This is a genomic window from Inquilinus ginsengisoli (genome assembly GCF_031453975.1).
In the GTDB taxonomy this organism is placed as follows: Bacteria; Pseudomonadota; Alphaproteobacteria; order DSM-16000; family Inquilinaceae; genus Inquilinus; species Inquilinus ginsengisoli_A.
The window spans coordinates 1-57671 of record NZ_JAVDPW010000015.1; the positions used below are offsets into that span (position 1 = coordinate 1).

Below are 57671 nucleotides of genomic sequence, written 5' to 3' on the forward strand. Positions count from 1 at the left end.
CCGCGGGTGCCCGCGCGCCCCCGCTGCTTCGCCGGGGGGGGGGGGCCGGCCCCCCCCCCCCCCCCCCCCCGCCCCCCCCCCCCCCGCCCCCCCCCCCCGCCCCCCCCCCCCCCGCGACGGTGAAGCTCGCAGCAAGCGTCGATGACGGATGACAAAAGACATGACCTTCCCCGTTGGAGACGCCAAGGCCGGGATGCAGGCGCTGAGCCGATACCGCGAAATGAAGACCGCCCGCAGCGCGTTTGAACTGCTGGTCACGGCAGTGCCCTTCGCGGTGCTTTGGGCCCTGATGTGGGCCGCGCTCGGCATCGGCTATTGGCTGTCATTGCTGCTCGCGGTGCCGACCGCGGCCTTCCTCATGCGCCTTTTCATGATCCAACATGATTGCGGACACGGAGCCTTCTTCCGCCGACGCGCCATGAATGATTGGGTGGGCCGGATCATCGGCGTCGTGACGTTGACGCCCTATGGCTTCTGGCGCCGGACCCATGCGACGCATCACGCGGCCGTGGGCAACCTCGACCATCGCGGCATCGGCGATATCGACACCAAGACGGTGAGTGAATACCTCGCGCTCGGCGCCGTCGGCCGCCTTGCCTACGGCGTCTATCGCCATCCGATCGTGATGTTCGGCCTGATTCCGGCGTACCTGTTCCTGCTGCATCACCGCCTTCCCTTTGGTCTCATGCGGGCCGGCGGACAGCCCTGGGCCAGCACCATGGGAACCAACGCGACGATCGCCGCCGTCGTCCTGATGATGGTCTGGCTTGTCGGGGTGGGGCCATTCCTCCTGGTGCAAGGCCCGGTGGTGCTGATCGCCGCCTCGATCGCCGTGTGGTTCTTCTACGTCCAGCATCAGTTCGAGGACACGCGATGGGCCTACGAAGGCGACTGGGACTTCCATGAAGCCGCCCTTCACGGGAGCTCGCACTATGAGCTGCCGCGTGCCCTCGCCTGGTTCACGGGGAACATCGGCGTGCATCATGTGCACCATCTGTGCAGCCGGATCCCGTTCTACCGCCTGCGCCAGGTCCTGGACGATCACCCCGAACTGGCGGGCGTCGGGCGGTTGACGTTCCTTCAGAGCTTTCGCTGCGCGACGCTCGCCCTGTGGGACGAGAGGCAGGGACGGTTGATATCGTTTCGCGAGCTGCGGATGCGACGTTCGAATGCGCGCTCCGCCGCCCCGACACCGGCTGGCAACTGAAACACCGGCGCCGAAATCAGCGCGGTCAGGTGCTCGCAATGTCTGCAGTCGCGCGGGGCTATCATGCGCCGCCGGTGATGACGCGTAGCGGTCCGGGGCGCCGCGCCGCGCCCACCAGCCAATCGCGATCGAAAAGGTCCGCCAGCGCGCGGTATGCCGATACGGGAATCTGATCGAAGCCGTCGCTGCTTCCGGTGAGGAACTCGGCAAGGCGAAGGTCGACGGCCGCGGCGTCGCCGACATGCAGGCCGAACTGCGCCAGGTCCTCGGCCACCGAACCCTGCCGCGGAAGATAGGCGTCGACCGAACGCAGCTGCGGGCTCGCCGCGGGCAGCCGCACCAGGACGACGCGTGTCACCGAGGGTTGGGCATCGGGGCTGATCAGGGTGGTGCCGATCATCAATCCGCCCAGGACGCTGGCGGGCGGAGCCGCCGGGAACAGGCAGAAGGTGATGGCCTGCGTATCGCCGGTCACGTCGCCGACCTGGACATGCAACCCATGCTTGGAGAGGAACATGGCGCCCTTGAGCACCAGCGCGCCGGTGGGCAGCACCTCGGTGTAGGAGACCGGCAGCCGATTGGGACTCGATTCGACACCGACGGTCAGCTCGCCCCGGACAAGCCGACCGCGAAAATAGGGCGACCAGGCATGTGAGTAGCAGACGAACGTGCCGGCCAGTTCGACGGATCCCGATCTGTTGCGGCGGCTGGTGGGCTCCTCGAGGCGGCGCAGCAGGTCCTCGCGGTCACGACCGTGGCGGGCACAGACCTCGTCGAGGAACGCCTCGGTGTCGCAATCCGCGATCCATTGGCCGGGCCGATCCAGGCCGAGCACCTTGGACCAGTCCTCGTAGATCTGCTGCTCGCGCGGCTGGGCACGGCCCTGCAGCCATTTGTAGGCGCGGTCGACATCGAACGGCGTCGCCGGATTGATGCGCCGGAAGGCGGCGGCGAGATCCTTGTGCGTGGCCGCACCCAGTACGGCCGCGGTGAGACGAAACTTCCGATCGATGTCTCGTGCCACTCGAGTTTCCTGCTGACGGGACGCTTGCCCGGTTTCCAAACGCCATATTCGCATATTCCTGGAAAAGACAAAGAAATCCGGTGCGTTCCAAACGCGAGGGATGCTGTTCCCGCCCGCACTGCCGCAAAGATGGTCTGGGAAAGTCTACCTGGGCGGGGGCAGAATTGATCACCGGTTCGCAGAATCACGGCCGCGCAACGGCGCGGGCACTTCTCGGCAGCACTTGCCTCCGGGCCCCCATCATGCGCCTGGTGCCGGTTGTGCTCCTCGCCATGGGTGTCTCGTGGCCTGCACTTGCCGCAAACTTCAACGTCGCCAATGACGGCCAGCTGAGGAATGCCATCAGCAGCGCCGGGAATGGCGACACCATCACTTTCACCGGCAACATCACCCTCGGCGGCAACCTGCCGACGGTGACCAAGAACGTGACCGTCAACGGCGGGCTCTTCACCCTGTCGGGCGACAACAAGTATCGCGGCCTGTTCGTGCAGTCCGGCACGGTCGCGATCAACGATCTCGCCATCAAGGATGCCGTCGCCCAGGGCGGCAGAGGCGGTGACGGCGACGGCGGCGGCGCCGGCGGCGGCGGCGGCGGATTTGGTGGCGCGCTGTTCGTCGCCACCGGCGCCCAGGTGGCGGTGAGCAATGTCAGCGTGCAGAACGGCTCGGCGCGTGGCGGCAACGGCGGCAACAGCGTCTCAGGCAGCGGCGGTACCAGCGGCGGCGGTGGCGGGTATGGGGTCACCGGAGCCGATGGCGGCTACGGCAGCTTCTCCGCCGCCGGCGGCGGCGGTACCCCCACCGGCGGCGACGGCCACTCATATGCCAACGGAGATAACGGCGGATTTGGCGGCGGCGGGGGGGGAGGCAGCACCGGCTATTTCGGCGGCAGCGGTGGGTTTGGCGGCGGCGGGGGCGGCGGCTCCGGCGCCACCACGATGCCCGGTGGCTTCCTGGGCGGCGGGGGCGGCGCCGGCTTGGCCGGCCTCGGCGGCGGCGGGGGAGGCGGCGGCGGATTTGGCGGTGCGATCTTCGTCCAGCAAGGCGGAACCCTGAGCCTGGCCGGCCCGCTCAACGTTTCCGGAAACACCGTTGCCGGCGGCAGCGGCGGATCTGGCGCTCACGGAGGCCTGTCCGGCGCCGGCGCCGGATCGGGACTCTTTCTCGGTGGCAACGGGACGCTGAACCTGACTCCCGGTGCCGGGCTGTCACAGGTGATCAGCGACGCCATTGTCGATCAGACCGGTGCCGGCGGCACCGGCGCCAATGCCGGCAGCTGGTCGCTGGTGAAAGACGGCGCGGGCACGACGATCCTGACCGGGGACAACGCCTATTCCGGCGGGATCACCGTTAAGGCAGGTGTCCTGCAGGGCAGCACCGCTGGCCTGAAGGGCAACATCCTGAACAACGCCGGCGTGGTCTTCGACCAGGCCGGCGCCGGCACCTATGCCGGCAACCTGTCGGGCACCGGCGCCCTCACCGTGCGCGGCTCCGGTGCCGTCACATTCAGCGGAACCAACACCTATTCGGGAGGCACGACGGTCAGCAACGGCGGCACTCTGTTGTTCGGCTCCGATGCCAATCTGGGCGCGGCGGGCAACGGCATCAGTCTCAACAACGGCACGATCGGGGTCGGTGCAGGGGCGGGCGGACAGACCTTCAGCCGACCCGTCACGATCACCAGCACCGGCGGGATGTTCGTTGGAGACGATGTCACAAGCCCGGTGACCTGGAGCGGCACGATCAGCGGGACCGGCCGGCTGGGCAAGGCCGGCCTCGGCACGCTGATCCTGTCCGGGGCCAACACCTATGCCGGCGGCACGGTCGTCGGCGGCGGCACCCTGTCGTTCACCTCCGACGCCAATCTGGGCGCGGCCGGCACGCAGATCACGCTGCAGGGCGGATCGATCGGAACGACCAAGGATGCGGTCGCGGGCCTCTCGATGGTCCGCCCCATCGCCCTGGTCGGCAGCGGCGGCATCACCCTCGGGATCAATCCTCTCACCTGGAGCGGCAACATCACCGGCGATGGCCGGTTCATCAAGAGCGGCCTCGGCGTGCTCACGCTCTCCGGACTGACCAACACCTACACCGGCGGCACGATGGTGGCGCAAGGCACGCTGCAGATCGCCTCCGACGACAAGCTCGGCAAGGCGGGGACGAACATCACCCTGATCCAGGGGGGCAATCTCTGGGCGTCCGGGACCTTCACCACCCCGCGGGATATCACGCTGCAAAACGGGGGCGGCGGGTTCCAGGTCGACGCCGGCCAGACCCTGACCCTGGGCGGGGACCTCGTGGTGGCCCCAGGAAGCTTCCTCACCAAGGTCGGCGCCGGCACCCTCGTCCTGGCGGGCACCAGCAGCGCGATGGGGACCATTTTCCAGAACGGCGGCACGCTGCAGGGCAACACCTCGACCGTGCGGGGCGACATCGCCTTCGATACCAACGCGCAGAACACGATCGCCCGGTCGGTCACGTTCGACCAGGCCGCGGACGGCACCTTCACGAACAAGATCACCGGCATCGGCAGCCTGACCAAGACCGGCGCCGGCACGCTGATCCTGACCGGCGACAACACCTACAGCGCCGGCACCACGGTCTCGGCCGGGGCCTTGCAGGGCACGAGCAAGAGCCTGCAGGGCGCCATCACCAACAACGCCGCGGTGATCTTCGACCAGGACTTCGCCGGCACCTATGCCGGCGCCATGACCGGCTCCGGCACCCTCGCCAAGAACGGCACCGGCAAACTCAGTTTCACCGGCACCAGCAGCGTCGGCGGCGGCACGGCGATCAATGCCGGCGCCTTGGCCGTCAACGGCCACCTGACCAGCAACGTCACGGTCAACAAGGGCGGCACGCTCAACGGCTCCGGCAACATCACCGGCAGCATCACCAACAATGGCGGCACGATCAGCCCGGGCAACTCGATCGGCCATCTGACGGTCGATGGCGACTTCACCTTCAACAGCGGCACCTTTGAGGTCGAGGTCGATCCCCAGGGCGACAGCGACCGCGTCAGCGTGGTCGGCGCCGGCCACGCGGTCAGGATCCATGCCGGCACGCTGCTGGTCGTCCCGCAGGCCGGCACCTACACGCCCAACACGAAATACACGATCATCACGACCGAGGCCGGCGGCTCCGTCTGGGTCGGCGACCTTGCCGGCAGCGTCGGATTCCTGGTGCCGGAGGCCTCGCTCGATCCCGATCTGCACAGCATCTACCTCACCCTGGCGCTGCCGCCCGATGCCTTCCGCTCGGCCGGCCGGACCGCCAACCAGCAGGCGGTCGGCGGCGCGCTCGATGACATCGCCGCCGGCGGCGATGTCGGCGGCCTCGTCACCACGATGGCCAACCTGCAGCCGTCACAGGGTGCTGCGGCACTGCAGGCGCTGAGCGGCGAGCCCTATGCCGATTTCGGCACGGTGAACCTGCAGGCGAGCCAGCTGTTCATGAATGCGGTCGGTCGCCAGATGGCGGCCAAGCGCGGCGGGGGCCTCGGCGCCCCCGCGAGCGTGGGGTTGGCCGGGGCGTGCGGGGCCGCCTGCGACGCCGATGACCATGTCTCGGCCTGGCTGGGCGGCATCGGCACCACCGGCAGCGTCGGGGGCGACGGCAATGCCGCCGACCTCAGCTACACGCTGGGCGGCACTGCCTTCGGTGTCGATTATCGCCTCGATCCGCGCGTCCTGCTCGGCATCGCCGGCGGCTACGTCGGCGGCACGCAGTGGGTCGACGGCTTCCGGGGCGACGGCCACACCGATGCGCTGAGCGTCGCTCTCTACGGCTCCTTCACCGAGGGTCCCTTCTACACCGATGTGCTGGCGGGCTACGCCAATGCCTCCAACGACATGCGGCGCAAGGTCTCCCTTCCGGGGGTGGAGACGGGCAGCGCCAGCGGCGACACCAGCGCCAACCAGTTCCTCGGCCAGATCGAGACCGGCTACAGGATCGGGCTCGGCCTGCCGGCCGACACGTCGGTGACTCCCTTCGGCCGGCTGCAGATCGGCTCGGTCCACCAGGACGGCTTCAGCGAGAGCGGCGGGGGCGCGTTCGATCTCGACGTCGCGTCGCAGACCACCACCTCGGTGCGCACCACATTCGGCGCCGACCTCGCGGCCGGCTTCGATCTCGGCGGCGGCCTGCCGCTCGGCCTCGGCCTGCGGCTGGGCTGGATGCACGAATTCGCCGACACCGACCGGCCGATCACTGCGGCGTTCGACGACGCCCCCGGTTCGCGGTTCACGGTGTCCGGCGCCTCGGTGGCGCGCGACAGCGCCGTGATCGGCTTCTCCGCCGCCACCAGCATCGCCGACAACACCACCCTGGCGGTCAGCTACGACGGCGAAGTGGCCGGCGGCACCGACAACCACCAGCTCAGGGCGGTGTTCCGGCGGACCTGGTAAGGCAAGGGGGCAAGGCAGGATGGGTATTCGAAGGGACGTCATCGGCCTGGCGCTCGGGGGCATCGCCTTCGCCCAGATCCCCACCGCGGCGCGGGCGCAGTGCAACTCGAGCAGCAACCCGCCCCCGCCGCCCGCGGTCACGGCGAACCACTCGAACCAGAGCTTCGGCGCGAAGAACCCCTATGTGGTGACCTCGCCGGGTGCCGCCGGCTGCATCGGCCCCGATGGAGGCTACGGCGAATCCGGCGTCGACGGCAGCCCGGGACAGGCCGGAGGGCAGATCAGCGGCACCAACACCGGCCTGACCATCGTCGGCGGCGCCATGTCGGTCGGCACCGTTTCGACCGTCGGCGCGAATATCGCCAGCATCGGCGGAGCGGGAGGCGCCGGTGGCCAGGGCGGCTACACCACCTCGATCGACCTGCAGGGCGGCAATGGCGGCGCCGGCGGGGCGGGCGGCAATATCACCGTCGGGTTCGACGGCACCTTCGTTCCGGATCCAGCCACCGGTCTGGCGACCTACGGCCTCTCCGCATCGTCCGCAGGCGCCGCCGGCGGCACCGGGGGGGCGTCCAGCTATTCCGGCATCTACGCCAAGCAGGGCGGCAACGGCGGGGCGGGGGGCGCCGGCGGATCTGTCGCGCTCACGGCCAGCGGTTCCGTCCAGGCTGATGCCGTCGGCGTCTCGGCACAGTCCGGCGGCGGTTCGGGCGGGAACGGGGGCAACTCCTCCACCACGGACAAGCTCGACACCACGCAGGGCGGCGATGGCGGCAATGGCGGCCGGGCGGGCGCGGTGTCTCTGAATTGGCTGGGCGGGACCGTCACATCGGCGCAATTCGGTTTGCTGGCCATCGCGGAGGGCGGGGCTGGAGGCTCCGGGGGCGATGCCGCCTATGCCTTCGACACCACGGGTGGCGATGCCGGTGCCGGCGGCAATGGCGGCACGGCCAGCCTGGTGCTGACCGGCGGCGGGGTCGCTGTCACCCTGGCCCCGCCCCGTACGACGGGGGCCGGCCTCTATGTCTCGGCGATCGGCGGCGATGGCGGCAATGGCGGAACCGTGGAGTCCGGAATCGGGGAGGGCGGCGGCAGCGGCGGGAATGGCGGCAATGGCGGGAATGCCAGCGCCACCATTCTCGGCCCGGTCACCTATTCCAGCCAGGGCGGCGGCCAGGGCGTCCTGGTCCAGTCCAATGGCGGGGCCGGCGGGGCCGGTGCGGGTGCGGGCGGAATCGTCGGCCAGGCGGGCGGCGGCGGATTCGCCGGTGCCGGCGGTGGCGCCACCCTGATCCTGGGCAACGCCGCGAGCCTGGGCTCCGTCCGGACCTCGGGGGCTTTCGCCCATGGTGCGCTGGTGCAGAGCGTCGGTGGTGCCGGCGGCAATGGCGGTGAGGCCAGCTTCAACGCCCAGGGCGGTGCCGGGGCGGCCGGCGGGAATGGCGGCGCGGTCACGGTCCAGTCGCCCAACGGCTCGGTGATCGCCATCGGCGACAACGCCATCGCGATGGTGGCGCAAAGCGTGGGCGGCGGCGGCGGCGTCGGCGGCGACACCAACGACATCGACATCGGCATCACCCAGGTGGCCATCGGCGGCAATGGCGGTCTCGGCGGCAACGGCGGAACGGTCAGCATGACCATGACGGGCGGCGTGTTCGCCTCCACCAGCCCGCTCGGCGGCGCGGGCATCCTGGCCCAGAGCATCGGCGGGTCCGGCGGGGCCGGCGGCAGCGCGGCCTCGAAAGGCACCGGCTTCTTCTCGATGGCGATCGGCGGCGACGCGGGCGGCGGCGGCACCGGTGGCCTGGTCAGCGTAACCAACAAATCGCTGATCACCAGCCGTGGCGACCATGCGGCCGGCATCCAGGCGCAAAGCATCGGCGGCGGCGGCGGGAAGGGGGGCGCGGCCTTCACCTTTGCCGCCGGCCTGCTTCCGACGGCGGCGGTCTCGGTCGGCGGCCGCGGTGGCAGCGGCGGCCCGGCGGGGAACGTCTTCGTCAGCAACAGCGGCCAGGTCACGACCTACGGCGCGGATGCCACCGGAATCCTGATCCAGAGCATCGGCGGCGGCGGCGGAAGCGGCGGGGCCGCGGCGGCGCGCGCGGTCGATCTCTCGCCGAGCAAATATGTCCCCGCCATCTCGGTCTCGGTGGCGACGGGCGGCCAGGGCGGGGCGGGCAACACCGGCGGCAAGGTCGGGCTCGACAATGCCGGGCTGATCACCACGGCCGGCGACGGCGCCATCGGGGTCATGGCGCAATCGGTCGGCGGCGGCGGCGGCACGGGCGGCGACAGCACGGCGGCGTCCTATTCCGGCGGCAGCCAGGCCGGCGTGGCGATCTCGGTCGCGGTGGCGGTCGGCGGCTCCGGGGGCACCGGCGGGACCGGCGGCGCGGTGACGGTGACCAATGAAGGGCTCGTGACCACGCTGGGCCAGGATGCCTATGGCGTCTTTGCCCAGAGCGTCGGCGGCGGCGGCGGGTCCGGCGGCGCCGGCGATGCCTCGTCGGCGGCGAGCCAGGCAAAGTTCAGCTTCGCCGCCTCGATCGGGGTGGGCGGCACCGGCGGCACCGGCGGCCACGCCGACATTGTCGATGTGACCAGCACGGGTGCGGTCGCGACGGTGGGCGACGGGGCCGATGGGGTGTTCGCCCAAAGCGTCGGCGGCGGCGGCGGGGCCGGCGGGGGCGGGGTCGCCACGGCCGGCGGCGGCACGCTCAGCGTTGCGGTCGGTGTCGGCGGGCGCGGCGGCGCGGGCGGCAACGGCAACACCGCCACGGTCGCCAATGGCGGCAGCATCGTGACCCGCGGCACCGACGCGATCGCCCTGTCGGTGCAGAGCATCGGCGGCGGCGGCGGCAAGGGCGGCAAAGGCGGGGCGACCGCCGGTGGAGCGGCCGTGCTCTCGAATGCGAAGGCCCTGTTCGACATCCTGTCGGGCGGCCTGAACTTTGGTCAGACGGTCACCAGTCTCGGCGACGGCATCCTGCGGATCGGTCATATCGGCGAGGAGATCAGGGCGACCTATGACGAGTTGAACGGCATCTTCTCGCAGCCGCAGGCGGGTGACGCGCAGAAGGGCACCGCCGTGAAGATGAACGTCGCGGTGTCGGTCGGCGGCAGCGGCGGGGCCGCGGGCGACGGCGGCGCGGCCAATGCGACCAACACCGGGTTGATCGCGACCTACGGGGCCCAGTCGGACGGCATCTATGCGCAGAGCGTCGGGGGCGGTGGCGGCAGCGGCGGCGCTGCGACCTCGACCAGCGGCGCCGCCGACGACACGCCGATCCAGACCGCGATCGGCGTGGGCGGCAAGGGTGGCGGCGGCGGCGACGGCGGTGTCGTGACGGTCGCCAACCAGGCGGGCGCCAAGATCCTGACGCAGGGCGTGGCCGCGTTCGGCATCATGGCGCACAGCGTGGGCGGCGGCGGCGGCGAAGGATCGCTGGCCGGCACCGTCAGCGGCTCGCTGAAGAGCCTCTCCGTCGGGGTCGGCGGCAATGGCGGCACCGGAGGGAATGGCGCCGCGGTCGACGTCACCTCGGACGGCGCGATCACCACCACCGGCAAGCACGGCATCGCCATCTTCGCCCAGAGCGTCGGGGGCGGCGGCGGGCTGGTCCGGACGATGACCACCGACGAGACGTTCGACCCCTCCAAGATCGTCGACAACCCGCAAGGGCGCATCGGCGACGTCCACGGGTTGACGTTGACGTTCGGCGGCCAGAACGGCGTCGCCGGCAACGGCGGGGACGTCTCCGTCACCATGGGCGGCCCCATCACCACATCCGGCCTGGACGCGCATGGCATCCTGGCGCAGTCGATCGGGGGTGGCGGCGGGATGGCCGTCGGGGGGCAGGTCATCCTGCCGGGCGGCCCGATCAGCGCGGGCGGCGCCACCGGCAACGGCGGCCAAGTCGAGGTTGAGCTCACTCCGGGCACGGCGATTCTCACAGCCGGCAACGGCGCCTACGGCATCATTGCCCAAAGCATCGGCGGCGGCGGCGGCTTCGCCGGCGATCCGTCCGTGGTGCACGACTACGAGACCAATACGGCGGCGGCCGTGACGAGCAACATCGGCGATGCCGGAACCGTCTCGGTTACTGCGGAAAGCGCCCGCATTCAGACCACGGGCAACTATGCCCCGGCCATCTTCGCCCAGAGCATCGGCGGCGGCGGCGGCCTGGTGAACTACAACATCGCCGGCGGTCCTGGCGACAAGATCCAGGCGCGGGGCAGTGCCGGCGGCGGCGGCAGCGGCGGTGGTGTTGAGGTCAACCTCATCGGCAGCATGGTCTCGGCGTCGGGGGCGGGGTCGCCAGGCATCTTCGCCCAGAACGATGGCGATGGAACATCATCAGTCAACATCCTCATTTCGATCGATGCCAATTCGAGCGTTCACGGCGGCCAGGACGACGCGGCCTTCCCCGGCAATCAAGGCCGCGGACTCCGCGACGTGGCGGGCGTCCGGCTGATGGGCGGTACCGGGAACACGATCAACAACAAGGGGATCATCTCGTCGCTCAATGGCATTGCGATCCTGACCGACACGCCGAAGGGCAACACCCAGGTCACGAACACGGGAACGATCTCGGGCGATATCCTCTTCAACAGCGGGGTCGGGAATGTCGTGGACAACCGTTCCGGCGGTGTGATCGAGGCCTTCACGGCCATCAACCTGAGCGGCGGCCAGCTCCGCAACGCCGGCAGCTTGCTAGTCGGCGGCGCCGGCGCGATCGGCAGGACGACCGTGACGGGCGACCTGGTTCAGAGCGTCACGGGCCGTCTGGTGGTGGAGACGAACCACGGCGCCGGCACGGCGGATCTCCTCGACGTGCAGGGCACTGCGCGCCTGGGCGGCCTGGTGGAGGTGCATCCGCTGTCACTCGCCAACCGCGCCGTAACGGTGCTGAGCGCCACCGGGGGGCTGGCGGTCGATCCGGGCTTCGCGGTCAGCCGCACCCATCTCTACCGCTTCGATGCGCAACAATCCGGCAACAGCCTGCAAGTGCAGCCGGTGGCGGAATTCAGCGCGGCGGCTGGCTCGCTGGGGAAAAACCAACGCCGGGTGGCGGCGCATCTGCAGCAGCTCTGGGACAGCGGTGCGGGGTTCGATGAAGGCTTCACCGCGCTCGCCGGGGTCGGGGACGGCGGCAGCTACGGGCGGGCGCTGAGCAGCCTCTCCGGCCAGACGGTCGGAGCGGTCGCGGCCCTCCGCTACAGCTCGAGCCATGGCTTCGTCACCAACATGCTGGACGAATGCGCGACCTTCGAGGGCGCCGGCCGGACGCAGGACGAGGCCGGCTGCACCTGGGCGCGCGCCGTCGGCGGCGTGGCCGACCAGGACAGCACCCGCGACGCGCTGGGCTACCACACCACCACCTGGACTCTTCAGGCCGGCGGGCAGCGCGAGATTGCACCCGCCTGGTTCCTCGGCGGATCCATCGGGTATGAGAGCAGCAGCCTCCGCGGCGATGGCGGCAGCGCGCGGGTCAGCGGCGACAGCCTGCTGCTCGGCACGACGCTGCGCTACCAGACCGGGCCGTGGCAGGCCTCGGGCGCGCTCGACTTCGGCTATGGCTGGTATGACAGCCGGCGCTCGATCGAAGCCGGCAGCTTCCAGGGGACCGCCGACGCCTCGCCGACACTCTGGCATGTCGGCGCCCATGCGCGCTTGGCCTACCAGGCGCCGATCGCGGACTGGTACGTGCAGCCCCGCGTCGACCTGCACCTGACCTATGTGCACGGCAACGGCTACACCGAGACCGGGGCCGGCCCGTTCGACCTTGCCGTCGCGTCCGAGGGCGCGACGGCCTTCGCGGCGGTTCCCGCGGTGGAGGTGGGCGGGCGCATCCCCCTCGGTGGGGCCGCGGTGCTGCGCCCATTCGCCAGCGCCGGCCTCGAGCTCAGCGCCAATGGCGACTGGGCGGCGACGGCGCGTTTTGCCGATCAGCCGGGCAGCGGGGGCTTCCGCGCCACGACCCCCATTCCGGACGTGCTGGGCAAGTTCACTCTCGGCGCCGAGGTGCTGAACAACACGAACTGGGACTTTCGGCTCCAGTACAGCGCCGAGGTCGGCGACGGGTATGCCTCCCATACCGGCCTGGGGCGGCTGGGCTATCGGTTCTGAACCCTTGCACCGGACCCGATGTGCGGGGCTGGAGACCGAAACAGAATTCGCAACGACAATGTCGGACGGGCGGGCCGGCCATCACGCCCGCCCTGACCTCAACTCTCCACGCGCTCGGATTTCGCCAATCTGGCGATGTCGACCGAAACGGTCTCGGTCTTGCCGTTGCGCAGCACCTTGACCTGCACGGTATCGCCGGCCGCGGTCGCCGCGACCAGTCGAGGCAGCTCCTGGATCTGCCCGACCGGCTTGCCATCGAACGACAGGATCACATCGCCCTGCTGCAGGCCGGCCTTCTGCGCCGGGCTGTTCTTCTGCACGGCGGCCACGAGGACACCCTCGGCCTTGTCGAGGCCGATCGCGGCGGCGATCTCCGGCGTCACCGCCTGGATCTGCACGCCCAGCCAACCGCGCTGGACGCTGCCATGGTCGCGGATCTGACCGATCACGGTCTTGGCCAGGTTGGACGGGATGGCGAAGCCGATGCCGACCGAACCGCCGCTGGGCGAATAGATCTCGCTGTTGATGCCGATGACCTTCCCGCTGGCATCGAAGCTCGGGCCGCCGGAATTTCCGGGGTTGATCGGCGCATCGATCTGCAGGAAGTCCTCCAGCGGGTTGGAATTCAGGTCGCGGCCGCGGGCCGAGACGATACCGGCCGTGACGGTGCCGCCCAGGCCGAACGGGTTTCCGACCGCCACCACCCAGTCGCCGACCTGGGCGGCATCGCTGTCGCCCCATTCGACCGCTGTCAGCTTCCGGTCGGTCTTGACCTTGATCAGGGCGAGATCGGTCTTCTCGTCGGTTCCGACCACCTTTGCCGGCAGTTTGGTGCCGTCACTGAGGGTGACGGTGATGTCGTCGGCGTCCTTCACCACATGGTTGTTGGTGACGATGTAGCCAGCCGGATCGATGACGAAGCCGGACCCGGCGCCATGGAACTGGTGACCGCTGCCCTCGCCGCCGCGCGGTCCACCGGCGCCATCCGCCACCTCCCTGGGCGACGCATGCCCGGCGATCGAAACATTGACGACGCCGGGCATCACCTGGTGCACCAGCCCGGCAAAGGATCCGGAAGCCGTTGGAGCGAGAGAGGTCTCGATCGGCTTGCCTTGCACCTCCGGCGGGGAGCCGAAGGCGAAAACCGCCCCGAGCGGCACGCCGATCAGGGCGGTGCCGACCAGCAGCGCCGTCGTCACTCGGCGAAGGCGGGGCCGCCGGCCGCGGTTGTCGGAATCGAAGGGGGTATCCATCTGCATCTCCACTGGTCTCGGATCGCCGCCGTCATCGCCGGGCGTGTATCCGTGAAGATGGGATCGCGACACTTACCCCCGTGTGTCATCGGGATTAAATCAGCGCAATGCATGCCCGGTCCGCCTTTCTCAAATTTCTCCCTCGATAAGTGCACTGGTGGCACGATTACTGGAGCCGACCGACAGGAGCCGCGGATCTCTCAAATGTCTGAGCGTCGCCGTTCAGACCGGAATTCCAGATCTGCGCTCCGCTGAAAGCCGGACGCGGCGCAACATCGCACCGCGGTCCGATGGCCGTTGAAGGCGGCCGATCGCGGCAAATATGGAGGTCATGAGCACATGGACTCGCCTGGCGCTGGCCGCCAGCCTGACCGTTGCGACCGTGCCGGCCGCGACGGCTCAATGCATCGTCGATCCGAACGTCATCGGCAGCCCCTGCATCGGTGGATCGCCGCCATTCGTCAACCAATCGCGGGAATTCATACCGTTCTCGCGGCCCGCGTCACCGGCGATCTCGACGCCCGCTCCCCGACAGACACAAAGTCTGAGGGCACCGACCATGCCGCCACTGCCGATGCCGTCGCACGGCAGGCTCTAGCGCCACCGCCCTGGGCCACCGATCACGGCGCCGGAACGCTGCCATGACCGGTGGCCGGCACCGGCTGTCAGACCAGGTCGCGCGGAATGCTCTCCGACCAGGACCGCGCGGCGGCCGGCTGCCCGTTCTCGCTGGCGGTCAGCTCGGTGGACAGGTGCCACTGGTCGCGGTCCGCCGTCAGCACCGACCGGCTCTCGATCAGGATGCGCCAGCCCTCGCGCCCCATCTCGTAGGATTGGGTCAGGACATAGCGGGCCGACAACGGGTCGTCGTCGCGGATGGTCAGCTCGCGCTTCAGGCTGTGCGACGCCATGCTGTCGATCTCGTCGAAGCGCAGGATGCCCTCGCCGAACAGTCCGCCGATGCCCTCGGTGACATAGGTTGTCTCCCCGGTTACATGGTCCTGCACGGTATAGCGGCGGATGCTGCCGGGGCCGATCTGGGTGGCCGGCGCCGGCGGGCCGCTGACCGGCGGCTCGAACACCACCGGTGCCTCCGCCCCACCGCGCCGAACCGGCAGGTCGAGATGGCTGGCCCCGGCCCTGAGGGTCAGGGTGGCCGCATCGGGCGCCGGCCACACCGTCGGCCAATAGCCGGTGGCGACGGCGATGCGGATGCGGTGCCCCGCCGGGAAGCGGTGGCCGCAATCGTTCAGCTTCAGCCGCACCTGGTAGCGCCTGCCGGGCTCCAGCGCCGCCGGTGACTCGTGCCCGTCGCGATGGGTCAGGTTCAGCACGCCATAGCTGACCCGGGTCGACCGGCCGTCCGGCGCCACGTCGCACAGCCGCACCGCGAGCTGCGCCACCGGCGCGTCCGACGCGAGGTCCAGCAGCAGCTCCGGCGCGCCCAGGATCTCGACCGCATCCGGCAGAGGCGCAGTGTCGAACAGCTGCGCCGCACCGTCGTCCAGGCGCTGGTCGACCGGCAGCTCGCCGGGGCAGCCGGTGGCCATCCATTCGCCGGCCGCCTTGCCGTGGCTCAGCGGCGACCGGACCAGGATGTCGGCCTCCAGGCCGGCGGCATCGGCCAGGCTGCCCGGCGCGTTCAGCGCCCAACGCCGCGGCGCGATCGCCGGGCTGGGCCAGGCGGCCTCGCCGACCCAGCGGCCCGTGCTCTCGGGCCGGTCGCCGGCGGGCGGCATCCAATCCTCGACGAAAGCGCGCAGCATCGGCTCCTCCATCACCCCGGTGTCGTGGCCCTTCAGCCACTGGTCCCACCAGCGCAGCGCCTCCTGCAGGAAGCCGATCGCCGGGCCCGGCACGCCGTCCTGCGGATAGATGTGGCCCCACGGCCCGATGATGCCGCGGCGCGGCACCTGCAGCCCGGCCAGCAGCCGCGGCACCGCGTTGGTGTAGCTGTCGGCCCAGCCGCCGATCGCCAGCACCGGGCATTGGATCGCCGACCAGTCCTCGCGGATCGAACCGTGCTTCCAATAGTCGTCGTAGCGCTGGTGCCGCAGCCACAGCGCCGGGAAGAAGGGCAGGGTGTCCAGCCGTTCCAGCCATTGCCGGCGCCAGCTGTCGCCGACGATCGCGGGGTCGGCCGGGCGGGCCTGATAGGCCAGCATGATGGCGCCCCACCACAGGTTGTCGTTCAGCAGGCAGCCGCCCTGGTAGTGGATGTCGTCGCTGTAGCGGTCGTCGGTCGAATAGACCGTGATGATCGCCTTCAGCGCCGGCGGCCGGCACGCCGCCACCTGCAGCGCGTTGAAGCCGCCCCAGGACTTGCCCATCATGCCGACCGCGCCGGTGCACCAGGGCTGGGCCGCGATCCAGGCGATGACCTCGACCGCGTCGTCCTGCTCCTGCTGCAGGTACTCGTCCGCCATGTGGCCGTCGGATTCGCCGCTGCCGCGCATGTCGACGCGGATGGCGGCATAGCCCTGGGCCGCGAACCAGCCATGCATCGGCTCGTCCCGGCCGCGGGTGCCGTCGCGCTTGCGGTAGGGGATGTATTCCAGGATCGCCGGGGCCGGCGCCGCCTCCGCCCCCTCGGGCAGCCACAGCCGCGCCGCCAGGCGGGTGCCGTCGGCCAGGGCTATCCAGATGTTCTCCTCGACGGAGACGGGCATGTCGGATCTCCAGAACCAGGACCGCAGCGGTCCGCTAGACAACGAAGACGGATCAGGGGCTTGCGTCGCGGCCGGCCAGGACGCCGTCCAGCCAGTCGCGGCGCAGTTCGGGCACCGAGGCCAGCAGCCGGCCGGTGTAGTCGTGGAAGGGCGGCGCGAAGATCTCGGCGGTCGGCCCCTGCTCGACGATCCGGCCGCGCTGCATCACCGCGGTGCGGTCGGCCAGCCGGCGCACCACGCCGAGGTCGTGGGTGATGAACAGGTAGGCGACGCCCAGCTCGTCCTGCAGCCGGCGCAGCAGCCGCAGGATCTCCTCCGCCACCAGCGGGTCGAGGGCGGAGGTCACCTCGTCGCAGATCATCAAATCGGGCTTGGCGGCCAAAGCGCGGGCGATGCAGACGCGCTGCTTCTGCCCGCCCGACAGCGCCCCCGGCAGCCGGTCGGCGAAATCGGCGTCCAGGCCGATCAGCCCCAGCAGCCGCGCGACCTCCTGCTTCACCTCGCGGTCCTTCAGGCCGAAATAGAAGGCCAGCGGCCGGCCGATCGCCTCGCCCACTCTCTGGCGCGGGTTCAGGGCCACGTCGGGCAGCTGGTAGACCAGTTGCACCCGGCGCAGCAGGTCGCGGTTGCGCCCGGTGTAACCCGGCGGTAGCACCTGGCCGCCCAGCCGGACCGTGCCGGCCACCGGCGGCAGCAGGCCGGTGATCACCCGCGCCAGGGTCGACTTGCCCGAACCGGATTCGCCCACCACCGCCAGGGTTTCGCCCCGCCGCAGCGACAGCGACACGTCGCTGAGCACCGGCACGTGGTGATAGGCGGCCGATATGCCGTCGACGGTCAGCAGCACCTCGCCGCCCTCGTGCCGGCGCGGTGCTCCCGATAGGCTGGCCTGCCGTTCACCGACCAGCCGGCGGGTGTAGTCCTCGCGCGGCGCCTCCAGCACCGCGGCGGTGCTCCCGAGTTCCACCGCCTTACCGTGGCGCAGCACCTGGATCCGGTCGGCGATCTGCGCCACCACCGCGAGGTCGTGGCTGATGTAGAGCGCGGCGGTGTCGTAGCGCTGGATCAGCCGGCGCAGCAGGGCCAGCACCTCGATCTGGGTGGTGACGTCGAGCGCCGTGGTCGGTTCGTCCAGCACCAGGATGTCGGGGCGGCAGGACATCGCCATCGCCACCATGGCGCGCTGCAGCTGCCCGCCCGAGACCTGGTGCGGATAGCGGTCGCCGAAATGCTCGGGGTCGGGCAGGTCCAGCGCCCGGAACAGCTCCAGCATCCAGGCGCGGGCCTCGGCCCGGCCCATCGAGCGGTGGTGGCGCGGCCCTTCCAGCACCTGGCGGCCGATGGTCAGCGCCGGGTTGAAGGCGGCCGCGGCGCTCTGCGCGACATAGGCGATGCGGGCGCCGCGCACCTTGGCCCGGCCGGCCGCACCCTCTCCGGTCAGCGCCTTGCCGCCGATCGCGACGGTGCCGCCGGCGATGCGGCAGCCGCCGCGGCCCCAGCCCATCGCGGCCAGGCCGATGGTCGACTTGCCGGCGCCGGATTCGCCGATCAGCCCCAGCACTTCGCCCTGCTTCAGGTCAAGGTCGATGCCATCGACCAGGACGGCGCCGTTCGGCGCCTCGACCCGCAGGCCGCGGATGGTGAGGATGTCGGTCATCGCGCCTCTCCCTGCGGCCGGCTGCGGCCGGCCAGCAGCCAGTCGACCACCAGGTTGACGCCGATGGTCAGCAGCGCGATCGCCGCCGCCGGGTACAGCGGCGCGTAGAGGCCGTAGAGGATGCCCTGCTGGTTGTCCTTCACCATGCCGCCCCAATCGGCATAGGGCGGCTGGATGCCGAGGCCCAGGAAGGACAGGCCGGCGACGAACAGGAAGGTGAAGCAGAAGCGCATGCCGAATTCGGCGATCAGCGGCGCCGCCGCGTTCGGCAGGATCTCCTTGCGGATCAGCCACCAGCTGCCTTCGCCGCGCAGCCGCGCCGCCTCGGCATATTCCATCACATTGATACCCTGCCCCAGGATGCGGGCCAGGCGGAAGACCCGGGTCGAATCCAGGATGGCGATGGTCAGGATCAGCACCGGCAGGGACGAGCCGAGCGCCTGCAGCACCACCAGGGCCGAGATCAGCACCGGCACGCACATGATGGTGTCGACCAGCCGCGACAGCACGGTGTCGACCCAGCCGCCGCGCAGCGCCGCGAAGAAGCCCAGCGGCAGGCCGATCGAGAAGGAGATCAGCGACGCCGCCAGCGACACGCCGATCGACATCTGCGCGCCGTACAGGATGCGCGAGAGCATGTCGCGGCCGTTCTGGTCCATGCCCAGCCAGTTCAGCGCGGTGGCCGGGTCGAACGGGCCGCCCAGGATGTCCTCCTCGCCATAGGGGGCCAAGAGCGGCCCGAACACCAGGGCGGCGAGGTTCACGGCGATGATGGCGAGGCCAATCCAGGCGGTGAGGGGGATGCGCTTCATGGCGGCCATCAGCGCGGATGCCGCAGGCGCGGGTTGAGTGCGATGGCGGCGATGTCGGCGGTCATGTTCAGCAGCACATAGGCCGCACCGAACACCATGGCGCAGGCCTGCACCATCGGCAGGTCGCGCTTCGACACCGCATCGACCATGAAGCGGCCCAGGCCGTTGTAGTTGAACACCGCCTCGACCAGCACCACGCCGGTGATGAGATAGGCGATGTTGAAGGCGACGACGTTGACGATCGGCGCCGCCGCGTTCGGCAGGGCGTGGCGCATCACCACCCGGCCGGTGCGCAGGCCCTTCAGGTAGGCGGTCTCGACATAGGCGGAATCCATCACCGCCAGCACCGCCGTCCGGGTCATGCGCATGATCTGGGCGACGGTGACCAGCAGCAGCGTCAGCATCGGCAGGGTGGTGGCGTCCACCCGCTCGCCGAAGCTCATGCCGGCATAGACGTCGGCCAGGCTGGGGAAAACCGGGTATTGCACCGCCAGCACCAGGATCAGCACCAGGCCCAGGAAGTATTCCGGCAGCGAGACGGTGCCCAGCGCCGCCACGTTCACCAGCCGGTCGAACACCCCGCCGCGGCGCACCGCGGTCAGGATGCCCAAGGTCACCGCCAGCGGCACGCCGATGATGGCGGCATAGGCGGCCAGGAACATGGTGTTCCAGAAGCGCGGCCACAGCAGCTCCGCCACCGGCTGCCGGTTGGCCAGGGACTGGCCGAGATCGCCCTGCACGAAGCCCCACAGCCAGTGGCCGTAGCGGACCAGCGCCGGCACCTCGAGCCCCAGGTCGCGGCGCAGCGCCGCCACCGCCTCCGGCGTCGCCGACTGGCCGAGGATGGCCGAGGCGACGTCGCCGGGCAGCAGCTGGGTGCCGGCGAAGACCAGCAGCGAGACCAGCCAGAGGGTGAAGACGCCGAGCGCGATCCTCTTCAGGATCAGGACTGTCATCAGGCCGCCAGCCAGACGCGCTCCGCCAGCCGGCCGCCCATGAAGTTGAACATCGGATGCGGGGTGACGCCCTGCACCTGGGTCGACGCCGCGTCGAGATAGTCACCGAACATCGGGATCATGGCGCCGCCCTGGTTCGAGATCATCTCCTGCAGCGTCCAGTAGATCTCCTTCCGCTTGGCGTCATCCAGCAGGCCGCGGGCCTCGACCAGCAGCTTGTCGAACTGCTCGCTCTTCCAATGGGTGTCGTTCCACTTGGCGTCGGAGGCATAGGCGATCGACAGCATCTGGTCGGCGGTCGGGCGGCCGCCCCAATAGCCCATGCTAAACGGCGCCTGCAGCCACACCTTGTCCCAATAGCCGTCGGCGGCCTCGCGCTTGATGGCGACGTCGATGCCGGCCTTGGCCGCGGCGGTGCGGAAGATCGCCGCGGCGTCGACCGCGCCCCCGAAGGCGGCGTCGGAGGTCGACAGCTCGACCTTCAGGTCGGTCATGCCGGCCTGCTGCAGGTAGTATTTGGCCTTGTCCGGGTCGTAGGGGCGCTGCGGCAGCTCGGTGTTGAAGAAACGGTCGGTGCGCGGGATCGGGTGGTCGTTGCCGATCTGGCCGGCGCCGCGCAGCGCCACCTTCAGCAGCTGGTCGCGGTCGATCGCGTGCTTGATCGCCAGCCGGACATTGACGTCCGAGAACGGCGCCTTGGTGCAGTCCATCAGGAAGGTGAAATGCTGGCCGCCGGCCGACTGGACGATCTGCAGCTTCGGGTTGCGCTTCAGCAGGTCGACCGTCTTGAAGTCCAGCCGGTTGATGGCGTGGACCTGGCCCGACATCATCGCGTTGGTGCGGGCGGCGACGTCGTTGATGACGATCACCTCGACCGCGTCGACATTGGCGCAGCCGGCCTTCCAGTAGCCCTCGTTGCGGGTGAAGCGCGAGCGCACCCCGGGCTCGTAGCTCTCATAGACGAAGGGGCCGGTGCCGATCGGCTTGGACCAGTCGGTGAAGCCCTCGGGCACCACCAGGAAATGATAGTCGGACAGCAGGTAGGGCAGGTCGGCATTGCCGCCGGTCAGCTCGATCGCGATCTGGCTGTCCGACAGCTTGCGCACGTCCTTGATCTGCTCCGCGATGGCGCGGGCGGCGGAGGTGCTTTCGCCGCGGTGCAGGTTGATCGAATAGATCACGTCCTCGACCGTCAGCGCCTTGCCGTTGTGGAAGGTGACGCCCTTCCGCAGGGTGAACACCCAGTCCGCCGCGCCGGGCTTGGCCTCCCAGCTCTCCAGCAGCTCCGGCACCGCCTGGTTGTTGCGGTCGATCTCGACCAGCCCGTTCATCAGCATGAAGGCCTGGTTCAGCGGCACCCAGTCGGTCATCACCCGGGGGTCGAGGTTGTCGGTGGTGCTGCCGCCGCCCATGCCCAGCTTCAGCACGCCGCCCTTGCGCGGCGTGTCCTGGGCGAAGGCCTGCCCGCCGAAGCCGCCCGCGGCGGCGAGCCCCAGCCCCGCCGCTCCCAGCAGCAGGTTGCGGCGCGTCGTCCCGAGACGGGGGAAATGGCTGTTGGTCATGACGATCCCTGTTTGCAGAGTGGCCCTGTTTGCGGAGGCTTCATCCGATTCCGGCCGCGCTGTTGTGGTCCCGCGCGGCCTTGAACGACTGGACCCTAGGGGATGGCTCCAATAAGTCGGACATGATTTTTCGTCATATCCCTATGAGCCGGTCCCGGCCCGGCGTCCGGTCAGCCGGCGTTGCTGGCGACCAGCCAATCCATGGTCTGCCGCACCACGCGGCGGACATGCCGGTCCAGCGGCCGCATCAGGTAGAACGACCCTTCCGAGCGTAGGTGGAAGTCATGCGCGGGCACCAGCGTGCCGGCGGCCAGGCGGTCGCGCAGCAGCCAGGTCCAGCCCAGCGCGGTGCCCAGCCCCTGGGACGCCGCCTGCACCGACAGGGCGTAGGAGCCGAGGCGCCAGACCCGCGCCGCCGGCGGCTGCGGCATGGCCACGGCGCCGAACCAATGGGTCCAGTCGAGCCATTCGCGCAGCGAATCCTCGATCGCCAGCAGGGTCGGCGCCGGGTCGTCGGCCAGGGCAGGCCGGCCGGGCGCCGTGACCGGCACGATCTCCTCGGTGCCCAGCACATGCAGCGCCACCCCGGTCGGCCGCTCGCGCCGGTAGAAGATGGCGAGGTCGAACTCGTCGAGGCGGAGACGGGCGACGTCGTCGGTGACCCGCAGGCGCAGCTCGATCCCCGGCAGGGCGGCGTCCAGCGCCTGCAGCCGCGGCATCAGCCACAGATCGGCGATGCCGTGCGAGCAGGCCAGCGTCACCTGGCGCGGCCCGGCCGAGCCGCGGGCGCCATGGGTGACGGCGGCGAGGTCGCCGAGGATGCGCCGGATCTCGGCGACATAGGCCTCGCCCACCGGGGTCAGGGTGACGCCGGCCGGGGTGCGCTGGAACAGCTTGGCGCCGATGAAGCCCTCGAGCTTCAGCATCTGGCGGCTGACCGCGCTCTGGGTCAGGCCCAGCTCGGCGCCGGCGCGGGAGAAATTGGCCAGCCGCGCCGCCGCCTCGAACACCACGAGGGCGTTGAGCGGCGGCAGGCCGAGATCGACAAGGCTCATCGCGTCTCTTCCGTCGCGGCCTGCACCCTAACCGCCCGGCCGGCGCCGCTCCCAGGTCACCACCTCGAAGGCGTCGTCGTCGGCCTCGCCGCGCGGGTGGGCGACGCGGCTGACCTCCCGCCAATCCTGCGGCGGCAGGGCCGGGAACACCGCGTCGCCGGCGGCGTCCAGCGCCAGCTCGGTCAGGATCAGCCGGTCGGCCAGCGGCAGCGCCTGGGCGTAGATCGCGGCGCCGCCGGCGACGATCACCGCATCCGCGCCCATCTCCCGCGCCAGCGCCTGGCCGCGCTCAAGCCCGGCTTCCAGGCTGCCGGCGACGTCGACGCCCTCGGCCGCGAAGGCGGGGTCGCGCGTCACCACGATGGTCCGGCGCCCCGGCAGCGGGCGGCCGATCGACTGCCAGGTCTTGCGCCCCATCACCAGCGGCTTGCCCATGGTGGCCGCCTTGAAGTGCTGCATGTCCGACCGCATGCGCCAGGGCAGCCCGTTGTCGGCACCGATGACGCGGCTGCGCGCCATCGCCGCCACCAGCACGATTGGAACGGTCATCGGCTTCCCTGCGGCAGGCGTGTCACACCGCGATCGGCGCGGCGATGGAGGGGTGGGGATCGTAGCCCTCGATGATGAAATCATCGAACCGGTAGTCGAGGATCGATTCCGGCCGCCGCGCGAAGCGCAGCACCGGCCACGGCCGCGGCTCGCGGCTCAGCTGCTCGGCCACCAGGTCGCCGTGGTTCTCGTAGACATGGGTGTCGCCGCCGAACCAGACGAACTCGCCCGGCTCCAGGTCGCATTGCTGGGCCAGCATGCGGATCAGCAGCGACGCGGTCACCAGATTGTAGGGCACGCCCAGCCCGACATCGCAGCTGCGCTGGTGCAGCAGCCCCGACAGCCGGCCGTCGGCGACGAAGTACTGGTAGGTGGTGTGGCAGGGCGGCAGGGCCATGCCGCCGAGCTCGGCGACGTTCCAGCCGGTGAAGATCAGCCGCCGCGACGACGGGTGGGTGCGGATGTCGCGCACCAGCGCCGTGATCTGGTCGATGCCCTCGGGGTCGCGGCGGTACAGCGTCTCGCCGTCGGCCTCGCCCGCCGGCTCGTAGCGCGGCCAGTGCCGCCATTGCGCGCCATAGACCGGGCCCAGGTCGCCCCAGCGCTGGGCGAAGGCCTCGTCCTCGACGATGCGGGCCTCGAACGCCTTCTGCGAGATGTCCTCGCCGGTCTCGCGGCGGTACTTCGCCAGCGGCCAGTCGGTCCAGATCGTCACGCCGTCCTGCAGCAGCGGGCGGATGTTGGTGCCGCCGTCCAGGAACCACAGCAGCTCGCGGACGATGGTCTTCCACGACACCCGCTTGGTGGTCAGCAGCGGCACGGTGCCGTCGGACAGGTCGATTCGCAGGGTCTGGCCGAACAGGGCACGGGTGCCGACGCCGGTGCGGTCGCGCCGCGGCGCGCCCTCGCGCCAGGCGCGCTCCAGCAGGTCGAGATACTGGTGTTCGGGATGCGGGGTGCGGCTGTGGTCGAGCATGTCCCCATCTTAGCAAGTCTGGCGCGGCCGTCGATGGTGGCTACGCGATCCGCACCCGATCGGCCAGGAAGTCGACGAAGGCGCGCACCCGGGCCGGCATGGTGCCGCGGCCGAGGAAGACGGCATGGATCTCCTCCATCTCCTTCGGGTCGAATTCGGGCAGCAGCTGGACCAGCCGGCCGGCGGCGAGGTCGTGCCCGATATGGTACATCGCGGTGCGGCCGATCCCCATGCCGGACAGCACCGCCTGGCGCAGGGTCTCGCCGTTGTTGACCACCAGCGACCCCGACACCTGCATCGGCCGCGGCCCGTCCGGCCCGGCCAGCACCCAGTCGGTGAAGCTGCGGCGGTAGTTGAAGGTCAGGCAGTCGTGCCCGGCCAGGTCCGCCGGCGTCTCGGGCCGGCCGCGGCGTTCGATGTAGGACGGCGCCGCGATCAGCACCCGCCGGCTGTCGCCCAGCTTGCGGGCCAAAAGGCCGCTGTCGCGCAGCGGGCCGTGGCGGATGGCGACATCGGTGCGCTCGGCCAGGATGTCGACCACCTCGTCGGTCAGGCTGATGTCCAGCGTCACCGCCGGGTACAGGGCCCGGAACTCCGGCATCAGCGGCATCAGGCAATGGGTGCCGAACGGGATCGAGGCGCTGACCCGCAGCCGCCCGCGCGGCGCCGCCGAGCCGCCGGCGCCGGCCTCGGCCTCGGCGATGTCGGCCAGGATCCGGCTGGCCTGCTCGTAGAACAGGCTGCCCTCCGGCGTCGGCATCAGGCTGCGGGTCGACCGGGCCAGCAGGCGCACCCCCAGCCGGTCCTCCAGCCGCCCGATCAGCTTGGCGACGGCGGACGGGGTCAGGCCCAGGCGGCGGGCGGCGGCGGAGAAGCTGCCATCCTCCACCACCCGCACGAACACCTCCATCTCGCCGGATCGGTTCACATCCATCGGCTTTGGAATCCGTTTCACAGATGATCGGCCGCGGCGAAGGATAATCGCAAACGGCCGGGGTGCCCATCTTGCGGTGACCGTTTCACGGAAGGTTGGTTCATCGGAAGGTCGGCCATCATGCCCCTCGCCCTCTACGCCCTTGCCGTCGGTGCTTTCGGCATCGGCATCACCGAATTCGTCATCATGGGCCTGCTGCCCCAGGTCGGCGCCGATCTCGGCGTCTCGATCTCCACCGCCGGCCTGCTGATCAGCGGCTACGCGCTCGGCGTCGTCGCCGGCGCGCCGATCCTGACCACCCTGACCGGGCGGATGTCGCGCAAGACCGTACTGCTGGGCCTGATGGTGATCTTCACCATCGGCAACCTCGCCTGCGCGGTGGCGCCGGACTACAACACCCTGATGGCGGCGCGCATCCTGACCGCCTTCGCCCATGGCACCTTCTTCGGCGTCGGCTCGGTGGTCGCCACCGGCCTGGTGCCGGCGGACAAGCGGGCCTCGGCCATCGCCATCATGTTCACCGGCCTGACCGTGGCCAACATCCTGGGCGTGCCGTTCGGCACCTGGCTGGGCCAGGGCTTCGGCTGGCGCGCCACCTTCTGGGCCGTGACCGCCGTCGGCATCGCCGCCCTGGCCGTGATCGCCGTCGCCGTGCCGAAGGACAAGGCGGCGCCGGAGGCCAGCGACTGGCGCCAGGACCTGCGGGTGCTGGCCCGCCGGCCGGTGCTGCTGGGCCTGCTGACCACCGTCCTCGGCTTCGCCGCCGTGTTCGCCGTCTTCACCTATATCGCGCCGATCCTGACCCGGATCACCGGCTTCTCGGAAGGTGCGGTGTCCCCGATCCTGCTGGTGTTCGGCGGCGGGCTGGTGGTCGGCAACCTGGCTGGCGGCAGGTTCGCCGACCGCTGGCTGGTGCCGACGGTGCTGGGCAGCATGGTGGTGCTGGCCGTGGTGCTGGGGCTGATGACCTTCGCCATCCACAGCCAGGTCCTGGCCATCGTCTTCGTCGGCCTGCTCGGGGCCGCCGGCTTCGCCACCGTCGCGCCGCTGCAAATGTGGGTGATGGAGAAGGCGCAAGGCGCGGGCCAGAGCCTGGCCTCCAGCTTCAACATCGCCGCCTTCAACCTGGGCAACGCGCTGGGCGCCTGGCTCGGCGGCGTGGTGATCGACCAGGGGCCGGGCCTCGGCGCCGTGCCCTGGGTCGCCGCCCTGGTGCCCCTGGCCGGGCTGGCGGTGGCGGCGTTCAGCCTGCGGCTCGACCGCCGCGGGCCGGCGCTGGTCCCCGCCGCGGACTGCGCCCGCTGACGATCAGATCCGGGCGACACCGATCTCCGGCACCAGCAGGGCGGCGTGCCGGAGATCTTCGACGAACCGCTCATAGGCCGCCTGCTGCGCCTGCCGGTCCGGCAGCCGCAGCAGGTGGGACGGATGGACGGTGACCAGCCCCGGCAGGTCGCCACGGAAGCGGACCGGCACGCCGCGGATTTCGGCCAGCGGGGCCGCGTGGCCCGACAGGGATCGGGCCGCGGTCGCGCCCAGCGCCACCACCAGCCGCGGCCGGATCAGGGCCAGCTCGCGGTCGACCCACCAGCGGCAGGCCTCGACCTCGCCGCTGTTCGGCCGCTGGTGGATGCGCCGCTTGCCGCGCAGCTGGTACTTGAAATGCTTCACCGCGTTGGTGATGTAGACCCGGCCGCGGTCGATGCCGGCATCGGCCAGGGCGCGGTCGAAGACCTGCCCGGCCGGGCCGATGAAGGCACGGCCCGCCAGATCCTCCTGGTCGCCCGGCTGCTCGCCGACGAAGGCGACCGCCGCGTCCGCCGGGCCTTCGCCGAACACCGGCTGGGTGGCGGGGCCGTGCAGCGGGCAGCGCCGGCAGGCGGCGATCTCCGACGCCAGGCCGGCCAGCGTGCCGGCAGGGCCCGGGCGATGCAGGTCGGGCGCCGGGATCGGCTTGCGCGGCGGTTCGGGCGATGCGTCGATCATGGCGCGGGTGCGCGCCCGGGCATCGCCGAGCAGGCCCGGGATCAGCCCGGCCTCCGGCAGGTTCCGCCAGTATTTCTTCGGCATCTCCGCCCGCATCGCCACCGGGTTGGCGCGGGCCGGGTTGAAGGTGGCGCGGTAGTAGCGCCGCCAGGCGTCCTCCTGTACATCGCCCTCCGGCGCCTGGTCGCGCCGCATGCCGGGGCCGAAGGCGATCTTATCCCCGTCCCAATGCAGCGACCCCTCGGGCGTCAGGATCGACCAGCGCATCGCCGCGAACCGGCCGGTGAAGAACGGGGCCACGCGGCGCAGGATGTGGTGCTCCGGCTCGAACCAGGCGATGAAGTGCTCGCCTGCCCCGTCACCTTCGGCCTCGACCCGGCGGAAGCGCAGGAAGGCCGTCATCTTGTGCGCGTCGCGGCGCACCGCCTGGGCCATCCGCTCCAGCCGGCCGGTCAGGGGATCCGAGGCGATCCGCAGCAGGCTCCGCTCGCCATGGGCCAGCCGCCACAGCGCCGCATACAGCAGGGCGAACCGCTCGGGATCGCGATGGCAGATCGCGGCCCCGGCCAGATCCTGGAACCGCGCCGGCACGGCGAGGGGCGGGGCCTCGGCCGCGGCCGGCGGGATCTCGCCGAGCAGCGGCGGATCCCCGCCTTCGTGCCAGGACACCGCGCCCGGCGGCACCTGCGCCGCGATCAGCCCGCGCGCCGCTTGCCGGAAGCCATCGAGATCGTCGGGCTCGCGAATGACGACCGCGCGCATCAGGCGAACAGCGACAATTGCGTGGGCGGGGCCAGCCGGGCGCGCAGGTCGGCCCGGTCCAGCAGCCAGGTCGGCCGGTGGTCGGCGGCGATGATGAAGGGAAGGGCCCGCTTCAGCGCGCCGGTCAGGCGGGCCAAATCCGCCAGCCGTAGGCTGTGGTGCCGGCGCGTCTCCACGATCCGCTCGACCGTCCGCGCGCCCAGCCCGGGGATGCGCAGCATCAGGCCGCGCTCGGCCCGGTTGACGTCGACCGGGAAGCGGTCGCGGTGCCGCAGTGCCCAGGCCAGCTTCGGATCGATGGCGAGGTCCAGCATCCCGCCGGGCACGCCGGCCAGGATCTCGCCGGCGTCGAAGCCGTAGAACCGCATCAGCCAGTCCGCCTGGTACAGCCGGTGCTCGCGCTGCAGGGGCGGGGCCTGGGGCGGCAGGGCGCTGCTCGCCTCCGGGATCGGGCTGAAGGCGGAGTAGTAGACCCGCTTCAGCCGGTAGCCGGCATAGAGGCCGGCGACGGTGCCGAGGATGGTGGAATCGTCGGCGCCGTCGGCCCCGACGATCAGCTGGGTGCTCTGCCCGGCCGGGGAAAAGCGCGGCGCCTTCGGCTCGGCCTCGGATTCGTCGATCCCCAGCCGCAGCCGGCCCATGGCGCCGCGGATGGTCCGGCTGCGCTTCTCCGGCGCCAGCCGGGTCAGCCCGTCCTCGGTCGGCAGCTCGATGTTGATCGACAGCCGGTCGGCGTGGCGGCCGGCGGCTTCCAAGAGCTCGGGGCTCGCCTCTGGGATCGTCTTCAGGTGGATGTAGCCGCGGAAGCCATGGTCATGCCGGAGCCGGCGCGCCACCTCGACCAGCTGCTCCATGGTGTAATCGGCCGACCGGATGATGCCGGACGACAGGAACAGCCCCTCGATGTAGTTGCGCTTGTAGAACTGGATGGTCAGGTCGACGACCTCGGCGATGGTGAAGCGGGCCCGCCGCACGTTGCTGGACCGGCGGTTGATGCAATAGGCGCAGTCGTACTGGCAGAAATTGGTCAGCAGGATCTTCAGCAGCGACACGCAGCGCCCGTCCGGCGTGTAGGAGTGGCAGATGCCGGCGCCGGTGGTGGAGCCGAGGCCCTTGCCGTCCCGCGAATCGCGCTTGGTGGCGCCGGAGGAGGCGCAGGACGCGTCGTATTTCGCCGCATCGGCCAGGATGTCGAGCTTCGCCAGGGTGGTCAGGGTCTCGGTCATGTTGCTAATTTGTTCCGATCTGCGGTGGAGTCAACCTCGCCTTCGATGGCGGGCCGCGCGTAGACTGCCGGCCGCAATCCGATGGAGGCAGGGACATGGCCGAGGTGGCCGACAATCCGGCGCTGAGCCGCTACGAGATGGCGGTCGACGGCGCCGTGGCGGTGGTCGAATACCGCCGCCTGGGCGATGTGCTGGCGCTGACCCACACCGAGGTGCCGCAGGCGCTGTCCGGCCGCGGAATCGGCACTGCCTTGGTGCTCGCCACGCTCGACCGGGTCCGCGCCGCCGGGCTGAAGGTGCGGCCTCTCTGCCCCTTCATCACCGCGGTGATCCGGCGCCACCCGGAATATGGGGATCTGGTGGCCACGGATCGCGGTTGACGCCCCCGCGACCGGCCTCGCACATTTGCCCGACATGAACCGGAGAGGCTGACATGGCGGAGCTGTGCGATCGCGAGGCGGTGGAGCTGCGGCGCCTGATCGGGGCGGGCGAGATCTCGCCGGTGGAGCTGGTGGAGAGCTGCATCGCCCGGATCGAGTCGGCGGACCCGGCGGTCAACGCCATCACCGCCACCGCCTATGACCGCGCCCGGGCGGAGGCTCAGCGAGCCGAGGCGGCGGTGCGGCGCGGCGACGCCCTCGGCCCCCTGCACGGTCTGCCGATCGGGGTGAAGGACCTCAGCGAGACCGAGGGGCTGCTGACCGCCTATGGCTCGCCGCTGTTCGCCGACAACGTGCCGGCCGCCGACGAGCTGGTGGTGGCGGTGCTGCGCCAGGCCGGCGCCATCGTGCTGGCCAAGACCAACACCCCGGAATTCGGCGCCGGCGCCAACACCCGCAACGAGGTGTTCGGCCCGACCCGCAATCCCTTCGACCATGAGCTGACCTGCGCCGGCTCGTCCGGCGGCTCGGCGGTGGCGCTGGCCTGCGGCATGGTCCCGCTGGCCACCGGCTCCGACCTCGCCGGCAGCCTGCGCACCCCGGCCTCCTACTGCGGCATCGTCGGCTTCCGCCCGACGCCGGGGCTGATCCCGACCGAGACCCGCGGCCATGGCTGGTCGCCGCTGTCGGTCGACGGGCCGATGGCGCGCACCGTGGCCGATGCGGCGCTGATGCTGTCGGTGATGGTCGGCGACGACCCGCGCGACCCGCTGTCGCTCGGCGTCGATGGCGCGCCGTTCCGCTCGCTCGAGGCGCCGGAGCTGTCGGGCCTGTCCGCGGCCTTCACCGAGGATCTCGGCTTCGCCCCGGTCGACAGCCGCGTCCGCACCACCTTCCGCGCGGCCGCCCAAGCGCTGGAGCCCGCCTTCGGCCGCCGCGCCGACTTCGCGGTCGACATGCGCGGGGTCGACCAGGCCTTCGCCACGCTGCGCGCCGTCGGCTTCGTGGCCGGCCATCGCGAGAAGGTCGAGGCCACGCCCGACAAGGTGGGGCCGAATGTCAGCGCCAATGTCGCGGCCGGCCTGAAGCTGGGCCTTGCCGATGTCGCCTCGGCGCTGACGGTGCAGACCCGGGTGCTGCGCGACTTCGATGCCTTCCTGGCCGGTGTCGACGTGGTGATCTGCCCGGTGGCCGGCCACCCGCCCTTCCCGTGGAAGGACTGGTACCCGGCGACGATCGATGGTGCCGAACTGTCCAGCTACTTCCACTGGCTGGCGCTGGCCTATGGCCCGACCCTGGCGGGGCTGCCCTCGGTGGCGCTGCCCTTCGGCCGCGACGCAGCGGGGCTGCCCTTCGGCCTGCAGATCATCGGCCGCCGCCGCGGCGACCGCGCCGTTCTGGCCGCCGCCCGCGCGATCGAGACCTGGGCCGGCCGCAACGGCTTCGGCCGGGCGGTGCCGAAGCTGGGGTAGGTTAGGAGGGGACAATGCCGGATATCCGTACCGTCGCCAGCGGGCTGCTGTTCCCGGAAGGGCCCGTGGCCGAGGCCGATGGCTCCGTCCTGGTCGTCGAGATCCAACGGGAAACCGTCAGCCGCGTCCGGCCCGACGGAACGGTCGAGGTGGTGGCGACGCTCGGCGGCGGGCCGAACGGCCTGGCGGTCGGCCCGGACGGCGCCCTCTATGTCTGCAACAACGGCGGCTTCCTGTTCCACATGGACGGCGGTTACAACCGGATGCGCCGCGGCGTCCACCCGCAGTACAGCGGCGGGCGGATCGAACGCCTCGATCTCGCCACGGGCGAGGTCCGGACCCTCTACGACCGCTGCGGCGAGAACCGGCTGTGCGGTCCGAACGACATCGTCTTCGACCGGTCGGGCGGCTTCTACTTCACCGATTACGGCAAGCACCGGGAGCGCGACCGCGACTATGGCGGGCTGTACTACGCCCGCGCCGACGGCTCTGAGATCGTCGAGGTCGCCTATCCCATGGAGATGCCGAACGGCGTCGGCCTGTCGCCGGACGACTCCACGGTCTATGTCGCGGAAACCGACACCGGACGGCTCTGGGCCTTCGACCTCGAGGCGCCGGGGCGGCCGCGACGGCACCCGTTCCCATCGCCGCATGGCGGCCGGCTGGTCTGCGGCCTACCCGGATACCAGCGCTTCGACAGCATGGCCGTCGATGCCCATGGCAACATCTGTGTCGCGACGCTGATCACCGGCTGCATCACCGTGATCTCTCCGGACGGCACCGTCCTGCGGCAGGTCATGCTTCCCGACCCGGTTGCGACCAACATCTGCTTCGGCGGGCCGGATCTGAAGACCGCCTACATCACCCTGTCGGGCACCGGGCGGCTGGTGGCGATGGATTGGCCCGAGCCCGGGTTGCGCCTGGCCTATTCCCGGTAGGGCGTAGGTTGGGTTCGTGCTTGCGAACTCGACCTGCGTCTGACGGTCGAGATCTATCCTTTACTGTCATTGCCCGGCTTGACCGGGCAATCCAGGGGCCACGACGAGCCGCTCTGGCCGCCCCTGGATGCCACGGTCAAGCCGTGGCATGACAAGTGAAGGGGCGTGCCGAGACGCGACCGGAGAATTGGGCTCAGACTCGCGGGGCCTCAGGCCGCCCCGATCGGCTCGAACACGGCCGGGCGGCCGTAGAAGCGGGTGGCGAGGGCGGAGACTTTCCCGGCGTCGCCGGTGGTGAAGAAGCGGGGCGGGGGCGCGTCCGTCCCGTCGGCGGTGTCGAATTCGGGGTGGCGTTCAAGATAGGCGGCCAGGCTGCGGGCGGTGATGTCGGGCTGGGACAGCATCTCCACCCCGGGTGGCAGCGCCTCGGCGAACAGCCCTGAGATCAGCGGGTAATGGGTGCAGCCCAGGATCACCGCATCCGGCGGCACGCCCCCGAGCTGCCGCATCAGCAAGGCCGCGTAGCGGCGCACGGCGCGGCGCAGCACCGCCTCCGGCGCCGCCTGCTCGATCAGCGTCACCAGCACCGGGCAGGCCTGCTGCACCACCGTCACCTCCGGCGCCCGCTTGCCGATCTCCTCGACGAAGGCGCCGCTGCGCACGGTGTGGCGGGTGGCGAAGATGGCGACGGTGCGCGGCTCGCCGCGGTGCCGGCCGGTGCGGATGTCGGCCATCCAGGGCACGCCGGTGATGGCCTCGACCATCGGCACCAGCACCCCGATCACCCGGCGGTCGGGGTGATGCGACGGCAGCCAGGTCTGCTGCAGCCGGCGCAGCCCGTTGGCGGCGGCGGTGTTGCAGGCCACCACCACCAGCCGGCAGCCCAGGCCGAACAGGCGCTCCACCGCCGCCACGGTCAGCTGGTAGATCTCCTCCGGCTCGCGGTTGCCGTAGGGGGCGTGGCGGTGGTCGCCGAGATAGACGAAGCGCTGGCCGGGCAGGTCGTGCGCCAGGGCCTGCAGCACCGTCAGCCCGCCCGTGCCCGAATCGAAGACCCCGATCATCCCGCATCCCCATGGTCCCGCTGTGGCGGTAGCGGATCTTCGCGGCATTCTCAAGATCGCCGGCTGAGAGGACTGTCTCGACAAGCTTGCGGCGCTGCTGGGCTGACCGGTCGTCCGGTCAGGCCTCCGCGGCCATGTGGATCAGCGGGAAGGCCATGCCCATGCCGTCGACCGGGGACCGCCCGGTCTCGCGGAAGCCGCATCTGCGGTAGAAGGCGACGGCGCCGGGGTTCTGCTCGTTGACGTCGAGGGTCAGGGCGCCCTTCAGCGCTGCCGCATGCGCCAGCAGCGCCCGGCCGGTGCCCAGGCCGTGCCGGTCCGGGTCGACGAACAGCATCTCCACCTTCGCCTCGGCCAGGCCCATGAAGCCGACCGGCGCATCGCCCGCCCCGGCCGCGACCCACAGCTCGGCCATCGCGAGATAGTGGTCGCGCAGCAGCGGCACGAAGACTTGGATGTCGTCCTCGGTCAGGAAGTGGTGGGTGGCCCGCACGGCGCGCAGCCAGATGTCGAGCAGTTCGGGATTGTCGTCCAGCCGGCCGGCGCGGATCGCGACCGTCACCGCCGGCCCCCGGCGCGGGCGCGCCATTCCTCGCGGGTCTGGCCCCAGATCTCGATGTCGAGGCTGTCCAGCGGTGCCGGCAGCCGGCCGGGGCCGCGGAACACCGATCCCAGCCGCCGCGCCACCGCCTTGGACGGCTCGTTCTCCGGCGCGATGCAGTGGATCACCTCGGTCCAGCCGAGATGGTCGAAGGCCCAGTCGATCGACGCGGCGGCGCCTTCGGTGGCGTAACCCTTGCCCCAGGCCTCGCGGCACAGGCCCCAGCCGATTTCGGTGCCCGGCCAGCCTTCCGGCTGCCACGGGCCGAGCCGGCCGATCCAGCGGCCGGTCGCCTTCTCGATCACCGAGAACATGGCGAAGCCCTGGATTGCCCAGGCCCCGGCGATGATCATGAAGCCGCGCCAGGCCGTGGTGCGCGGCTGCACGCCGCCGAGGGCGCGGGCGACCTCGGCATCGGCCATCATCGCGGCCCAGCCCTCGAAATCCTCCGCCTGCGTCGGGCGCAGGATCAGGCGGTCTGTCTCCAGGACCGGGCCGGTCTCCAGGATCGGGGCGGGCATGGCGGCGCCTCCTGAGTCGAAATCGGCCGCAGCAGGCCCGATCCGGCCCGGCCGGTCAAGCCGACGCCGGTCGGGGTCGCGGAGGGCCGCTCAGCGCCCGGTGACGGCGTCGATGTCGGCGGCCACGAAGCTGTGCAGCAGCAGGCGGACCAGATCGGCCTGCCGGTGGGTCTCGGTCTTCTCGAACACCTGCTTGAGGTAGTGGCGGGCGGTGCCGATCGAGATGCCGAGGGTTGCGGCGGCCTCGGCCGGGCCGGAGCCGTCGGCGATCAGCGCCGCCAGGTCGGCCTCGCGCCGGGTCAGGCCATAGGTCGTCACCAGCCCGCCCGTGTCGATGCGCAGGCGCCGGTCGGGGTCGGACACCAGCACGGCCACGCCGCCGGCATCCTCGCGGTCGATCCGGCGGCCGATGGTGGGCGCCGGCACCACGGTCAGCACCAGCGGCCCGTTCGGCGGGCGGCGCGACACCGGGATGCGCCGGGCCATGTCGCCGCTGCTGGACAAGGCGGCGTCCATGTCGTCCGGGCCGCCGCCCATCAGCATGGCCGCGGCGATCGCCTGGTGCAGCACCCGGGTCTGGGCCGGCAGCGCGGTGGCGATGCCGTAGCTGTCGGCCAGCAGCCCGTCGCGCGCGGCGATGATGGCTTCGGCCCGTTCGTTGCGGTAGGTCGGCCGGCCCTGCCGGTCCAGCAGGATCAGCCCGATGCCCAGCGCGTCGATCGCGGCCAGGGCGCCGGCCGCGCGCGGGTCGGTGGTGGCCAGGCGGCGGCTCAGCCGGCCCGCCTTGGCCAGATGGGGCACCAGGGTCTGCAGCGTGGTCAGCTCGGCCTCGCCGAAATCCCGGTCATGCAGCGGGCGGCAGACGCGGACCGCCGACCAGTCGGAGGATTGGCGCCAGGGCACGGCGACGGCGGCCAGCCCGCCGCCGATCGGCCGGATCAGCTCCTGGTAGAAATCCGTCCGCTCATAGTCCCGCACCGGCAGCATCGAGGATTGGGTGCGGGCGACGCCGGCCGGGAACCGCCGCATCTGCTCGGCCCAGAAGTCGCTGTGCAGGATGCGGTCGCAGCGGCTGGAGTGAAGCTGCACGTCCATCCGGCTGCAGGTCGACAGGTCGACGCCGAGCGGCGTCGAGGTGCTGAAGATGGCATGGCTGCCGCCGACGATGTCGCGCACTGCGTCGAGGCATTGCGGCCAGCCATCGGGCTCCAGCGCCGCGTCGTAGATCCGCTGCACGGTCTGCAGGATCGCCTGCGCGCCCGCGGTCATTCGACCGATCCTTCTGCCTGCGCCGCCCGGGCGGGATCAAATATCGGACCGGCACGCATCGCCGCATGCTCGTCGCGCCCTGGTCGATCATGGCATGCAGACATCGCAAACGCTCCGGCATTTCCTAGAAAAGGAAAAAATGACTACTGCAGCGATCCCCGTCGATTCTGGTCCTGTACTCGGCTGGCCGTGGCGAAAACCGAGAATGCCCGGCGAACATCTTTCCAAATCGGGAGGAAAATATGAAGGCCGATATACCCCTCCATGATTACCACTATTGTGGCATCGGTGTGGATATCCGGCGGCGATCGGCGGGCGGCTGCGGCCGAACGGCATCGCCCGCGGGGTGCGGAACCGGTCCTGGCGGACGGGCGTCCGGTCAGTGAAGGGAACGGACTGTGTCGTCGGTTCGCAGCGATGGGGCGCGGCCCCGCCGGTTCACCCCGCCCGGCGCAGGCCCGCGGCCGCCTTCTTCGGCGCCTCGTCGAACAGCTCGGCCAGCTTATCGATCATGGTGCCGCCCAGCTGCTCGGCGTCGACGATGGTGACGGCACGGCGGTAGTAGCGGGTGACGTCATGGCCGATGCCGATCGCCACCAGCTCCACCGGCGACCAGCGCTCGATGTACTCGATCACCTGCTTCAGGTGGCGTTCGAGATAGTTGCCGGGGTTGACCGACAGGGTGGAGTCGTCGACCGGCGCGCCGTCCGAGATCACCATCAGGATGCGCCGCTGCTCCGACCGTCCGACGATGCGGTTGTGCGCCCACAGCAGCGCCTCGCCGTCGATGTTCTCCTTCAGCACGCCCTCGCGCAGCATCAGGCCCAGATTCTTGCGGGCGCGGCGCCAGGGGGCGTCAGCGGATTTGTAGATGATGTGGCGCAGGTCGTTCAGCCGGCCCGGATTCTGCGGCTTGCTCTGCTGGATCCAGCGCTCGCGCGCCATGCCGCCCTTCCAGGCGCGGGTGGTGAAGCCCAGGATCTCGACCTTCACGCCGCAGCGCTCCAGCGTCCGCGCCAGGATGTCGGCGGCGATCGCGGCGATGGTGATCGGCCGCCCGCGCATCGACCCGGAATTGTCGATCAGCAGGGTCACCACCGTGTCGCGGAAATCGGTGTCCTGCTCCATCTTGAAGGACAGCGGCGTCAGCGGGTTGATCACCACCCGGGCCAGCCGGGCGGCGTCCAGGATGCCTTCCTCGAGGTCGAAGTCCCAGGACCGGGTCTGCTTGGCCATCAGCTTGCGCTGCAGCCGGTTGGCCAGCTTGGCGATCACGCCCTGCAGGTGCTGCAGCTGCTGGTCCAGCATCAGGCGCAGGCGCGACAGCTCGTCGGCGTCGCACAGGTCCTCGGCCACCACCACCTCGTCGAACTGGGTGGTGTAGGCCTTGTAGTTCAGGCCGGTGGGGTCGAACGGGCCGGTCTGGTCGTCGCGCCAGGGCTGGCCCGGCGCGTCGGTGTCCTCGGTGGCGAATTCGTCGCTGTCGTCGGAGGAATCCTCCTGCTCGGCGCCCTCGGCGTCGGTCTCGTCGCCGCTCTCGGGGTCGCTGTCGCTGTCGTCGGCGCTGGCGCTGACCTGCTCGCCCTCGCGGCCTTCCTCCTCGGGCTGCTCGCCCTGCGACTTCTCGTCGTCGTCGCCCTCCTCGGTCTCCTCGCTCTCGTCCTCCTGACCGATCTCGACGTCCAGCTCGGCCAGCAGGTGCTTGGCCTGGCGGGCATAGGCGTCCTGGTCCTCCATCGCCTCGGCCAGCTGGTGCAGCGTCCGGCCGATGCGGCTTTCCAGCCAGGACTTCCACAGTTCGGCGGCGTGGCGGGCGTTCGGCGGCGGCTTCTCGCCGGTCATCGCCTCGCGGGCGGCCAGCCGCACCGCCTCGGCCAGCGGCACCTGCTCGCGCTCGGTGACGCGGTCCAGGCCCTGGCGCTTGTAGCGGTCGTCCAGCGCCGCGGTCAGGTTGCCGGCGACGCCGGCCATCTGGGTGGCGCCGATCGCCTCGCAGCGCGCCTGCTCAAGCGCCTCGAAGGCGGCGCGGGCGATGTCGCCCTGCGGCATGCGGGCGGCGTGGACCTTGGCGTTGTGGTGGCGCAGGCGCAGCGCCACGGCGTCGGCGGCGCCGCGCACCTTGGCCACCTCGGCGGTGGTCAGCAGGCGCGAGGGCTGCGGCAGCCGGGCGCGGGTGCCGGCGACGCCGGGCGGCTCGCTGGAATAGGCGACGGTGATGTCGGGCCGTTCGGCAATGGCGCGCACCGTCGCCGTGGTGGCGCGCTTGAAGACCTCGATCGGGCTGTCGTCCTGGGGCATCGCCTGCTTCGTCTCTGCGGCTTTCGCCGCTTCCGCTTTAGCCTGTCATTGCCGGGCCTGACCCAGCAATCCAGAGGGTTTCGACATCCTCTGGATGCCCGGATCAAGTCCGGGCATGACAGGAAGAAAAGTCCCGCGACCCGGCCTCACGCCAGATGGGCGCGGACGCCGCTTTCCGGCAGTTCGGTGCCGAAGCAGCGCTGGTAGTACTCCGCCACGGTCGAGCGCTCGACCTCGTCGCACTTGTTCAGGAAGGTCAGGCGGAAGGCGAAGCCGACATCGCCGAAGATCCGCGCATTCTCGGCCCAGGTGATCACCGTGCGGGGGGACATCACGGTCGAGATGTCGCCGCCGATGAAGCCGGCGCGGGTCAGGTCGGCCAGGCGGACCATGGCGTTGATCTTGGCGCGGCCATCCTCATTGTCGAAATCCGGCACCTTGGCCAGCACGATCTCGACCTCGGCGTCATGCGGCAGGTAGTTCAGGGTGGCCACGATCGACCAGCGGTCCATCTGGCCCTGGTTGATCTGCTGGGTGCCGTGATACAGGCCGGTGGTGTCGCCCAGGCCGACGGTGTTGGCGGTGGAGAAGATGCGGAAGGCCGGGTGCGGCTTGATCACCCGGTTCTGGTCCAGGAGGGTCAGCTTGCCCTCGACCTCCAGCACGCGCTGGATCACGAACATCACGTCCGGCCGGCCGGCATCGTATTCGTCGAACACGATGGCGCAGGGGTTCTGCAGCGCCCAGGGCAGGATGCCCTCGCGGAACTCGGTCACCTGCTTGCCGTCGCGCAGCACGATGGCGTCCTTGCCGACCAGGTCGATGCGGCTGATGTGGCTGTCCAGGTTGACGCGGACGCAGGGCCAGTTCAGCCGGGCCGCGACCTGCTCGATATGGGTCGACTTGCCGGTGCCGTGATAGCCCTGGATCATGACGCGGCGGTTGTGCGCGAAGCCGGCCAGGATGGCCATGGTGGTGTCGCGGTCGAAGCGGTAGGCGCTGTCGACATCCGGCACGTGCGGCGTGGCGGAGGAGAAGGCGGGCACCTGCAGGTCGCTGTCGATGCCGAAGGTCTGCCGGACGGAAACCTTGATGTCGGGCAGCGTGGTGGAGGTGTCAGCGCTCATGATCCAGTCGAAGTCCAAATTCCAGAGGTAACGGAGTACGCGGTGGCGGGTTACGAGGCGAAGCCAGCCTTCAACACGGTGTAGGCGTGGTTGATGGTCTTGAACTTCTCCTCGGCATCGCGGCTGCCGCCATTGGCGTCCGGGTGATGCAGTTTGACAAGCGTCTTGTAGCGCGCCTTGAGCGCTTTCAGGTCGAAAGGGGGAGCGAGTTCGAGCGTCTTCATCGCGCTCTCCTGCTCGGTCAGCGGGCGGCCCGCTTGAGCCTCCTCCTGCGCCTCGGCGCCGGCCCGGAACGGGTTGTCGCCGGCGCCCTCGGCGAAGCTGCGGTAGATCCGGTCGCGCAGCCGCTGCTCGGCGCGCCAGCTGCCCATCGGCCAGGTCGGCCGGTCCCACACCGTGTCGCGGCGGGCCTCGCGCTCGATCTGGTCGGCGCTCATGCCCTGGTAGTAGTTCCAGCCGCGGTTGTACTCCCGCACATGGTCGAGGCAGAACCAGTAGTACTCGTTGAGATGCTGGCGCGACTTCGGCGCGCGGAATTCCCCTGCGCCGGCGCAGCCCGGATGATCGCAGCGGCGCGCTGACGGCGCCGGCTCCTCATACGTCCGGTGATATCTGCGGTTTGCAGTGGCCATGGTGCGAGTATGGGCAGGGCTCATTCGCCTGACAAGCCGACGCGGTGGGGATCAGACCTGCCGCCGTGTCGCAGCATCGGCGCTTGCGGCATAGGCGGGTAGGAGGGCAGGCAGGGTCCTAGGGGAATCCGCAGGATCTCCCCGGCCGGCGCCGCCTCTGCTATCACGGTCGGGACAGCCCGGAACGGAAAAGGTCGAGACCGATGCAGATCGCCGAGCGGATGCGCCGCAAGATCGAGGACGCGCTGGCCCCGGCGCAGCTGGAGATCATCGACGACAGCCACCGCCATGCCGGCCATGCCGGCCATGACGGGCAGGGCGAAAGTCACTTCCGGGTGCGGATCGTGTCCGAGGCCTTTACCGGCAAGTCGCGGGTCGAACGCCAGCGCCTGGTCTACGACCTGCTGGCGGCGGAGCTGAAGGACCGGGTGCACGCCCTGTCGCTGACGACGCAGACACCGGCGGAATCAGCCAAGGCCTAAACCTCCGTCAGCGCGACCAGCCTGGCGCGGACCGCCGCCAGGATCTCGTCCGACAGCGCCGGGTCCGACACGGCGCGCGACAGGGCCACGGCGCCGACCAGGGCGCTGGCCGCCAGCAGCGCGTCGGCCCGGCCGGCATCCGGGACCTTCGCCCGCTGCATGGCGGCGACATTGTCCAGGTTGGTCTTGAACTGGCGGGTGAAGGCCGCCCGCGGCCGCTCGTCCAGGCGCCCGGCCTCGCCGGCCAGCGCCGCCACGGCACAGCCGTTCGCGGGGTCGTCGCGATGCGCCGGGTCCAGATAGGCCGCGACGAACTCGGCATAGTCGCGCGGCGCGCCGTCCGGTCCGGTGGTGGTGGTCTGCACCCGGCTGTGGCCCAGCGCCATCTCCACCGCCTCGGCCACCAGGTCGTCGCGTGAGGCGAAGTGGCGGTAGAAGCCGCCATGGGTCAGCCCCGCCTCCTGCATCAGTTCGGCGACGCCGATGCCGTCGACCCCCGACTCGCGAAACCGCGCCGCCGCAATCCGCACGATCCGGTCGTGGCTGGCCGCCTTGTCGTCCCGCGAATGGCCCATGGCGATATCTCCCCGCACCGGTTGACAATGAGGATGATGGTCATCATCTTCCAGTCAGGATGATGGTCATCATGCAGAACATGGGGTCGTCAGGCCACCCCCGCCAGGGATGCGCGGCAAACCCACGCAAGCGACGCCCCGACGGGGTGCAGGAGACCGTGATGAGATTGCAGGACAAGGTCGCGCTGATCACCGGCGGCAACACCGGCATCGGCCTGGCGACGGCCCGGCGGTTCGTGGCCGAAGGCGCGCGGGTGGCGATCACCGGCCGCAACCGCGAGACGCTGGACGCCGCGGCGCGCGAGCTGGGCGACGCGGTGCTGGCGCTTCAGGCCGACACCACGGATGTCGCGGCGATGGAGCGGGCGGCGGCGGAGACGGCGAAGCGCTTCGGCAGGATCGACATCGTCTTCGCCAATGCCGGCATCGGCGGCACCACCCCGATCGGCCAGACCGCGCTCGAGCAGTTCGAGCAGATCCTGCGCATCAACCTGACCGGCGTGTTCTTCGCGGTGCAGGCGGCGCTGCCGCATCTCAACGACGGCGCCTCGATCATCCTCAACGGCTCGGTGCACAGCGTGTATGGCTCGCCCGGCTGGTCGGCCTATGCCGCCAGCAAGGGCGGCGTGCGCTCGATGGGCCGGGTGCTGGCCGCCGAGCTGTCGCCGCGCGGCATCCGGGTGAATGTGGTCTCGCCCGGCGCCACCGACACCGAGATCTGGGCCGCCGTGGCGCCGACGCCGGAGGCCCGGGCGGCGCTGGAGCAGCGCATCAGCCGCGGCATCCCGCTCGGCCGCTTCGGCAAGGCCGAGGAGGTGGCGAACACGGTGCTGTTCCTGGCCTCGGACGAATCCAGCAACATCCAGGGCACCGAGATCTTCGTCGACGGCGGCGGCTCCGGCGCGCCGTACGGGGCGCCGGTGTATCGGGGGTGAGCGATACCGCCAGCGGCGGAGGTTAAAAAGAGTCCCCCCTCCCCTCGCGGGAGGGGGTAGGGGGAGGGGGTTTCCGATGCCCCGAACCGGCCACGACCCTGGCAATTTGGCTCCGACGACGAAGCCTGTCCTTTGCCCCATTCGCGCGCGGACGCGCGCAGACCCCTCCCCCTACCCCCTCCCCCTACCCCCTCCCGCAAGGGGAGGGGGGGACAAGAAAGGAATGGGCTCGGTTCATTCCGAAAGGGTCCCGCAAGCGGGAGAGGCGCAGGCGTAAACACAATGTGCATTGTGTTAAGTGGAACGACTCGTTCATGATACGTTCCATGAAAACGCCACCAGAAGGTTTCGACATCCAGGCCCATTGCCGCAGCCTCGCGCTGCAGCAGATGGAGATGCTCACCGAGATCGCCGAGATCAGCCTGCAGCTGGTCAGGGGCGAGGGCGCCCGTGCCCTCGACGCCCAGGCCCAGGTGAGGGCCGCGGCGCCCGGGACCGACGAGGCCGCGGCCGCGAGGGCCGAGGCGCGGGAGGCCGGGCTGGCCTTCACCCGCTTCGCCCGCACGGTGCATCAGTCGCTGGCCCAGCGCGCCCGCGCCGCCGACAAGCTGTGCGCCCAGGACCGGGCCGAGACCCCCGACCGCCTGGCCGCCCGCAAGGCCCGCCGCGACCGCCACCGCGACGAGGTCCAGGACACCCTGCAGGACATGATCTGCGAGGAGATCGAGGATGAGGGCCGCTTCAACGCCCTGAAGGACGATCTCGAGGAGCGGGTCGACGGGCTCTACGAGGACCAGGACGTCCGGGTCGAGGACCGGCCGGTGGGGTCGGTGATGGCGGGGGTGGCCTGCGGCCTCGGCCTGTCCGAGACCTGGCAGCGCTGGCGCGGCGAGGAATGGCCGGCCACGCCGCGCCCCAGGCGGCCGGCGGGCAGCCCGGCGGAGATCCAGGCGATCCGGGCCAAGCGCCGGAAGGCGGTGACCGCCGCGGTCGAGCGCGACTTTGCGGAATGCGCCGATCCGGCCTGGATCCCGGCGCTCCGGGCCGGTCTGGCGGTGCGGCTGCAGGAGCCCGATGCGGTCGAGATGCTCGACACCGAGACCATCGCCACCGCGGCCAACCGTCTCTGCCGGTCGCTCGGGCTCAGCCCGATGGTCTTCGGCTTCAAGCGCGACAAGCCGGAGGTTGCGGATACCGGGTGATAGGCTGGATGGGGTGGAGTCACCGAAGCCGAAACAAACCGGGTCCCCCCTCCCCCTGCGGGAGGGGGGTAGGGGGAGGGGGTTCGCACCGCCGGAGCCGGCCTCGATTCCGACAATCCAGCCGTCGATGGCGAAGCCTGTCCTTTGCGCATTCGCGCGCGGACGCGCGCAGACCCCTCCCCCTAACCCCCTCCCGCAAGGGGAGGGGGGACTCAGGAGGAATGGGCCGAGAGGGAAGAGGGCTTCGCCCTCTCCCTGGGGTGAGGGGGAGAGCCGGCCTGTCCCATGACAGAGCCAAAGCAAACCGAGCCCCCTACGGGACGAGGACTCGATTGGGTTCAGCCCTATCCCGCCAGCCGGTCCAGCAGCGTGTCCAGCAGGGCGCGCAGCCGGGCCAGGCGGCGCAGGTCGCGGTGGAAGCCGATCCAGACGTCGCGGCCCGGCGGGGCCTCGCCGAGGTCGATCGCCGCCAGACCCGGCTCGGCATCGCCCAGCGGCCGGGGCAGCACGGCGAAGCCGGCCCCGGCGGCGCAGGCCCGCGCCTGGGCCTCGCGGTTGTTGCTGCGGAAGGCGATGCGGGCGCGCGGCAGCAGCCGGGTCAGCCATCCGACATCCGGCAGCGCCTCGAAGGCGGTGTCCATGGTGACCAGGGCGCTGCCGGCACCGTCGCCGGCCACCGGCGGCGGGGTGCCCGCCGCGGCGTAGAGCGCGTAGGGCACATGGGTCAGCCGGCGCTGCACCACCTCGGGCTCGTCGAAGGGCCGGATCCGCACCACCAGGTCGGCCTCGCGCCGGGCCAGGCTGAACAGCCTGGCATCGGTGACCAGCTCGACCGTGACGCCGGGATGGGCGCGGGTGAAACCGGCCAGGACCGGGGTCAGCACCCGGGCGCCGAACCAGTCCGACGCCGAGACCCGCAGCATCCCCTCCAGCGCCCGGCCCTGGCCGGCGAGGGTGCGCTCGAAGGCGATCGCCTCCTCCTCGATGCGCTCGGCATGGGCCAGCACGGCCTCGCCCTCGGCGGTCAGCACGAAGCCGTCGCGGGTGCGCTGGAACAGGGTCTGGCCGACCGCCTGCTCCAGCGCCCGCAGCCGCCGTCCCATGGTCGGCTGGGTCTGGCCCAACTGCCGGGCCGCGGCGCCCAGCGTGCCGGCCCGCGCCACCGCCAGGAAGATCTTGAGGTCGCTCCATTCCACGCGGGCATCATACAAAAATGCATGGATCTCGAACATTCTCTTCGATTTCGGATCGGCCGGGCATGGGCCATCTCTCGGGCCTCGACCTTGAGGAGCTAGCCATGACCGATATCCCCTCCATGCGCGCGCTGGTGCTCGACCGGCCGGACGCGCCGTTCCGCCTTGCCGAGCTGGCCCGGCCGGTGCCGGCCGCCGGCCAGGTGCTGGTGCGGATCGCCGCCAGCGGCGTCAACCCGCTCGACCTCAAGATCCGGGCCGGCGCCGCGGCGCATGCCCGACACCCGCTGCCCGGCATCCTCGGCATCGACCTCGCGGGCACGGTGGCGGCGGTGGGCCCCGGCGTCGCGGGCTTCAGGCCGGGCGACGAGGTCTACGGCATGACCGGCGGCGTCGGCGGCCACCAGGGGTCGCTCGCCGAATATGCGGCGGTGGATGCGGCGCTGCTGGCGCCTAAGCCGGCCAGCCTGACGATGCGCGAGGCCGCGGCGCTGCCGCTGGTGGTGATCACCGCCTGGGAAGGGCTGGTCGACCGCGCGGCGGTGCGCGCGGGCCAGGACGTGCTGGTCCAGGGCGGCGCCGGCGGCGTCGGCCATGTCGCGGTGCAGATCGCCCGGGCCTTCGGGGCGCGGGTCTTCGCGACCGCCTCGGCCGGGCAGCACGACCTGGTGCGGCGCCTCGGCGCCACCCCGATCAACCACGAGGCGGTGACGGTGGAGCAGTATGTCGCCGCCCACACCGCCGGCCGCGGCTTCGACCTGGTCTACGACACGGTCGGCGGGCCGGTGCTCGACGCCTCGTTCCAGGCGGTGCGGCGCTTCGGCCATGTCGTCAGCAGCCTGGGCTGGGGCAGCCACGCGCTGGCGCCGCTGTCGTTCCGCGCCGCGACCTATTCCGGCGTCTTCACCCTGCTGCCGCTCTTGACCGGCGAAGGCCGCGCCCGGCACGGCGAGATCCTGCGCCAGGCCGGGGCGCTGGCCGAGGCCGGCACCCTGGCGCCGGTGCTCGACCCGCGCCGCTTCACCCTGGACACGGCCGAGGCCGCCCATGCCGCGGTGGCCGAGGGCAACACCGCCGGGAAAGTGGTGGTGGAGGTTGAGTAGGGCAGGCTCAGCCCGGCGCGAAGGCCACCATGTTGGGGCTGCCCACCGGCAGGTACTGGCCGGTGAAGTCCAGCTTGCCGGAGCGGCGGTCGACCCGGAACAGGGTCACCTGGTCGCTGCGCCGGTTGCAGGCGAACAGGAAATGGCCGGTGGGGTCGAGCGCGATCTGGTTGGGGTAGTCGCCGCGGGTCCATTCCGCGTCCAGCCAGCGCACCTTGCCGTCGCCGCCGATGGCGAAGATGGCGATGCTGTTGTGCAGCCGGTTGCCGGCATAGAGGAAGCGGCCATCGGCGCTGACCGCCAGGGCCGAGGCGAAGCTGGAGCCGGCGAAGCCCGGCGGCAGCGTGCCGGTCTTCTGCAGCAGCGCGGTGCGGCCGGTCGCGGGGTCGTAGCCGTGCACCGCCAGCTGCGACGCCTCCTCATAGAGGGTGTAGAGGATGCGGCCATCGGGATGGAAGGCGAAGTGGCGCGGCCCGGCGCCGGTCGAGGCGGTGGCGAAGAAGGCCGGGTCGGCCGGGTGGAGCTTTCCGGCCTCGGGGTCGAGGGTCCAGACATAGGTGCGGTCCTGGCCGAGATCGGTGCTCAGCACGAAGCGCGCCTGCGGGTCGGCCTCGACCATATGGGCGTGCGAGGCGTCGTGGCCGCTGAAGGCGAAGCTGCCCGGCGGCGCGGCCTCGGCCGTGGTCGGGCCGGTGGGGCCCTGCGGCGCCTGGACATCGGTGGCCTCGGCCAACGACCCGTCCGCCGCGATCGGCAGCACCGTCACCTGGCCGCCGCCGTAATTGGCCACCAGCACATGCCGGCCGGCGGGATGCACGCTGCAATGCGCCGGCCCGGTGCCGCCGGAGCCGACGCTGTTCAGCGCGGTCAGGTCGCCACTGGCGCGGTCGACCCGGTAGGCTGTGACCGAGCCCTGGGCCTTGCCGCCGAAGGAGTCGATCTCGTTGACCGCATAGGCATGGCCGCCATCGGGGGCGAAGGCCAGCCAGGACGGGTTCGGCCCGGCGACGCTCTTCACCGCCTCCAGCCGGCCCTTCTGCGCGTCCAGCCGGACCAGGGTGATGCCTGGGCCATTGCCGGTCTTGCCGGTGTAGCTGCAGACATAGAGCAGCCGGGACCCCGCCTTGGTCTCCGCCGCCCTTGCGCCGTTCGCCATCGTCATCCCCATGGCCAGTGTGGCGGTGCCGCCCAGCACCGCGCGCCGCGACATCCCAGCAACATCAGGGCCCGAGGCCATAGCCTCGCCCTGTGTGACACCGGTCTCCGTCCGATCCGATCCCGACATGATTGCGCCTCGCTGCGGTGGCTGGAATCCCTATTTGCGCAATTCCGTTATTGTGGAATTGCTTCCTTAATTGCGATTCAGCCTAAGGTCGGAAACTCGGGACGGTCAAGGGGCGGCGACGACAGCGTGGTTGGCAGCGCGGCCGCGGGCGGCTATCACGCGGGGTGATTTTGCTGTGAAGGCCGCCGCCATGACCCAGACCCCGCCCGACCACCTCTCGAACAATCCGGACAGCCCGCATTACGACGAGGCCGTGCTGCGCCGGGGCATCGGCATCCGCTTCAACGGCACCGAGCGGACCAATGTCGAGGAGTACTGCGTCAGCGAGGGCTGGGTCCGGCTGTCGATGGGCAAGGCGCTGGACCGCCGCGGCCACCCCCTGACGATGAAGATGAACGGCGTGGTCGAGCCCTATTTCCGGGACGAAACGCCGGAGGGCTGACCGCCGGCGCCGGCAAGGCCGGGCCGGTCGCCGTCGATGCGCTCGCCGAGCCGCCGCCGCAGGCCCTCGGCATCCTCGGTCTCGCACTCCCACAGGATGACGACCCGCCAGCCGCGGGCCTCCAGCGCCGCCGCGGCCCGGACGTCGCGCTCGGCATTGGCCCGGAACTTCGCCGCCCAATAGTCCGGCCGGGTCTGAGGCTGGCGCGCCTTGCGGCAGCCGGGATGCTGGTGCCAGAAGCAGCCATGCACGAACAGCGCCACCCGCCGCTTCGGCAGCACCAGGTCCGGCGTGCCGGGCAGGTCGCGCCGGTGCAGCCGGAAGCGCAGGCCCATGGCGTGCGCGGCGCTGCGGGTGCGGCGCTCCGGCAGCGTGTCCTTGCCCCGGATCCGGGCCATCAGCCAGGACCGCCGCTCGGGCGTCAGCCGGTCGACCATGACCGATCCTCCTCGTGGTGGAAACGAGGCGGTGTTCTCGGTCATGGGCCGGGTCGGGCCAATCCGGTTCTTGCGCTGGCGCCCCGGGGCGCCTCTCCTCAGGCCGCCGCCTGGGCCGCGCCGGCGATCAGGGCGCCGAGCCGGCCGATGCCGGTCTCGATCGCCGCGGCATCGGCCAGCGAGAAGGACAGGCGCAGGCTGTTGCCGCCGGTGCCGTCGGCGTGGAAGGCGCGGCCGGGGACGAAGGCGACGCCCTGCTCGACCGCCCGGGCCAGCAGCTCGGCGCCGTCCAGCCCCTCCGGCAAGGTCACCCAGATGAACATGCCGCCCTGCGGCCGGGTCCAGCTGACCCCCGCCGGCATGTGCCGCAGCAAGGCCGCCAGCATGTGGTCGCGGCGGTCGCGATAGGCGGCGCGGATCTTCGCCACCTGGGCCGCATGGGCGTGCTCGGCGGCATGGTGCATCACCATCTGGTTGATGGTGGGGGTGTGCAGGTCGGCCGCCTGCTTGGTCAGCACCAGCTTCTGCACCACGCCGCGCGCGGCGCAGATCCAGCCGATGCGCAGGCCCGGCGCCAGGGTCTTGGAGAAGCTGCCGCTGTGGGTCACCCGGCTGCGGTCGATGTCGCCGCCCTTGGCCGCGACGTCCAGCGCCTGCAGCGGCGGCACATCCTCGCCGTCGTAGCGCAGCTGCTGGTAGGCGGCGTCCTCGATCACCGGGATGTCCAGCTCGTCGGCCAGGGCCAAGGCGCGGCGGCGGCCGTCCAGGCTCAGGGTCTCGCCCGACGGGTTGGCGAAATCCGGGGTCAGGTAGGCCAAAGCCACCCGTCCTCCAGCGGCTTCAGCCGCCATGCGATAAGCCGCGGGCGTGGTGTTGCCGTGCTCCGGCGCCAGCCGGTCGTAGCGCGGCTCATAGGCGTTGAAGGCCTGCAGCGCGCCGAGATAGGCCGGCCAGGTCACCAGCGCGGTGTCGCCCGGCGACAGGAACAGCTTGCCGAGATAGTCCAGCCCCTGCTGCGAGCCCGAGGTGATGACGATGTTGTCGATGGTGCAGGGCACCCCGATCGACGCCATGTGCCGGACCAGCCACTGGCGCAGCGGGACATAGCCCTCGCTGACCGAATACTGCAGCGCGGCGCCGCCGGCATCGAGCGCGGCGGCATAGCCCTCGCGGATGACATCGGTCGGGAACAGCGCCGGGTCGGGGATGCCGCCGGCGAAGGAGATCACGCCCGGCCGGTCCAGCAGCTTCAGCAGCTCGCGGATCTCGGAGGCGCGCATCTTGGCGGCGCGCGTGGCGTAGTGGGTCTCGCCGATGCTCATCGGTCTGGTCCTCGGTCGGTCGTCCTGGGCGCGCCGCATCCCGGCGTCGATTCCACGGAACCATGCGGCTCCGATTTATGTCAATAAGACTGACCTATATCATGCCAGAGTTGCGCTGGATGCGACTCTGGAGACATTTTGTTTCGCGCCAACTGAGGCGACTCACTTATGGCCGAAAGCCGAGGTCCGGAGTTGCCAGCCGTGACAGCCCTGGGGATAGTGGTGCGGGGCGCCGCACGGAGTTGTGCTGGGCCAGTCACCAACGCCAGTCACTATACGGATGTGACCAAGTGCCATCAGTTCAAAGCCAGCCGGTCGCGACCAAGCTCACCCGGGCCGCCATCTTCATGGTCGCGACCATCAATCCCGGGCGTGAGCACGACGATTCGGTGAAGACCCTGTGCGGCAAGCTGTCCGGCCTGGTGCGGGCGGTGGGCTTTCGCGACCTCGATGGCGGGCTGTCCTGCGTCATGGGCTTCGGATCCGACGCCTGGGACCGGCTGTTCGGCGCGCCGAGGCCCCGGGACCTCCATCCTTTCCGCGAGATCAAGGGCGTGCATCACGCCGTCTCGACGCCGGGCGACATCCTGTTCCACATCCGCGCCGGGCGCATGGACCTGTGCTTCGCCCTGGCGACCCAGATCATGGCGCAGCTCGGCGGCGCGGTCGCGGTGGTCGATGAGGTGCACGGCTTCAACTATTTCGACGATCGCGACCTGATCGGCTTCGTCGACGGCACCGAGAACCCCGAGGGCCAGGCCAGGATCGACGCCACCACGATCGGCGACGAGGATGCCGGGTTCGCCGGCGGCGGCTATGTCGTGGTGCAGAAGTACCTCCACGACCTCAAGGCGTGGAACCGGCTGCCGGTCGAGCAGCAGGAAGGCATCATCGGCCGGACCAAGCTCGACGACATCGAGCTCGACGACGCGGTCAAGCCGACCTCCGCCCACAACGCGCTGACCTCGATCGTGGAGGATGGCGAGGAGCTGGAGATCGTGCGCGACAACATGCCGTTCGGCGAGGTGGGGAAGGGCGAGTTCGGCACCTACTTCATCGGCTATGCCCGGTCGCCGCACCGGATCGAGCAGATGCTGGAGAACATGTTCGTCGGCCGGCCGCCGGGGAACTATGACCGGCTGCTGGACTACAGCCGCGCCGTCACCGGATCGCTGTTCTTCCTTCCGTCCGCGGACTTCCTCGACAGCTTCGAATCTTAGAGCATCGCATCAGCCGGCCCGGCCTTCGCTCGGGACTGCCGGCTTCAGGCTTCCGGCGCGCCGCATGGTCAGCAGCGCGACGGCCAGGGCCAGCGCGAAGAACGCCGCCGACGCCGTCGCCGAGACCGTCAGCGCATGGGTCAGGGCGGACCGCACCGCCAGGTGGGAGGCCACGCCGTCGACCAGCGGGCCCGCCGCGGGGTCGCCCACCGGACCGACGATGGCGACGATCACCGCGGTGCCCAGCGACCCGCCGAGCTGGTGCGCGGTGTTGACCAGCCCCGAGGCCGCGCCGGCGTCGCGCGGCGCCACCCCTGATATCCCGGCCGTGGTCAGCGGCACGAAGGCCGCGCCGGTGCCGATGCCGAGGATGACCAGGGGCACCGCCAGCTGCGGGAAATAGCTGGTGTCGACGCCGACCCGGCTGAGCCCGACCATGCCGGCGACGGCCAGCGCCAGCCCGCCGGCCAGCAGCAGCCGGTGGCCGACCAGCGGCAGCAGCCGCCGCACCCCGTAGGTCGACATCAGCACCTGCGGAATCACCAGGGCCAGGAAGGCGAAGCCGGCGTTCAGGGCGCTGTAGCCCAGGCCGGTCTGCACATACTGGGTCAGGAAGAAGAAGGTCCCGAGATTGCCGCCGATCAGCAGGATGCGGCCGGCATAGGCGCCCGAGCGCTCGGCGCTGGCGAACAGGTGCAGCGGCGTGATCGGCTGCGCCGCCCGGCGCTCGACCCAGAAGAAGGTTGCCAGCAGGACGGCGCCGGCGGCGAAGGACAGGTCGGTCAGCGTGTCGGCCCAGCCATCCGTGACGGCGCGGATCAGGCCGTAGACCAGGGCGCTGCTGCCGAGCGTGACGGTCAGGGCGCCGGCCAGGTCGAACCGGCCGCGATGGCGCTCGGTCTCCCGCAGCGCCAGCGGCGCCAGGATCAGCAGGCCCAGGCCGATCGGCAGGTTGATGAACATCACCCAGCGCCAGGAGACGGCGTCGGTCAGCAGCCCGCCCAGCACCAGGCCGATGGCACCGCCGGCGCCCGACACGGCGGTGTACAGCCGCACCGCCCGATTGCGCTCATGGCCCTCGGGGAAGCTGGTCATCATCAGGGCCAGGGTCGAGGGCGCGGCGAAGGCGGCGGCGATGCCCTGCACGGCGCGGGCGATCAGCAGTCCCTCCGCCGACTGGGCCAGCCCGCCGGCCAGCGAGGCCAGGGTGAACAGGGCGATGGCGGCGATGAAGACGCGGCGGCGGCCCAGGATGTCGCCGGTGCGGGCGCCCAGCAGCATCAGCCCGCCGAAGCCGAGGGTGTAGGCGCTCTGCACCCAGGACAGGGTGGCGAGGGTGAAGTGCAGCGCGGATTCGATGTGCGGCATGGCGGTGTACAGCACCGTCACGTCGAGCACGATCATCAGCTGGCAGGCCAGGATGATGCCGAGCGTCAGCCCCGAGGCCGACGTCTGTGCCGCCGATCCCTGTCGTGTGGGTGCCATGGGAAACCTTCCGGAGTGAACAGGCCGCGACCAGCCGGCCCACTAAGGGCGGCCGGGGCTGCAAAGCCATCGGTGCGGCGGGATGATTTTTTTGACGTTGCCGATCAGATGGGTGTGTGTGACTGCGCCGATAAGTGAGATAAATCGGCATGGCCTGACCCGGAAACCGGTGCAATGCACAAAAGCGGGATGATCGAGCTCGAGGTGGTGATCGCGGTCGCCCGCCACGGCAGCTTCCGCGCCGCAGCCGGGGACCTCGGCATGTCGCCGACCGCGGTGGGGCACGCCGTGGCCGGGCTGGAGGCCCGCCTCGGCGTGCGGCTGTTCAACCGGACGACGCGCAGCGTCTCGCTGTCGGCGGCGGGGGCGGATTTCGTGGCCAAGGTCGCGCCCGCCCTGTCCGACATCCAGGCCGCGATGGAGACGGTGAACAGCCACCGCGACACGCCGCGGGGGACGCTGCGGATCAACAGCTCGATCTCGGGCGCCCGCCAGGTGCTGGTGCCGGTCGTGCTGGAGTATCTCGATCGCTATCCGGACATGCAGGTCGAGCTGATCGCCGACAAGCGGCTGATCGACATCGTGGTCGAAGGCTTCGACGCCGGCATCCGGCCGGCGGAATCCATCCCGCGCGACATGATCGCCATTCCCCTCGGCGCGACGCTGACCTTCGCCGTGGTCGGGTCACCGGCCTATTTCGCGCGCCATCCCCGGCCGGTGGTGCCCGGCGACCTGGCGGCGCATCGCGGCATCCGGGCCCGGATGCCGAATGGCAGCGTCTTCCGCTGGGAGTTCGAGCGTGATGGCGAGACCCTCGACATCGACGTCCCCGGGCCGCTGATCCTTAACGAGGCTGATCTGATGCTCGAGGCCGCGCTGGCCGGCGCCGGGCTGACCTACCTGCCGGAATGGGTGGTGGCGGATGCCGTCGCCGGCGGCCGCCTGGTCCGGGTGCTGGCGGACTGGACGCCGCCGCTGCCGGGCCTGTGCCTGTACTATCCCGGCCGCCGCCACCTGCCCGCCGGGCTGCGCGCCTTCATCGACCTGATCCGCGAGGTCGGCACCCGCCCGGGCGGGCGGGCCTAGCGCAGCCGTGCCGGCAGCGCTGATTCAAGCATATTGCAACGGTAGTTCACTTCGGCTTTCGTGAAATTATTCAGTAATTACCGATCGATATTAATGCGGAGATCAGGGATTCTTCGGAAATAAAGGCGTCTTCTGTTGATAGGCTCACAGGCCGTTGGCGCATCTGTCGTCTCCGAGGACTTTCCTGTGTCGGCGGGATCCCTGCCGCCTTCAGCGCTTCGCTTTGGTCTGCAGGCAAAGACCATCGACGAAGACGTCCAGCAGCCGCAGCACCGCCTCCTGCCAGCCGGGTTGATCGTGCATGTAGCACATGCCGATGAGGGCGCGCAGAAGGTCCTCGGCGCTGACGTCGGCGCGGATCTCGCCGGCCGCGACGGCGCGGTCCAGCAGCGTGCCGATCGCCGTCGTCAGGCGATGGAACGTGTCGGCGTAGAGCTGCGACGGGCCGTGGGTGGCAAGGGCCAGTGCCGCCAGCATGCCCTTCTTGGTGGCGACCAGCTCGACATTGGACCGCAGCCAGCGGCGCAACGCGTCGACCGGCGCGGCCTCGTCCTTCAGCTGTTCCGCCAGCTCGACCAGTTGCCCGACCTCGCGGCGGTAGACCGCCTCGAACAGGGCTTCGCGGGTCGGGAAGTGCCGGTACAGCGTGCCGATGCCGACCTCGGCCCGCCTTGCCACGGCCTCGAGGCTGGCGTCGGGACCGCCGGCGCTGAAGACGGCCTTCGCGGCCTCCAGCACGCGCTCGCGATTGCGGATGGCATCGGCGCGAGGCCGCCGGGTGGTCTTTGCCGAATCCTCGCCCATATCCCTCATCTGGTTGCCCATCCGCTTGCAAAGCGGAGGGTCCCTCCGTATATTGTCCGGGCGAGTAGATCACCTGATGCCGCCCTTTGGTCAAGCCGGGTGGCTTCGGCGCCCCATGGCAAGCCAATCAAGCTGCCCGGCCTCCAGCCGCACACCCGTGCGGCCCCAATGCCTTCGACGATACCACTGATCGGAGTCCTGCATGAATTTCGCCATCAGCCTCACCGTGAATGGTGTGCGGCATGACGTCGAGCTGGAAGATCCGCGGGTCACGCTGCTCGACCTCCTGCGCGAGCGCCTCGACCTGACCGGCACCAAGAAGGGCTGCGACCGGGGCCAGTGCGGCGCCTGCACGGTCCTGGTCGACGGCCGCCGGATCAATTCGTGCCTGGCGCTCGCCGTCAGCCTCGACGGCGCCGATGTCCTCACCATCGAGGGCGTGGCCCGCGGCGACCAGCTCCACCCCGTCCAGGCCGCCTTCATCGCCCATGACGGGTTCCAGTGCGGGTTCTGCACCCCGGGCCAGATCATGAGCGCGATCGGCCTGATCGGGGAAGGCCAGGCCGGTGACGACCCCGAGCGCATCCGCGAGGGCATGAGCGGAAACCTCTGTCGATGCGCGGCCTATGCCGGGATCACCGAGGCGGTGCTGGAGGCGCAGAAGACGTTGGCCGAGACCGGCCGGAGGGACGCCGCGTGAAAACCTTCGATTACGTCAGGCCCACCTCGATCACCGCTGCCGTCGCGGCAGCGGCCGAGCCGGGGTCCGCCTATCTTGCCGCCGGCACCAACCTCCTCGACCTGATGAAGGGCGGCATCAGCCGTCCGGACCGCTTGGTCGATGTCACGCGCCTTCCCGGGCTCGACGGCATCGAACCCCTGCCCGATGGCGGCCTCCGCATCGGCGCGCTGGTCCGCAATGCCGACCTCGCCCACGATCCCGAATTCGCCCAGGCCTATCCGGCGGTGGCGGAGGCGCTGCTGTCGGGGGCTTCGGCGCAGCTCCGCAACGCCGCGACGGTCGGCGGCAATCTGCTGCAGCGGACGCGCTGCGGGTATTTCTACGACGCCGCCAGCGCCTGCAACAAACGCGAGCCCGGCGCGGGCTGCGACGCCCGGAACGGCGAGAACCGCCTGCACGCCGTGCTCGGCTGGAGCGAGGCCTGCATCGCCACCCACCCGTCCGATTTCTGCGTGCCGCTGGTCGCGCTGGATGCCGTGGTCGAGGTCGAAGGCGCGGGCGGCCGGCGCGAGATACCGGTCGAGGCCCTCCACCGCCTGCCCGGGACCACGCCGGAGCAGGAGAGCGCGCTCCAGCCGGGCGATCTGATCGTCGCCCTGCGCCTGCCGGCCGAGGCTGCGGCCTTCTCCGCGCATTCCCGCTACCTCAAGGTTCGCGAGCGCACCTCCTACGCCTTCGCGGTGGTCTCGGCCGCCGCGGCGCTGCGGATCGAGGGCGGCACCATCCGGACGGCGCGGCTCGCGCTCGGCGGGGTCGCCGCCAAGCCGTGGCGCGCCCGTGCGGCCGAGGATGTCCTGGCCGGCGCCAGCCCCGATGAAGCCGTCTTCCGCCGGGCGGCGGAGGCGGCCCTCGCCGACGCCAGGCCCTCCGGCGACAACGCCTTCAAGATCGAACTCGCGCGCCGGATCCTGGTGCGTGCCCTGACGGTCGCCGCGGCCGGCACGCCGGAGCGTGTCCCCGCCCTCCCGGCGTCCCCGTTCTCATTCGGTCCCGGAGTGCGCCATGACGTCTGAGATCAACCCCACCCAGGCCCTCGCCCACGCCCGGCATGGCTCCAGCATCGGTCAGCCGCTCACGCGCCGCGACGGCATCCTGAAGGTGACCGGGAAGGCCCGCTACGCCGCCGACAACCACCCGGCCGGGATGCTGTATGCGGTCATGGCGGTCAGCAGCGTCGCCCGCGGCCGGGTGACCTTCCTCGACATCAGGGCGGCCAAGGCGCACCCGGGCGTCGTCGATGTCATGACCCCCGCCAACCGGCCGCCGCTGGCGACGGACCCGGATGCGAAGCTCCACCCCTTCATGTTCCGGCTCGACCTGCTGCAGAACGATCTGGTGCGCTATGCGAACCAGCCGATCGCGGTGGTGATCGCCGAGACGCTGGAGGCCGCGACGGAAGGGGCGACGCTGCTGTCGCCGCGCTACGAAGTGCAGCCGGCCCGGGTGGGGCTGGACGCCGGCGACAGCTTCCTTCCGCCCGCCGTCGGCGTCGGCAACCCGGGCCGGGTCGAGCGGGGCGATGTCGAGGCGGGCCTGGCGGCGGCGGCGCACCGGGTCGAGGCGACCTACGAGACCCCTTCGCAATACCACAACCCGATCGAGCCCCATGCCATCGTCGCCGCCTGGGACGGCGACGCCCTGTCCATCGACACGCCGAGCCAGGGCATGGCCATGGCCCAGGGGCGGATCGCCGGGCTGTTCGGGATCGCCCCGGAGAAGATCCACATCCGCAGCCCGTTCCTCGGCGGCGGCTTCGGCTGCAAGGGCCTGGTCTCCGGCCCGCAGGTCCTCGGCATCCTGGCGGCCCGGATGGTCGACCGGCCGGTCAAGCTGGTGCTCCGCCGTGAGCAGATGTTCGGGCCGGTCGGCCATCGGGCGCCCACCCGCCAGGCGCTGCGCATCGGTGTCGATAGTGACGGCGGGTTGACGGCGCTGGAGCATCACGCCAAGACGACATCCAGCACCTTCGACGACTTCTTCGAGCCGGCGGCGGACGCCTCGCACACGCTGTATGCGAGCCCCGCCATCGTGACCTCGCACGAGGTGGTCCGGAACGACACCGGCACGCCGCTGTTCATGCGGGCCCCCGGCGAGGCCACGGGCTCGATCGCGCTGGAGAGCGCGATCGACGAGGCGGCCTGGGCCGTCGGGATGGACCCGCTGGCGTTCCGGCTGAAGAACTACGCCGAGGTCGAGCCGATCTCGGGCAAGCCGTTCTCCTCCAAGGCCTTGCGCGAATGCTACGCCAAGGGTGCGGAGCGCTTCGGCTGGTCGGGGCGCCCGCTCGCGCCGCGGCAGATGCGTGACGAGGCCGGCTTCCTGGTCGGCTGGGGCATCGGCACCGCGACATTTCCGGCGCTGATGTTCCAGGCCGAGGCGCGGGCGGTCCTGCGACGCGACGGGACCGGCGTGATGGAGTCGGGCACCCACGACATGGGCCAGGGCGCCTGGACCGCCTTCGCCCAGATCGCGGCCGATTCCCTGGGGCTCGATCTCGAGCAGATGGAGTTCAAGGCTGGGTCATCCGATCTTCCCGATGCCGGAATCGCCGGCGGTTCGGCCCACACCGCCACGGCCGGGATGGCGATCCACAACGCCGGCGCCGCCGTCATCGCCAAGCTCGCCGACCTGGCGACGGCCGATGAGCGCTCGCCCCTGTTCGGGGCGGGGAATGCCGGGGTGGTCGCACAGGGCGGTCGCCTGTTCCGTCGCGACGACGACAGCCGCAGCGAGAGCTATGCCGAGGTTCTCGCCCGCGCCGGCCTGGCCGAGATCGAAGGCCGCGGCACGGGCGCCGCAGACCCTGCGACGCAATCGGCCTATGCCATGCACGCGCATGGCGCGGTGTTCGCCGAGGTCCGGGTCGATCCGGATCTCGGCCAGGTCCGCGTCAGCCGTCTCGTCGGGGCCTTCGCGGCCGGGCGGGTGATCAATCCGCGGCTGGTGCAAAGCCAGTTCTACGGCGGCATGATCTGGGGTGCGTCCTTCGCGCTGCACGAGCGTGCCGTGGTGGACCCGCGGTCGGGCCGGACGCTGAACGCCGACCTCGCCGAATACCACATCCCGGTGAACGCCGACGTGCCGTCCCTGGAAGCCCTGATGATCGAGGAGCACGATCCCCATGTGAACGCGCTCGGCATCAAGGGGGTCGGTGAGATCGGCGTCACCGGATCCGCCGGCGCGGTGGCGAACGCGGTCTGGCACGCGACCGGAATACGGGTACGGCGGTTTCCCATCGGGATCGACGACCTCGTGGCGGCTGTCCCGGATTAGGACGTCTCCGATCCGGCCTCGCTCGATTTGAGCGAGGCCGGATCAGGCCTGCCGGCGCCTCAGCCGTGCCAGCGGCGGAACAGCACGCTGGCGTTGACGCCGCCGAAGCCGAAGCCGTTCGACAAAGCGTGCTCGATGTTGCCGCGGCGGGCCTCCAGCGCCACCAGGTCGATGCCGGCGGCGTCCGGGTCGGGCGACTCCAGGTTCAGGGTCGGCGGCATGATCTGGTCGCGCAGCGCCAGGATGGTGAACACCGCCTCCAGCCCGCCGGCGGCGCCCAGCAGGTGGCCGGTGGCGGATTTGGTGGCGCTGACCGCCACGGTGCCGCCGGTGCCGAACAGCGTCTTGATCGCCGCCAGCTCGCCGCGGTCGCCGACCGGGGTCGAGGTGGCGTGCGCGTTCAGGTGCTGCACGTCGCCGGGGCCGATCCCGGCCTGGGCCAGGGCGATCTCCATCGCCCGGCGGGCGCCGTTGCCGTCCTCCGGCCCCGAGGTCATGTGATAGGCGTCGGCCGCGGTGCCGTAGCCGATCAGCTCCACGATCGGGGTGGCGCCGCGCGCCAGCGCATGGTCCAGCGCCTCGATCACCAGGATGCCGGCGCCTTCGCCCATGACGAAGC

46 protein-coding genes (1 of these 46 running past the window's edge) are annotated in these 57671 nt (G+C 70.8%); 18 read left to right on the plus strand and 28 right to left on the minus strand.

Translation table 11 applies throughout. The features are described 5' to 3' along the window. Window positions 1–160: 160 nt before the first annotated feature. A complete protein-coding gene (locus E9232_RS32205) occupies window positions 161–1207 on the plus strand; it encodes a fatty acid desaturase (protein WP_309801331.1) in 1047 nt (348 codons plus the stop codon). Window positions 1208–1268: 61 nt separating this feature from the next. Here the strand turns inward: E9232_RS32205 and E9232_RS32210 are convergent, their stop codons facing one another. Continuing rightward, the gene (locus tag E9232_RS32210) at window positions 1269–2231 is read right to left on the minus strand and encodes a hypothetical protein (RefSeq protein WP_309801333.1); all 963 of its coding nucleotides are present in this window, start codon (window positions 2229–2231) and stop codon (window positions 1269–1271) included. 251 nt (window positions 2232–2482) lie between these two features. Here E9232_RS32210 and E9232_RS32215 point away from each other — a divergent pair, with 251 nt between their 5' ends. Both E9232_RS32215 and E9232_RS32220 read left to right on the plus strand, forming a co-directional pair. Beyond that, entirely contained in the window at window positions 2483–6637 is a 4155-nt protein-coding gene (locus tag E9232_RS32215) for an autotransporter domain-containing protein (RefSeq protein ID WP_309801335.1), read from the plus strand. A 19-nt stretch (window positions 6638–6656) separates the two neighbouring features. Continuing rightward, on the plus strand, window positions 6657–12767 hold the full coding sequence (locus tag E9232_RS32220) for a hypothetical protein (protein ID WP_309801337.1): 6111 nt from the start codon (window positions 6657–6659) through the stop codon (window positions 12765–12767). A 98-nt stretch (window positions 12768–12865) separates the two neighbouring features. Here E9232_RS32220 and E9232_RS32225 read toward each other — a convergent pair whose 3' ends face one another. Further along, the gene (locus E9232_RS32225; RefSeq protein WP_309801339.1) at window positions 12866–14020 is read right to left on the minus strand and encodes a trypsin-like peptidase domain-containing protein; all 1155 of its coding nucleotides are present in this window, start codon (window positions 14018–14020) and stop codon (window positions 12866–12868) included. Window positions 14021–14351: 331 nt separating this feature from the next. Here E9232_RS32225 and E9232_RS32230 point away from each other — a divergent pair, with 331 nt between their 5' ends. Further along, window positions 14352–14618, plus strand: coding sequence for a hypothetical protein (locus E9232_RS32230; RefSeq protein ID WP_309801341.1), 267 nt, complete (start codon window positions 14352–14354; stop codon window positions 14616–14618). Window positions 14619–14685: 67 nt separating this feature from the next. Here the strand turns inward: E9232_RS32230 and E9232_RS32235 are convergent, their stop codons facing one another. The 9 genes from E9232_RS32235 to E9232_RS32275 all read right to left on the minus strand — a co-directional run bounded on the left by E9232_RS32235 (window position 14686) and on the right by E9232_RS32275 (window position 25190). After that, window positions 14686–16689: a CocE/NonD family hydrolase gene (locus tag E9232_RS32235; protein ID WP_309801343.1), complete on the minus strand. Its 2004-nt coding sequence runs from the start codon at window positions 16687–16689 to the stop codon at window positions 14686–14688. 52 nt (window positions 16690–16741) lie between these two features. Further along, window positions 16742–18346 (minus strand): ABC transporter ATP-binding protein, encoded by a 1605-nt coding sequence (locus tag E9232_RS32240; RefSeq protein WP_309801344.1) that lies wholly within the window; start codon window positions 18344–18346, stop codon window positions 16742–16744. After that, complete coding sequence (locus E9232_RS32245; RefSeq protein WP_309801346.1) at window positions 18343–19158, minus strand: ABC transporter permease; 816 nt, start codon at window positions 19156–19158, stop codon at window positions 18343–18345. Before E9232_RS32245 ends, E9232_RS32240 begins: the two co-directional genes overlap by 4 nt. 8 nt (window positions 19159–19166) lie before the next feature. Further along, on the minus strand, window positions 19167–20114 hold the full coding sequence (locus E9232_RS32250) for an ABC transporter permease (protein ID WP_309801348.1): 948 nt from the start codon (window positions 20112–20114) through the stop codon (window positions 19167–19169). Further along, window positions 20114–21676, minus strand: a complete 1563-nt coding sequence (locus E9232_RS32255; RefSeq protein ID WP_309801350.1) for an ABC transporter substrate-binding protein — start codon at window positions 21674–21676, stop codon at window positions 20114–20116. Before E9232_RS32255 ends, E9232_RS32250 begins: the two co-directional genes overlap by 1 nt. A gap of 170 nt (window positions 21677–21846) precedes the next feature. Then, complete coding sequence (locus tag E9232_RS32260) at window positions 21847–22731, minus strand: LysR substrate-binding domain-containing protein (protein WP_309801352.1); 885 nt, start codon at window positions 22729–22731, stop codon at window positions 21847–21849. Window positions 22732–22758: 27 nt separating this feature from the next. Next, a complete protein-coding gene (locus E9232_RS32265) occupies window positions 22759–23280 on the minus strand; it encodes a dihydrofolate reductase (protein ID WP_309801354.1) in 522 nt (173 codons plus the stop codon). A gap of 22 nt (window positions 23281–23302) precedes the next feature. Then, the gene (locus E9232_RS32270) at window positions 23303–24256 is read right to left on the minus strand and encodes a thymidylate synthase (protein ID WP_309801355.1); all 954 of its coding nucleotides are present in this window, start codon (window positions 24254–24256) and stop codon (window positions 23303–23305) included. Window positions 24257–24296: 40 nt separating this feature from the next. Beyond that, window positions 24297–25190 (minus strand): LysR family transcriptional regulator, encoded by an 894-nt coding sequence (locus E9232_RS32275; RefSeq protein ID WP_309801357.1) that lies wholly within the window; start codon window positions 25188–25190, stop codon window positions 24297–24299. 120 nt (window positions 25191–25310) lie between these two features. Between E9232_RS32275 and E9232_RS32280 the strand changes: the two genes are divergently transcribed. Further along, window positions 25311–26495, plus strand: coding sequence for an MFS transporter (locus tag E9232_RS32280; RefSeq protein WP_309801359.1), 1185 nt, complete (start codon window positions 25311–25313; stop codon window positions 26493–26495). 3 nt (window positions 26496–26498) lie between these two features. Here the strand turns inward: E9232_RS32280 and E9232_RS32285 are convergent, their stop codons facing one another. Further along, window positions 26499–27938, minus strand: a complete 1440-nt coding sequence (locus tag E9232_RS32285) for a UdgX family uracil-DNA binding protein (RefSeq protein ID WP_309801361.1) — start codon at window positions 27936–27938, stop codon at window positions 26499–26501. Further along, window positions 27938–29164, minus strand: a complete 1227-nt coding sequence (locus E9232_RS32290; protein ID WP_309801363.1) for a putative DNA modification/repair radical SAM protein — start codon at window positions 29162–29164, stop codon at window positions 27938–27940. The genes E9232_RS32285 and E9232_RS32290 overlap by 1 nt, the downstream gene beginning before the upstream one ends. 95 nt (window positions 29165–29259) lie before the next feature. Between E9232_RS32290 and E9232_RS32295 the strand changes: the two genes are divergently transcribed. From E9232_RS32295 to E9232_RS32305, 3 genes are read left to right on the plus strand one after another with little or no spacing between them, the layout of a single operon-like run. Further along, window positions 29260–29544, plus strand: a complete 285-nt coding sequence (locus E9232_RS32295) for a GNAT family N-acetyltransferase (RefSeq protein WP_309801365.1) — start codon at window positions 29260–29262, stop codon at window positions 29542–29544. Between the two features lie 53 nt (window positions 29545–29597). After that, window positions 29598–31016 (plus strand): amidase, encoded by a 1419-nt coding sequence (locus E9232_RS32300; protein WP_309801366.1) that lies wholly within the window; start codon window positions 29598–29600, stop codon window positions 31014–31016. A gap of 14 nt (window positions 31017–31030) precedes the next feature. Further along, entirely contained in the window at window positions 31031–31954 is a 924-nt protein-coding gene (locus E9232_RS32305) for an SMP-30/gluconolactonase/LRE family protein (protein ID WP_309801367.1), read from the plus strand. Between the two features lie 209 nt (window positions 31955–32163). On the opposite strand, the gene murI is transcribed toward E9232_RS32305, so the two are convergent. The 7 genes from murI to E9232_RS32340 form a co-directional block, all read right to left on the minus strand. Continuing rightward, entirely contained in the window at window positions 32164–33018 is an 855-nt protein-coding gene (murI, locus tag E9232_RS32310) for a glutamate racemase (protein WP_309801368.1), read from the minus strand. A 118-nt stretch (window positions 33019–33136) separates the two neighbouring features. Further along, entirely contained in the window at window positions 33137–33580 is a 444-nt protein-coding gene (locus E9232_RS32315) for an acetyltransferase (protein ID WP_309801370.1), read from the minus strand. Next, window positions 33577–34140: a GNAT family N-acetyltransferase gene (locus tag E9232_RS32320; protein WP_309801372.1), complete on the minus strand. Its 564-nt coding sequence runs from the start codon at window positions 34138–34140 to the stop codon at window positions 33577–33579. The genes E9232_RS32315 and E9232_RS32320 overlap by 4 nt, the downstream gene beginning before the upstream one ends. A 90-nt stretch (window positions 34141–34230) precedes the next feature. Then, window positions 34231–35409 (minus strand): helix-turn-helix transcriptional regulator, encoded by a 1179-nt coding sequence (locus E9232_RS32325; RefSeq protein ID WP_309801374.1) that lies wholly within the window; start codon window positions 35407–35409, stop codon window positions 34231–34233. A gap of 438 nt (window positions 35410–35847) precedes the next feature. Then, a complete protein-coding gene (gene cobT / locus E9232_RS32330) occupies window positions 35848–37707 on the minus strand; it encodes a cobaltochelatase subunit CobT (RefSeq protein WP_309801376.1) in 1860 nt (619 codons plus the stop codon). Between the two features lie 146 nt (window positions 37708–37853). Continuing rightward, on the minus strand, window positions 37854–38834 hold the full coding sequence (cobS, locus tag E9232_RS32335; protein WP_309801378.1) for a cobaltochelatase subunit CobS: 981 nt from the start codon (window positions 38832–38834) through the stop codon (window positions 37854–37856). Between the two features lie 50 nt (window positions 38835–38884). Then, entirely contained in the window at window positions 38885–39466 is a 582-nt protein-coding gene (locus tag E9232_RS32340; RefSeq protein WP_309801379.1) for a J domain-containing protein, read from the minus strand. A 203-nt stretch (window positions 39467–39669) separates the two neighbouring features. On the opposite strand from E9232_RS32340, the gene E9232_RS32345 reads away from it, so the two are divergent. After that, a complete protein-coding gene (locus tag E9232_RS32345) occupies window positions 39670–39948 on the plus strand; it encodes a BolA family protein (RefSeq protein WP_309801381.1) in 279 nt (92 codons plus the stop codon). Here E9232_RS32345 and E9232_RS32350 read toward each other — a convergent pair. Further along, on the minus strand, window positions 39945–40523 hold the full coding sequence (locus E9232_RS32350) for a TetR/AcrR family transcriptional regulator (RefSeq protein WP_309801383.1): 579 nt from the start codon (window positions 40521–40523) through the stop codon (window positions 39945–39947). The genes E9232_RS32345 and E9232_RS32350 overlap by 4 nt on opposite strands. A gap of 161 nt (window positions 40524–40684) precedes the next feature. Between E9232_RS32350 and E9232_RS32355 the strand changes: the two genes are divergently transcribed. Continuing rightward, window positions 40685–41458, plus strand: coding sequence for an SDR family NAD(P)-dependent oxidoreductase (locus E9232_RS32355; RefSeq protein WP_309801384.1), 774 nt, complete (start codon window positions 40685–40687; stop codon window positions 41456–41458). Window positions 41459–41784: 326 nt separating this feature from the next. Continuing rightward, complete coding sequence (locus tag E9232_RS32360) at window positions 41785–42660, plus strand: hypothetical protein (protein ID WP_309801385.1); 876 nt, start codon at window positions 41785–41787, stop codon at window positions 42658–42660. 344 nt (window positions 42661–43004) lie between these two features. Here E9232_RS32360 and E9232_RS32365 read toward each other — a convergent pair whose 3' ends face one another. After that, complete coding sequence (locus E9232_RS32365; protein WP_309801386.1) at window positions 43005–43856, minus strand: LysR family transcriptional regulator; 852 nt, start codon at window positions 43854–43856, stop codon at window positions 43005–43007. A 101-nt stretch (window positions 43857–43957) separates the two neighbouring features. Here E9232_RS32365 and E9232_RS32370 point away from each other — a divergent pair, with 101 nt between their 5' ends. Next, a complete protein-coding gene (locus E9232_RS32370; RefSeq protein ID WP_309801387.1) occupies window positions 43958–44956 on the plus strand; it encodes a zinc-dependent alcohol dehydrogenase family protein in 999 nt (332 codons plus the stop codon). Between the two features lie 7 nt (window positions 44957–44963). On the opposite strand, the gene E9232_RS32375 is transcribed toward E9232_RS32370, so the two are convergent. Then, entirely contained in the window at window positions 44964–46166 is a 1203-nt protein-coding gene (locus E9232_RS32375; protein WP_309801388.1) for a lactonase family protein, read from the minus strand. 265 nt (window positions 46167–46431) lie between these two features. Here E9232_RS32375 and E9232_RS32380 point away from each other — a divergent pair, with 265 nt between their 5' ends. Then, window positions 46432–46683 (plus strand): DUF3297 family protein, encoded by a 252-nt coding sequence (locus E9232_RS32380; protein ID WP_309801389.1) that lies wholly within the window; start codon window positions 46432–46434, stop codon window positions 46681–46683. On the opposite strand, the gene E9232_RS32385 is transcribed toward E9232_RS32380, so the two are convergent. Both E9232_RS32385 and E9232_RS32390 read right to left on the minus strand, forming a co-directional pair. After that, entirely contained in the window at window positions 46653–47120 is a 468-nt protein-coding gene (locus E9232_RS32385) for a very short patch repair endonuclease (RefSeq protein ID WP_309801390.1), read from the minus strand. The genes E9232_RS32380 and E9232_RS32385 overlap by 31 nt on opposite strands. A 98-nt stretch (window positions 47121–47218) precedes the next feature. Next, a complete protein-coding gene (locus tag E9232_RS32390) occupies window positions 47219–48442 on the minus strand; it encodes an aminotransferase-like domain-containing protein (protein WP_309801391.1) in 1224 nt (407 codons plus the stop codon). A 290-nt stretch (window positions 48443–48732) separates the two neighbouring features. Between E9232_RS32390 and E9232_RS32395 the strand changes: the two genes are divergently transcribed. Next, on the plus strand, window positions 48733–49662 hold the full coding sequence (locus E9232_RS32395; RefSeq protein WP_309801392.1) for a Dyp-type peroxidase: 930 nt from the start codon (window positions 48733–48735) through the stop codon (window positions 49660–49662). A 9-nt stretch (window positions 49663–49671) separates the two neighbouring features. Here the strand turns inward: E9232_RS32395 and E9232_RS32400 are convergent, their stop codons facing one another. Then, a complete protein-coding gene (locus tag E9232_RS32400; protein ID WP_309801393.1) occupies window positions 49672–51147 on the minus strand; it encodes an MFS transporter in 1476 nt (491 codons plus the stop codon). Between the two features lie 189 nt (window positions 51148–51336). Here E9232_RS32400 and E9232_RS32405 point away from each other — a divergent pair, with 189 nt between their 5' ends. After that, window positions 51337–52233, plus strand: coding sequence for a LysR family transcriptional regulator (locus E9232_RS32405; RefSeq protein WP_309801394.1), 897 nt, complete (start codon window positions 51337–51339; stop codon window positions 52231–52233). Window positions 52234–52443: 210 nt separating this feature from the next. Here E9232_RS32405 and E9232_RS32410 read toward each other — a convergent pair whose 3' ends face one another. Next, window positions 52444–53046 carry a TetR/AcrR family transcriptional regulator gene (locus tag E9232_RS32410; protein ID WP_309801395.1) on the minus strand — a complete coding sequence of 201 codons (603 nt, stop codon included), beginning with the start codon at window positions 53044–53046 and terminating at the stop codon, window positions 52444–52446. Window positions 53047–53239: 193 nt separating this feature from the next. Between E9232_RS32410 and E9232_RS32415 the strand changes: the two genes are divergently transcribed. From E9232_RS32415 to E9232_RS32425, 3 genes are read left to right on the plus strand one after another with little or no spacing between them, the layout of a single operon-like run. Next, a complete protein-coding gene (locus E9232_RS32415; protein ID WP_309801396.1) occupies window positions 53240–53737 on the plus strand; it encodes a (2Fe-2S)-binding protein in 498 nt (165 codons plus the stop codon). Continuing rightward, window positions 53734–54792: an FAD binding domain-containing protein gene (locus E9232_RS32420; RefSeq protein WP_309801397.1), complete on the plus strand. Its 1059-nt coding sequence runs from the start codon at window positions 53734–53736 to the stop codon at window positions 54790–54792. Before E9232_RS32415 ends, E9232_RS32420 begins: the two co-directional genes overlap by 4 nt. Then, window positions 54782–57052, plus strand: coding sequence for a xanthine dehydrogenase family protein molybdopterin-binding subunit (locus E9232_RS32425; RefSeq protein WP_309801398.1), 2271 nt, complete (start codon window positions 54782–54784; stop codon window positions 57050–57052). The genes E9232_RS32420 and E9232_RS32425 overlap by 11 nt, the downstream gene beginning before the upstream one ends. Before the next feature lie 59 nt (window positions 57053–57111). Here E9232_RS32425 and fabF read toward each other — a convergent pair whose 3' ends face one another. After that, window positions 57112–57671, minus strand: the 3' end of a protein-coding gene (gene fabF, locus E9232_RS32430) for a beta-ketoacyl-ACP synthase II (protein ID WP_309801399.1). The gene runs 709 nt beyond the window's last position; 560 of the gene's 1269 nt are visible here — the last part of the coding sequence; its start codon lies beyond the right edge, outside the window; the stop codon is at window positions 57112–57114.

Coding starts and splice junctions, on each gene's coding strand:
- E9232_RS32205 (WP_309801331.1), top strand. CDS start 161: ATGACCTTCCCCGTTGGAGACGCCAAGGCCGGGATGCAGGCGCTGAGC.
- E9232_RS32220 (WP_309801337.1), top strand. CDS start 6,657: ATGGGTATTCGAAGGGACGTCATCGGCCTGGCGCTCGGGGGCATCGCC.
- E9232_RS32225 (WP_309801339.1), bottom strand. CDS start 14,020: ATGGATACCCCCTTCGATTCCGACAACCGCGGCCGGCGGCCCCGCCTT.
- E9232_RS32230 (WP_309801341.1), top strand. CDS start 14,352: ATGAGCACATGGACTCGCCTGGCGCTGGCCGCCAGCCTGACCGTTGCG.
- E9232_RS32235 (WP_309801343.1), bottom strand. CDS start 16,689: ATGCCCGTCTCCGTCGAGGAGAACATCTGGATAGCCCTGGCCGACGGC.
- E9232_RS32240 (WP_309801344.1), bottom strand. CDS start 18,346: ATGACCGACATCCTCACCATCCGCGGCCTGCGGGTCGAGGCGCCGAAC.
- E9232_RS32245 (WP_309801346.1), bottom strand. CDS start 19,158: ATGAAGCGCATCCCCCTCACCGCCTGGATTGGCCTCGCCATCATCGCC.
- E9232_RS32250 (WP_309801348.1), bottom strand. CDS start 20,114: ATGACAGTCCTGATCCTGAAGAGGATCGCGCTCGGCGTCTTCACCCTC.
- E9232_RS32255 (WP_309801350.1), bottom strand. CDS start 21,676: ATGACCAACAGCCATTTCCCCCGTCTCGGGACGACGCGCCGCAACCTG.
- E9232_RS32260 (WP_309801352.1), bottom strand. CDS start 22,731: ATGAGCCTTGTCGATCTCGGCCTGCCGCCGCTCAACGCCCTCGTGGTG.
- E9232_RS32265 (WP_309801354.1), bottom strand. CDS start 23,280: ATGACCGTTCCAATCGTGCTGGTGGCGGCGATGGCGCGCAGCCGCGTC.
- E9232_RS32270 (WP_309801355.1), bottom strand. CDS start 24,256: ATGCTCGACCACAGCCGCACCCCGCATCCCGAACACCAGTATCTCGAC.
- E9232_RS32275 (WP_309801357.1), bottom strand. CDS start 25,190: ATGGATGTGAACCGATCCGGCGAGATGGAGGTGTTCGTGCGGGTGGTG.
- E9232_RS32280 (WP_309801359.1), top strand. CDS start 25,311: ATGCCCCTCGCCCTCTACGCCCTTGCCGTCGGTGCTTTCGGCATCGGC.
- E9232_RS32285 (WP_309801361.1), bottom strand. CDS start 27,938: ATGCGCGCGGTCGTCATTCGCGAGCCCGACGATCTCGATGGCTTCCGG.
- E9232_RS32290 (WP_309801363.1), bottom strand. CDS start 29,164: ATGACCGAGACCCTGACCACCCTGGCGAAGCTCGACATCCTGGCCGAT.
- E9232_RS32295 (WP_309801365.1), top strand. CDS start 29,260: ATGGCCGAGGTGGCCGACAATCCGGCGCTGAGCCGCTACGAGATGGCG.
- E9232_RS32300 (WP_309801366.1), top strand. CDS start 29,598: ATGGCGGAGCTGTGCGATCGCGAGGCGGTGGAGCTGCGGCGCCTGATC.
- E9232_RS32305 (WP_309801367.1), top strand. CDS start 31,031: ATGCCGGATATCCGTACCGTCGCCAGCGGGCTGCTGTTCCCGGAAGGG.
- murI (WP_309801368.1), bottom strand. CDS start 33,018: ATGATCGGGGTCTTCGATTCGGGCACGGGCGGGCTGACGGTGCTGCAG.
- E9232_RS32320 (WP_309801372.1), bottom strand. CDS start 34,140: ATGCCCGCCCCGATCCTGGAGACCGGCCCGGTCCTGGAGACAGACCGC.
- E9232_RS32325 (WP_309801374.1), bottom strand. CDS start 35,409: ATGACCGCGGGCGCGCAGGCGATCCTGCAGACCGTGCAGCGGATCTAC.
- cobT (WP_309801376.1), bottom strand. CDS start 37,707: ATGCCCCAGGACGACAGCCCGATCGAGGTCTTCAAGCGCGCCACCACG.
- cobS (WP_309801378.1), bottom strand. CDS start 38,834: ATGAGCGCTGACACCTCCACCACGCTGCCCGACATCAAGGTTTCCGTC.
- E9232_RS32340 (WP_309801379.1), bottom strand. CDS start 39,466: ATGGCCACTGCAAACCGCAGATATCACCGGACGTATGAGGAGCCGGCG.
- E9232_RS32345 (WP_309801381.1), top strand. CDS start 39,670: ATGCAGATCGCCGAGCGGATGCGCCGCAAGATCGAGGACGCGCTGGCC.
- E9232_RS32350 (WP_309801383.1), bottom strand. CDS start 40,523: ATGGGCCATTCGCGGGACGACAAGGCGGCCAGCCACGACCGGATCGTG.
- E9232_RS32355 (WP_309801384.1), top strand. CDS start 40,685: ATGAGATTGCAGGACAAGGTCGCGCTGATCACCGGCGGCAACACCGGC.
- E9232_RS32360 (WP_309801385.1), top strand. CDS start 41,785: ATGAAAACGCCACCAGAAGGTTTCGACATCCAGGCCCATTGCCGCAGC.
- E9232_RS32370 (WP_309801387.1), top strand. CDS start 43,958: ATGACCGATATCCCCTCCATGCGCGCGCTGGTGCTCGACCGGCCGGAC.
- E9232_RS32375 (WP_309801388.1), bottom strand. CDS start 46,166: ATGTCGCGGCGCGCGGTGCTGGGCGGCACCGCCACACTGGCCATGGGG.
- E9232_RS32380 (WP_309801389.1), top strand. CDS start 46,432: ATGACCCAGACCCCGCCCGACCACCTCTCGAACAATCCGGACAGCCCG.
- E9232_RS32385 (WP_309801390.1), bottom strand. CDS start 47,120: ATGGTCGACCGGCTGACGCCCGAGCGGCGGTCCTGGCTGATGGCCCGG.
- E9232_RS32390 (WP_309801391.1), bottom strand. CDS start 48,442: ATGAGCATCGGCGAGACCCACTACGCCACGCGCGCCGCCAAGATGCGC.
- E9232_RS32400 (WP_309801393.1), bottom strand. CDS start 51,147: ATGGCACCCACACGACAGGGATCGGCGGCACAGACGTCGGCCTCGGGG.
- E9232_RS32405 (WP_309801394.1), top strand. CDS start 51,337: ATGATCGAGCTCGAGGTGGTGATCGCGGTCGCCCGCCACGGCAGCTTC.
- E9232_RS32410 (WP_309801395.1), bottom strand. CDS start 53,046: ATGAGGGATATGGGCGAGGATTCGGCAAAGACCACCCGGCGGCCTCGC.
- E9232_RS32415 (WP_309801396.1), top strand. CDS start 53,240: ATGAATTTCGCCATCAGCCTCACCGTGAATGGTGTGCGGCATGACGTC.
- E9232_RS32425 (WP_309801398.1), top strand. CDS start 54,782: ATGACGTCTGAGATCAACCCCACCCAGGCCCTCGCCCACGCCCGGCAT.